Raw genomic sequence first — 41,580 nt, 5'->3', positions numbered from 1 at the left:
TGATACCGCCGCACTGTCGGATGTGTGGCTGTACCGAAACCGCCTGTTCTTCATCGAGGGGAGCAGCCTCACAGTATGGTATCTGCCGGCATCGTCAGTTGGCGGCACCGCTCTGGATCTGAGCCTTGCGGGCGTGTTTCAGCGTGGCGGCCGGCTCTTGTTCGGTGGCACATGGTCTCTCGATAGCGGCGATGGGCTGGACGACAAATGCGTGTTTGTCAGCGATATGGGCGAGGTCGCGATCTACAGCGGCACCGACCCCTCTGACGCGGCAACATGGGCATTCGAAGGCCGATATGACATTGGCCGGCCTCTGGGCAAGCGCGCCACCATTCAGGCGGGCGGTGACCTTCTGATCGCCACGGATGACGGTATCGTGCCGATCTCGGCGGCGATCCAGAGAGACCCTGCTGCGCTGTCTCTGGCCGCCATCACGAGCGACATCCGCAGCACATGGCAAGAGGAAGTCGCGGGCGCCGGGTCGGTCGAGCTCCTGAAATGGACGGCGGGCAATCTCCTTTTCGCGGTGTTCCCCGGTTCCGACCGGATGCTGACGGCAAACCTTCAGACCGGAGCCTGGGCAGTGCAGACAGGCTGGCAAGGTGACTGCGCGGCAATCTATGCGGGCGGGGTGTTTGTCGGGAGGTCTGGCGGCACGGTGACCAAGCTCAATGTGGGCGGTCGGGATGACGGCGCGGCCTTCACTGCGCGGGCGTCTTACCCGTTCATGGATTTCGGAGCACCCACGGCCTACAAGGTCGTGCCGATGGCGCGGGCCAGCTTCTTCGCGGATAGCGCCTTCCGGGCCAAGTACAGCGCCGCGCAGGACTTCACAGTCCGCTTCCCATCGGCACCGGTGGCCGAACCGATCGACGGAGACGGCATGATCTGGGGCACCGGCCTTTGGGGCGCGAATGTCTGGGCCCGCGAAACCACAGAGCCGCGCAAGGGCGTGGTGAAGAACTGGCAGGCGGTCAGCGGCGGCGGGTACGCGATTTCGCCTCAGATCCAGATCACCAGCGGTTCCGCCGCGGCTATGGCTGTGGAGATGGTCTCCATGGACCTGATGATCGAAGGCGGGGGCATCGCCTCTTGAGGCTGGTATGGGGCTGCAATGACGCGGTTGTGCCTTTCGTCATGGCGATGGCGCACCTGCCGCGCGACTTCGGGCACTGCAGAACGGCTGCGGTTCTGGATGCGAGCGGCAACATGGTGGCGGGCTTCGTCTTCCACAACTGGCAACCCGAAACCGGCGTGATTGAATGCTCAGGGGCAGCTCTAAGCCCGGCATGGGCTAAGCGGTCGATCCTCAAGGCGCTCTTTGGCTACGTCTTCAAGACGGCCGGCTGCCAGATGGTCGTGGCACGAACCGCAGAAGAGAACACCCGCGTTCGGCGCTTGTGGAAGGCCCTTGGCGCGGCCGAGTACGTCATCCCGCGACTGCGCGGACGCGAGGCCTCAGAAGCCATTCTTTGCATCACCGATGATGCATGGCACCAATCCAGACTGTCGAGGTAGCACATGGGCAAGCCGAAGGCGCCACAGAGTCCTGACCCGCAAGAGACCGCAGGGGCTCAAACCGCAAACAACATCGGCACCGCGACCGCGAACGCATGGCTCACCAATCCCTCGCAAAACACGCCTTGGGGATCGGTAACCACGCAACAGCGCATGGACGCGAGCGGCAATGGGATGTTCTACGAGTACACCGACCCGAACACGGGCGAGGTGTTCAACATCCCTCTGCTTGAGCAGAACACCACGCTCACGCCGGGTCAACAGCAGCTCTTTGACACGGGCCAGCAGACGCAGCAGGCGCTGGCCAGCGCCGGACTTGCGCAGACAAACCGGATCGCGGGTCACCTGAGCAATGAAATCGACACGTCCGGCGTGACGGCGGGCGGCAGTGCAGACGGTATTCGCAAGGCGAACCTCACCACCAAGATTGCCGATGCTGGCCAGATCCAGCGTGACGTTGGCGGGCAAACCCTCGGGCAGAACTATTCCGGCGACATTGCGGATGCGGGCGCCATCACCAGCACCTACGGCACGGACTGGAGCGCGGATCGTCAGCGCGTCGAGGATGCGCTCTATGCGCGGCTCAACCCGCAGCTGGACCGAGACCGGGAGTCGCTGCGTACAAGCCTCATCAACCAGGGCATTCGCGAAGGGTCCACGGCGTTTGATCGGGCCATGGGGCGGCTGGATGAGCAGTCCAACGACGCGCGCATGCAGGTCGTGCTGGCGGGCGGTCAGGAGCAATCTCGCCTTGCCGGTCTGGATGCTCAGCGGGCGGCCTTCGAGAACTCCGCGCAACAGCAGCAGTTCGGGCAGAACGCCACGCGGACGCAGTTTGCAAACGACGCGCAAACTGCGATCAACAACGCGAAGCTCGGCCAGTTCGGCGTCGATATGGGGCAAGGTGAGTTCCGGAACGCGGCGCAGAACCAGCAGTTCGGGCAGAATGCGACCAGCGCACAGTTCTACAACGACGCCCAGCTCAACCAGCAGAACGCGGATATGTCGCTCGAAGGCTTCAAGCAGGACCTGCGCAACGCCCAGATGGGTGAGCTGTTCGCGCTACGGAACCAGCCGCTGAACGAGATTTCGGCGCTCACCAGCGGGACGCAGGTCAACATGCCGCAGTTCCCCGGCTTCAATTCGAACGCGGTTCCGACTGTCGATAGGGCGGGGCTTGAGATGCAGAATTACCAGAACCAGATGCAGGCCTATAACGCCCGCATGGGCGCATGGCAGAGCGGCATGGGCGGCATTCTCGGACTTGGCGCGGCGCTTATCTCTGACCAGCGATTGAAGTCTGACATTGAGCGCTTGGGCGAGCGCGGCCCGCTTGGGGTCTACGCCTTCCGCTATCTCTGGGACAAGCCGGGCGTTCGCCGCATTGGCTACATGGCTCAAGAGGTTCTGCGCTGGAAGCCCGAGGCCGTCCTGACGATGCCCAGCGGCTTCTTCGCGGTCGATTATGCCCAGCTTCCGGAGGTCTGACATATGACCGGCTTCATTTTCGGTGGGAATACCGGCGTTTCTTACGAGGAGCTGACGCGGCGTCGTGAGATTGCTGCAGCAATGCAGGCGGCAAATGCCGGCCGCGCGCCTCAGAGCTTTGGCGAAGGCCTGACCGCTGTGGGCCGTGCCCTCGCTGGCCGGATGATGGACGCACGCAACGCCAAGTCCGAGGCCATCCTGCGCGATCAGTTCGACACGCAGATGAACGGCATCCTCGGCAGCTATGGGATGGGCAGCGGCGGCTACTCGGCTCCGGCATCGTATGGCGCACCGACGCAGCCGTCCGCACGCGGCGGGACATCGCCTGCCACGGCTCCGCTTGGTGACATGCAGGGCGGTTACAGCCCCCTCCCCATCACTGGCGCAATCGACGGCGTAGACGACGGCCTTCTGGGCATGCTGGGTCAGGCATGGGGCTATGCGCTGCCGGGCGGACGCATCGAGGTTACGACCGGCGTCAGCAGCCACTCGCCCACGAACCACGCGCCTGGCCATGCAACCGACTTCCGCGTCATCCGGCCTGATGGCTCGACTGTCATGCAGGGTGATCCGGAGATGACCAACGCCGCGCTGATCGGGCGGGCAATGGGCGTTCACGGGATCGGCTTCGGCCCTGAGTACATGGGCGGGTCGCATGCGCACTGGGACGTGAGCCGCAACGGCTTCCGGACTTGGGGCGATGATGACGGCGGCGCAAGCGACCTTCTCGGCGCTGGCTCGGCGGAGATTGCCGGCCGCATTTCCAGCATGACCGGACGGCCTGTCGAGGAGGTGCTGGCGGAACTCGGCATCGCGCTTGCGAACCCGGAGGCGGCGGCGGCTGGTGCAGTATCACCAGAGGTCGCTGCGGCTGTTCCCGAGGCGATGGCGGCGGCCGGGCCTGAGATTGCCACGCGGGCGGCAACGGCACCCACAGGTGGCGGTGTTGCCAGGCAGGTGCGCGATGGGCTGATCCGTCGCGGCATGCCGGAGCATATCGCTGACGCCTTCGTGCTGAACTTCCAAGACGAAAGCGGCATGGACCCCGGCGCAATCGAGGCGGTTCCGAACGTCCACGGTACGCGGGGCTTTGGCCTGTATCAACCGACCGGATCTCGGCGCATTGCTTACGAGGCCTTTGCACGTGAGCGTGGCACCGATCCGTCGGACATTGACACGCAGCTTGATTTCATGATGGGCGAGCTGAAGGGGCCGGAAAGCCGGGCGGCGCAGGAGATCTTTGCGGCACCCGACACCGGCACGGCTGCGGCTGCGATTGTAAGCCGCTTCCTGCGTCCTGCTGAGGAACATCGGGCACGCCGTGCAGCGGCCTATATGGGCGGCGCTATGCCCTCCTATGACGGCCCGGCTGTCGCCACTCGCGGCCCGTCTGCGCCCATGGGTGGCGCTCCTGCGCAGCGAGTGGGCGGCGATCCCATGGCCCGCATTGCCGCGCTCATGCCGCTTGTGAGCAACCCCATGGCCTCCGATGGTCAGCGCATGGTCCTGTCGGCGCTTCTCCAGCGCGAGATGAATGCTGCATTCCCGGGCCCGCAAGATCCGTGGGCTGGCGTGCAAGAGATGGGCGGTCGGTTCTACCGCATGGGCCCCGATGGAGTGCCGATGGCAATCTCGCCGGAAGCGGCGCCGGACCTTCCCCCGGCCATGGTCACGTTGCAGGCACGCGCAGAGGCGGCTGGACTGCAACCTGGCACGCCGGAATATCAGTCCTTCATGCTGAACGGCGGCCCGGCTCCGGCCCAGCAGGCTCCGTCCACGGTGCAGACGTTGCAGTTTCAGGCTGAGCAAGCCGGGCTGCAACCGGGCACACCTGAGTACCAATCGTTCATGCTCAACGGCGGACCCGCGCCGCGGCCTGACCAAACGACCGGGCAGCGCAACTATGAGTACCTCCTTGAGATGGGCGTTCCTCAAGAGCAGGCGCTGCAACAGGCCTTTGGCGCGGGCGGCGTCAACGTCACGACGAATGTCGGCGGGTCGGAGGCGTTCGATGACGCCTTTGCGCGGCAGGATGCGCAAACGCTGGCGGACCTTTCCAACGCCGGCATCGCAGCGCAGCGGAATATGGGACGCCTTGATCAGCTTGATGCTCTCTTGGCCTCCGCGCCGTCTGGTGGCATTGCTCGACTGACACAGCTTGCGGGTGAATGGGGCATCGAGACCGATGGCCTTAGCGAAATCCAAGCCTTGCAGGCACTGGTCAACTCGATGGTTCCCGAGCAACGCCCGCCGGGTAGCGGTCCCATGTCGGACGCGGACCTTGCGCTGTTCATCCAATCTCTGCCGCGGGTCATCAACACGCCGGGTGGCAACGAGATGATCTTGAGCACGCTCAGAGCTGTTGCGCAGTATGACGCGGACGGCGCGGCGGTGATCCAGCAGCTTCGCGCTGGAGAGCTGACGCGGGCTCAGGCCTTCGACGAACTGCGCGCTCGGCAGAACCCGCTGGCCGGCGTCCAAGACTTCGGCGCGCGGCAACAAGCCCCGGCGCAACCCGAGCAACAGGCTGTCGCACCGCAGCAGAACGCCGGCTCAATCCCGGATCGAGCGCGGACCAACCCATCGCTGACCTCGGCGGCAGAGCGGTTCGGCCTCACGGTCGAGGAGCTTTGGGACAACCTGTCGCCCGAAGCTCGCGCGACCATCATGCAGGGTGGCAACTGATGACCGATCTGAACCTTGAGCTGGAGCTTGCCGCAGCAGCAGCCCGCGCCCGCCGTGCCTCCGCTCCCCAGCAGGAACAGCCGCAGGAGCCGCAAGAGCGCGGGTTCGGCCAGATGATCTACGACAACCTTGTCGGTGATCCCAATGACGGCGTGCAGAGCTATGGCGAAAGCCTCGGGACATGGATTAACCGGGCGGGCGAAAGCGCCACCCTCGGCCTTGCCGGTGATGAGGCAAGCGCGGCGATGTACAGCACGCTTCGCGGCACCGATTATGACGCAGAGCTGCAGCGCCTTCGCCAGAACGAGGAAAACATGTCTGGCCTTGGCCGGCTGTCGGCTGACCTTGTGGGGGCCGCGGTGCCTGCGTTGCTTGGTGTTGGCGCCGTTGGAACAGCGGCAAGAGGCCTTGGCGGACGCTTTGCCGCAGGCCTTGGCTTTGGCGCAGCCTCCGGGGCTGGATACGGGTTCATGGAGGGTGAAGGCGGTTTCGGTGATCGCGCGCAGTCGGCCGCGCTAGGTGGCGCGCTTGGCGGTGTGATCGGCGGGGCCGCGCCCGTTGCGGCTGAGGCGGGAAGATCGCTTTGGCGGATGGGATCGAACGCAATCCGAGCGCGGGGTATCGGTCGCGATGTTGCCGCGCAGCTTGGGGTAACGCCGGAAACGGCGCGTGTCGTCACGGCTCTTATCGGGTCAGATGATCCCGCCGCGATGCGGGCGGCTCTCAGCCGCGCCGGCCCGGATGCAATGCTTGCCGATGCCAGCCCGCAACTCTCTGGTGCCCTCGACTATACCCTGCAAACGCCAGTGCCTGGAGTGCAGGCCGCGCGTGACCGGATCTCGACGCGCGCAGGTGCGGCCTATGATGACCTTGTTGACGCCCTGCGTGGTGGCCGTCAGGGGCCGCAGCAAAGCCCGGCTAGCCTCATGGACAGCATCAGAACGGGCAGCGCTGGCGCTCGCCGCACAGCATACGACGCGGCCTATTCGATACCGATCGACTATTCGTCGGAAGCCGGCGCCCGCCTTCTCGATCGTGTCTCCCCGCGTCTACCGCCCGAGGCGATCACGTATGCCAACCGCCTCATGCGCCTGCGCGGCGAGGAGTCGGCCCAGATCATGGCGAGCATCGCAGATGACGGCGCCGTCACCTTCACGCGCCCGCCTGACGTGCGCCAATGGGACTACATCCGTCAGGCGCTCGGCCAACTGGCAGAGAGCGGTGATGGGGCTGGGGCTCTCGGCGGTCAGACCAGGATGGGCGCGGCCTATGAGGGGCTGTCTCGCGAGATCCGCGACAATGTGGCGTCTCTGGTGCCTGAGTATCAGACCGCCCTCGACACTGCGGCGGACGCCATCGGGCAGCGTAATGCCGTTCGGTTCGGCACTGAGCTCTTGTCTCCGCGCCTGACGACGGATGAGGTGATTGAGCAGATCGCCGGGTCGACCACTGCTGAGCGCGCGGCGATGCGGTCGGGCATCATCGGCCAGATTGAAGAACTCGCCGGCAACGTGCGGGCTGTGGCGTCGGATCAGAACATCGACGCGAGGCAAGCGCTTGATGCCTACCGCCGTCTGTCGAGCCCCAACGCTCAACGCCGCATGGAGGCGCTGTTTGGTGACGAATGGCCGGCAATCAGAGGCCAACTTGAGCGCGCTGGCGCGGCCCTCGGCCTTCGCGCAAACGTAGCCACGAACTCACGGACGGCAGGGCGTGCTGCCGTTGGGCAGTACATCGATGACGCCACCGTGCCGGGTGATCTTCGCCGTGGCCGTATCCTTGGCGCTGCCCAAAACGTCGCGGGCGAGCTTATGGGGTCGGGCCCAGAGGCCATTTCCTCGATGCAAGAGCAGGTCCGGAGCCAGATTGCCGACCTCTTGACGCAGCAGGGAGGAACGGCATCGAGCGCTATCGACGCTGTGGCTCGCGCTCTCGCCGCTCGGCCGACGAACTTCAACGCGGGATCGAACCTGGCGCTTGCTCTTGGCTTGGCGGGATACGGCTCGATCCCTGCCGTCTCTCAAGTCGCAAGCGCGCTGTCGGCTCGCTAAACATCCGCAGCAGCAAGTATCAAAACGACAGAGAACACCAAGCCGAAGAAGAACATCACAGCCCCAACGAGGCCGCGCCACCCTGTGTTGTTTCGGAAGATGTTCATCCCGAGGCGGCAAAGGAGTATCGCGAAATAGGCCAGAATGATGCCACTTGCGATGATGAACGGCAGTTGGCGCGCATCAACAACAACAAAGGTGTCTGCCATCCGCTTCCTTCCCCATCAATAACAGCTCGTTCGGACTGACCCGTCCACGGCGTTGACCGATCTGCAGTTCACCGTCCGCGACGTGGCCTGCGCTCGGGATGATGCCGCAGCCGCGTGGAAGCTCTGAGAAGCGCTCCCCATGGCGGCAGCGACACGACCCCGCGTCTGGATCGATCGCACCCTGTCGGCTTCCCATCGCTGGGCCTCGGCCAAGGTGCATTGCTCCATCTGCGGAGAGCCAACCGCAACGCCCTGCTCAACGCAGGACTCGACCAATCCGGCAAGGACTTCCTGCCGCTCCGTGTATCCGAGTTCATTGTAAGATCGAGTGTCAGATATGCACCCGGATAGGGCGGCACAAGCGCCCACGGCCAAAAGTAGCCTCATCACAGCCTCCAAAACGCACCACCGCCGCCCCTCGCCGGGCGGCTTCTTCATGAGGACAGACCATGCCCCGAAATCTCTCCGGCGTATACAACCTTCCCGCAGGCTACGAGGCCAGCGACGGCACGCTTGCCACGGCAGCGCAGCACAATGACCCGCTCGAAGACCTTCAGGCGGATGCGAACACCGCCCGGCCCATTTCCGCTGGCGGCACGGGCGCGACCACTGAGGCTGGCGCCCGCACCAACCTGCTGACCGCGTCCCTCAATGCCCTCGCCGGGGTAACCCCGGCTGCGGACCGGATGCCGTTCTTCAACGGTGCGTCGTCTGCGGATCTCGCCACGATCACGAGCTTCGGCCGGACCCTCATTGCCCTCGCTGATGCTGCTGCGGCCAAGACAGAGCTTGGGCTCGGCACGATGGCTGATGAGGCGGCGGCGGACTATCTCGCGCTTGCTGGCGGCACCCTCACCGGCCCGTTGAAAACGCTTGAGGCGCAGGAAACCGTCTCGGCCCTGTCCGGCACCACGCCGTCCGTGGATCTGGAGGCGGCAACCGTATTCACCCTGACCACGAGCGGGAACACGACGTTCACCTTCGACAACCCCGCCGCAACCGGCACCGGCAGCGCGTTCACCCTGATTGTGACCGCTGGTGGCACCCACACGCTGACTTGGCCCGCGTCCGTGGACTGGGCAGGCGGCACGGCACCGGACGCACCGGCAAGCGGCGAAACCGACGCCTATGTGTTCGTCACCGTCGACGGCGGCACCACTTGGCTCGGGTTCCTCTCCGGGGATGCAATGGCATGAGCATCGCGCAGAAATTGATGAGCGCACAGGTTGGCGTGAAGGATCAGACGGTGATTGTCGGGCATGATGGTGCGCCATATGTTTCGGCTTACCCATGGACTGCCGCAGATGGATTTGGCGCGAAGTTCTCAAACCCATCTTCCGCGTTGAGTTATCAAGTGAATGGGGCTGCGTTTAGCCCCTCTATGTCGTCCGTTGCTGTGACCGAAAGCGGAAATATCGGCGCGTTCCAGTTCGACCCGCTGACAGGATTTGGGACAAAATTCTCAGCTCTAGCATCGACATTCAGCATAACATATCGTGTGAACTTCAATCCATCCGGCACTGCTATCGCAGCTGTTGGTACCTCCTCCCCATACATTGCAGCATACGAATGGTCTGACGTGACCGGATTCGGAAGCCGGTACTCAAATCCCGCGTCTGGCGTCCCTTCGACGGGTCGCGATGTAGCATTTAGCCCGGATGGGGATGCTGTCGCTGTGGCGATAAACAATTCCCCTTATATTTACGCGTACCAGTGGGATGACGGGACAGGGTTCGGCGCCAAATACACCAATCCAGCATCCCTTCCGGCTGGAGTCGGCTGGGGTGTTTCGTTCTCCCCAAACGGTTCCGTCATTGCCGTCGCGCATTCGTCATCCCCGCGTGTCACTGCTTACCCGTGGGATGCTTCGACAGGCTTCGGGACAAAGTACAGCAATCCGTCGGCTGGAATGGCTGGTGATGGGCTGGATGTGGCGTTCAGTCCTGATGGCGATGCCGTCGCTATTTCTCACAGCTCCTCCCCGTATATTAGCGCGTATCAGTGGGATGACTCCACTGGCTTTGGGGCACGGTACAGCAACCCCTCTACCCTTCCATCTGGTTGGACTGGCGCAGTAAATTTCAGTCCAACTGGCGATGCGATCTTAATGGCAACTACGTCATCCCCACGCGTCATCGCTTACCCGTGGGATGCTTCGACAGGCTTCGGAACAAAGTATAGCGATCCAGCAACTCTTCCTTCAAACAGCGGAATCGACGTTATTATAGGAGAAGGATAATGCAGCACGCATATCGTCAAGATATCCTGACCGGCGCCCTTGAGGCACGGGAAAAGGAAGTCACCGAATATCAGGTGAACATCGACAACTTCCGTCTGGCGATTGCCGAGATTGGCGACGACCCGGAACTGCAGGGATTCAAGGAGAGCCTGCAAGGGCTGCTGGCGTCTTCGGTTCTTGAGCAGCGTAAGGCCCAGATCATGCTGACCGTCATCAAAAAGCAAGTGGAGCAGGCATAATGTACCTTCGACTGATCGACGGCGTTCCGACGCCCTACAGCCTGACCGCGCTGCGGCGCGATGAGGCGCAGACCTCTTTCCCGCGCCAGATCTCGGCGGCATCGCTGGCAGAGTTCGACGTGCATCCGTACACGCGCGCGGATGAGCCGGATTACAACCCAGCCACGCAGGTGCTGGTGCCGGGCAGCTTCACACAGGAGAGCGGCGCATGGGTTCAGGGGTGGACTGTGCGCAGCATGACCTCGGAAGAACAGGCGCAGGCCACCGAGAACCTGCGCGCCCAGATCAACGCAGAGCGCGACCGCCGCATGGTCGAGCCCTTCACCTTCGCGGGAAAGCCGTTCGACTTCTCGCAGGAAAGCAAGACGCGGATCTCTGGCGCCGGGACGCTGGCGGGCTTCTCGTTGGCGGCCGGTGCGCAGGCGGGGGATTACCTGTGGCACGGTGGCGATGAGCCGTTCGCATGGATCGCGGACGACAACAGCGTCATGCAGATGGACGCTCAGACGGTGTTCGCGTTCGGCCAAGCTGCAGCTGCGCGGGTGAGCGCCATCGTCTTCGCTGCCCGTACCCTCAAGGACGCATCCCCGATCCCGGCTGACTACGCAGACGATAGCCACTGGCCGGCCTGAAGCAATGCAGGACACAGACCGCGACCGGATGATCCGGGATCTTCACCGAGTTCTGCTCGAGGCACCCGCAGGGGGGCAGCCGCTGATCGAAAGGCTTGAGGGGCTATGCGAGGCCCTTCTAGAGGTGCCAGTCGGTGCCGATAAGGAAACCCGCCCGTTGCTGTCTCGCATCAATGCCGTGGTCATGCTGCATGAGCGTGCGAGTTGGACCCTCCGCGCGGCGGTTTACCTGATCAGCGCAGCCGGCGTCATCGCGGGCGGCATCATGGCAATCCGGGAGGCGTGGCGATGAAGTCATTCCTCACCCGGTCGCGATGGTCGCGAGTGGATTTCTTCTGGCTCGGCGTGGTTCTGGTGGCGCTGATCGTGCCGCGCTTCATGTTCCCGCTGATCGGAAAGGCCGAGGGCCTATTCGCGCCGGCTGCGTCCAACTTCACTGTCACACGCGTGGAGGCTGACGGCCCTGCCTCGACCCTGATCTGGGGGCACCTGACACGCACCCGTGCCGATTGCGAGTTCCGTGCGGTCGCGTGGTCGCTCGATGGCAATGGAACCAGCGTTCCTGTCATCGTGGAGCATCTTCGCGGCAGCATCGCGCGGCCCGCAGGGATCAGCGAGTTCGGCCCGTGGCGGCTGAGCATCCCCCCGGCGCAGATGGCCACCAGTCATGCTGTCGTCTTCCACCAGTGCCCATGGAGGCCCTGGCTGACCGAGACCCATCTTTACCCATAGGAGGGCGACATGCCCGGATTGATCGAAGCGCTGCGCGGCCTGTTCACGGGTGGCGCCCGACGCCCTGCTGCCGCTGCTGGCGGTGCTGCCGCCGTCATCGCTGCCGCCGTCGCCTTTGTTGGACCGCGTGAGGGTCTGGTTACCGACGCCTATCTCGACCGCATCGCCAGCCCGCCCGTGTGGACGGTATGCTATGGCGAGACACGCGGCGTGCGGCAGGGCGACAGTTACACGCCCGAGCAATGCGCGGCGATGCTGGGCGCAGCGCTGGCCGATTACCGCACGGCCCTGATCGGCTGCATTCCCGGCCTGCCTGACCAGCCGCAAGGCGTGCAGGTCGCGCTGACCAGCTGGTCCTACAACGTCGGGACTGGCGCGGCCTGCCGATCGACGCTTGCCCGGCTGGCGAACGATGGCGACTGGCAGGGGGCATGCAACCAACTGCCGCGCTGGAACCGTGCGGGGGGTGTCGTGGTGCAGGGTCTGTCGAACCGGCGCGCGCTGGAGCAACGGCTCTGCCTTGAGGCGCTTCCGTGATCGCCCTGATGGGGCTCCGCGCCCTGCTGCCGTGGGTTCCCGCGCTCGCGGTGGCTCTGTGCGTCTCTCATGGCGCTGTCGGCATCTGGGTTTGGCACTGGCGCGGATCGGTCGAGGCTGACCGCGTGGCCGTCGCTCAGGCAGCCATGCGGCAGGCTCAGGCGCGGGTCGCAGGCCTTGCCGAGGCGCAGGCCGCCGTTGCCGCCGAACGAAACCGCTTTAGACAGGAGCTCGATGATGTTGCCCGGAATGACCCAGACGGTTCTCGCGAGTGTCTTTCTGCTGAGAGCGTGCGTCGGCTTCGTGCCAGATGATCCGCCGGAGACGCTAACCTCTCCATGCACTGCTCCTTTGGACCTTCCGGATAGGGCGATGCCTCAGGCAGAGGTCGAGACCTTCTGGGGAGCCGATCGAGCCGCTCTTGAAGACTGCGGCCAGCGTCTTGCCTTAATGGCTCAGTGGGTGACCGCTCGATGACCGGGCGCCGACAGCATGTCTTGGGGTGAAGGGAACTGCGGCGTCGGCAGTTCAGCGATCATCGAGGGAAAATGCCGACGAAGGTTAGGGCCCGATCCTCAAAAAGGATTCACGCCCCATCCTGTTGTCAATTAACGCATTCACACTGTCACTAAAAAATGAGTCTGTAGGAAATTATAACCAAACCCAGAAGAAAACAGAAGAAACCAATTGGCTGCTGAACGATAAAATCACCCAGCCTTGCGGCACGGCCTATTATAATTCTGTGAATTGAAGTGGAGGCTGTGACCCCTATAAGTACGAGGTAAAGCAAGAATGTGGGCAACAAGCTCGTGACAAACATCGCCGAGAAAGGGAGGAAAACACTCGCGCCACGACCGAAACTCGCCAAGGTCTGCAGGTTTGAGACCCAATCGCTATTGCGGACGATATAAATCTGATCGCAGTCGGCGGCGAAGGTTTCTGCCGTTGCCTCATCAATTCTATTATCAGCTTGGGTGCTGAACGTGTATCCGCCGCTCTTTTCGCAGAGCACAATGGATAGGAGTGGCCCGGTGAGCTGCGATCGCGAATACGCTTCAATAAAGCCTTCCATCGAAACCCAGCCGGTCGAATTGAACATGGAGTAGGGAAAATTGTCTTCAAGCGCATCAACTGTGTTGAAGGCCGGAGTGTAGATCGAGTCAAGATTGCTGAAATTTGGCTTCACCCCAGTCAAGTTCAGTTCCAGATCAACGACTCGTCGCGGAAGTAGCTCGGTGCCGCTTTGGTCATAGTCCGGAAACGCCTCTGGATCACTCAAGGCAGTCGTCCGATCTGCTCCGCGCAGCAAGGCTAGCTGCAGCCCTGAGCCAACAATACTTTCTACGTCATCAGCTAGAGACGGCTCGATGCTCCCAATCTGCAGCGATCCTCCATATAGGTACTGCAAGAGATACAACGCCTCCAAAGGCGTAACGGCGTCAGTGGACAGTACTCCGAAGCTGCTTTGGGCTTCACGCTCCGGCACAGAGAGACTATAGAACACCTGTGTCTCACGAAGGCGTTCAGAAAAGTCAGCGTTATTGTAAATCTCGCCCCCTGCTTCAATCCACGCGTCCGCCGTTATTCGCACGCTCGATCTCACTGTTGGCAGTGTAAAAAACTGCACGAGCACCAGCAGGAAGGCGGCGTAGGTGAGGATGAATATATTCAGCGTAACGATAATATCTGATCCAAAAAAAATTATGCTGTTGAAAGGCCGATCTGACGACACCGACGCTCGAATGAACGCTCTTGTTTGGGCAATCGTCACCACGTCCATGAAGGCATTAAACAGGAAGAAGGCAGCGATCACGGAAACTTGACTCGGGGAAAGCACGAACTGCGGAACGAACTCGGGAAAGAATATATACTGGATTGAAATTGCGGCCAAGAACGATGCCGCTGAAACAAAGAGGGATGATTTCAGGAATCTCCACCCAACAATATTGCCGGAAAAGTACCTGTCAAAAACAATGGCCTCCGATAGCCCAAGAATCTCCTTGTAGCCGTCGAACCAAGTTCCTTTTGACCGAGGGAGAGTGAGGTATTCTTCTATTCGCTCCCTAATGTGCGAAGTTATGAAGATTCGATCAAGAGCAATGCCAAACCCTGTTATGGTCCCCAGGATCGCAATCACCTGAAATAGAATGGATTCAGTCAACTCTGTCATTGCAAACTAGTCCTGCGAAACAAAAGGTAAGCCCGAAATTGCCTCACCCCTCAATTATGCCCTCGTGTGCTATTGGGGCGCATACTAATCGGCGCGTCCAAGTAGGGATACGACTAGTCTTGTTCGGTTCACAAGGCCTTGTGTGTCCGAATCCTTGAAGAAGATGAGCCATATCGGTGACAGTTGCGGGCCAGGACCAGCTAATCAGATCGACGCGTCCCCCGATACGCTCCATCCTCCGCCGTGCTCGACCACGACCGGATGACGCTGGCAGGCCGGCCTCTGCGCTTGCACCGCGCGCACCGCAGGCGGTCGAAGTCCATGAACGTTGCCGGGTCTTCCCCCAGCATCTCAGCCGTCAGCACGGCATGGTGTCCGCACTCGCATTCCGTCCTGATGATGATCCCGCCGCGTGTCATGCGCCGGGATGTAGGGGCGAGGGTGGCGGGCGTCTAGGGGGTAGGCGGTGCGTCGTCGTTGCCGATCTCTTGCCACTCATAGGACACGCGGCGCTCATGCTCTGGAAGGGCGTATATCTCGGCCCAGACGCGCGCTTCGAAGTCCGCCGCACCAGATGACGCGAAGTAGGCCGCGTGCAGCGCCAGAGGCTCAACGCCGTGGTCGATCCCATCGCAGAAGGCCCCGCCGATCAACTCCGCGTCGGTGAAGTCATCCAGCCCGATCAGGTGCTGATCGCGGCGGGCCTTGGCGAGGTGCTTTGCCTTGCGGGTGGCGCTGAGGTCGATGGCGGTCATTCAGTCTTCACCCCGTCAAATGCGCCGTGCATTGCGGCCCGATAGATTCCCTCCTCAACGCCCTTGCGGATTGCGTCGAGAAGATCGGCCGCAGGCATGTCGGTGCCATTGAGCAGGGCCCGCAAAAGGCTCCGCGCCATACCATCTTCGATAGCCTTCAATTCGCTCTCGGTCTTCATGTCGTCATCTCCTTGGAAGGCGCCACACGGGCGCGGGTGAATGTCAGTTTGGGGTTTGCTCTTTGGTTCGTTGAACCTGTTTTGACGGGTGTTCTCTGTTTAGACCGGCATCAGGTCTGCGCAGGGAGTGCTTTTTCGGCGCATTCCCCCTTATTCTGCGTGGGGCACTACCCCCTCCTAAGGGGACGGTTGGGGGTTCGAGTCCCTCCGGGACCACCAATATAAACAGGGGAATCGGAGCGGGTTTGGGGTTTTCTCTCTGGTTCATTGAACCATTTTCTTCGGCCCGCCGCGATATGCGCGCCCCCGAACCGCTTTGTCCCGCATGTTCTCTTCGTGAGTTCCAACCTCAAGGTGGGCCGGATTGCAGCAAAGCGGATTGTCGCATTTATGGCGCACCATGAGATCAACCGGCACAGGGCCGTTTGCGATTTCATAAGCAAGGCGGTGGGCGCGCACATTGGTCTTGCCGACCCAAAGTTGGCCATATCCTTTGGCGGTCGATCCAGTCCACGGCCAGCACATGCGATGAACCATTTTGTTCGCGGGCACGTTCACCTTTGACCAAAACCGGGCGGTGACGGTATAGGGGTATTCAGCCATGATTCCTCACTACAGGATGATGGTTAGGGGGCGTTCCGGTTGCAGCCAGAACGTTCCCCGAATGTACTTGTTTTACCCCTGCGAATCAACCTCCTAAGGCTTCTTTGCCGGTCGCTTTCTGGTCCGTTGAACCAAAACGGGTCCGGCAAGCTCCAGTGAACCTGCGGCCTGACGCAGAAACTCCGGGCTGAATTTCGCATAGGTCGAGCGAGTCACCGCCGGATTCGTATGGCCGAGGAACTGAGCGACCTCTTCGATGGGGACGCCGTTCTCGACCATGAAGCGGCCAGCGGTGCGGCGAATGTCGTGTGGCGTGCAATGCTCGATCCCGGCGCGCGTCACGGCGGCATTGAAGCCGGTCTTGATGGACCCGACCGGCCGACCGCCCCACTCAATCACATAATCCGAGACCGCAGCCTCGCGCGCGGCGGTCAGAGCAGCCATCAGCGTGTCATTGATCGGAACCGTCGCCCTGCCCTTCTTCGGCCCGATCTCGCCCTTGGCCAGACGGATGATGCGGCGATCCAGATCGACCTGCCGCCATTCCAATTCCAGCAAGGCGCCGATCCGCCCGGCGGTCGTAAGCATCAGCAGCAGTGCGAGGCGGATGTGCGGATCTTGCGCCCCCGCCAGAAGCGCGGCGAACTCATCACGCGACAGGTAGCGCTCGCGCGGCTGGCCGGCTGGCGGCATCTCGATGGCCGGGGCCTTCTTGATCAGCTTCGCCCGCTCGGCCCATAGAACCGCGGCGCGCAGGCATCCCATCTCGGTTCGGATCGTCGCATCCTTGCGCCCTTCCTCGCGCCGTCCGGCGACATAGGCCCGGCAGTCATCCGGCGAAACCGCTTCGGCAGACAGGTGGCCAAGCTCTGGCAGGACATTGCGCCCGACCTGATCCAGCTTCGACGCTTGCCGGCGCTCTCCCATCTCAGCCTTGTACGCGTGCCAGATCTGGGCAACCGTCATGCCGGCGGCGGGCGCCTGGATGGTCAGGATTTTGTCGCGCGCTTCTCGCTCGGCTTCTTTCCGCGTGTCAGCCGAAAGACGAAAGCGTCGGCGCTTTCCGTCTTCATCCCACATGACGACCCAGCGCCCGTTGAGGCGCCCGAGGCGATAGTCCCGCATTCGAAGTCCTCCACGGTTTGCACTGGAATCCGCATCATGCGCCCGGCACGGAAGGCAGGCAACCGGCCATCGCGCACCATGGCGCGGACGGTCTCTGCACTGCATTGCCATCGGATCGCAAGCTCTTCTGGGGTGAAGGGGCGCGCTGGCTCGGCCCCCTCGAAGGTCGCGCGTGCTGTCATCCCTCTTCCCCCTCTATCTTGCGCAGGGCGGCCAGCGTCGGGCATCCGTTCATGTCCATCGCCACATCGCGCCCGTTCGCTGCGACCGTGTAACGATCCCCGCCGCAGAAAGCGGCATACCACGCCATGATGTTCGGGACCGAGGCTGCATCGCACCGGATGGCCGTATTCTTCGGTGTGGCGTCTGCGTTCATGAAGACGAGGTTGATCATTCCCAGGCCTCCTTCTGTGCTGCGGCGAGGATGGCGCGTTGTGCTTCACCACTTGTTCCGGGGACATACGTGTCGCCGTCTCCGGCCCCGACAGGGCGCCCAATGCCTCCCGCAATCTCAGCCGCCATTCTCATCCCCTCGGCCCGCATCTTTGCGTCACGGGCTGCGAGGGCGTCTGTCTGGGGCTGGGTGGCGAGGGCGCGAATGGCGTCACTGATGTCAGTACGAAACGCGAAGGCCCCGCCATTTGTGTGCGTCTTCTGAAATCCGGTTCCAGTTTGGATCATATAGTATGACGGACCTGCGTTAATGGCTACGCTTTCCGCCATCTCCAACGTCGCCGCGATCAGCGCTTCCCGGTCCTGTGCGGCGGGGTTGGGTTCGAGGGCGGCGAGGATGCGGTATCCATAGTCGACCTGCGCCGCTTCTTTGGCCTCTTCAATGGTATCAAACTCACCGATCACCATCATATGCGGGCTGTAAAGCATGTAGTTTCGGTATGATTCAAACGGGTCATCTGGTGCGCCGGACGCCCCATTGTCGGGCCATATCTGGTACGGCTCAGGCGTTGCCATCGGTCGATATTTGCCGGCCCATTCCAAGCCGCGCACCCTCACCGCCCCTTCCATAGCGGCGGCAAGCGCGGCCTCGGCGGCGGTGGCTCGGGCTTCTGCTTCGATGGTATTCTGGGCGTGCTTGCGGTACGTATCGACATAGCGTTGCAGCGCCTCGTTCTCGGCGCGCAGGGCGGTGATGGCGTCGGCTGCATCGTCTGCCCAATTGGGGAACCCATGCCCGCCGATCTTTCTCAGGCTCTTGTTCAGGGCATCCAGTGCCTCTGGGGTCAGGTCAACGGTCATGATTGGTCTCCGTGCCAGCGGGCTTTGTAGCCAGCGATGAAGTCGGCGGGGAACTCGGTGCGATAGCCACAGAAGCAGATGAACTGCTGCCCGTCGAAGCGTAGCCGGACGAAGTGCTCGTTACCGCAATAGGGCATGTAACCGGGCCGCTTCATCAGGTTGTCGCGCACGATCGAGCCGTAGTCGGTCGGGTCATCCAGATCACCGTCAGCCATTGGCCTTCCCCTCCGTGCGGGCGCGGTGGGCGGCGAGGGCGGTCTTAGCCTGATCAAAATGGCCGTCTATCCAGATGCCGTTGATCGCTTTGTCCAAGAGGCCAGCCAACCGCTCTGCATCCGCGTTCGCCTCGGCAAGCTCGCGCTCAAGGGCCTCGATGCGGGCGGCGGCGTCGGCGGCTTGGGCTTCGGCAACCAGAGCACGTTCACGCCATTCGGCACCACCTTTGGTCAGGGCCTCGATCATCGCGTCCTTGATCGGGTCAAATGCCTCGGGCGGCAGCGGGGGCATGTTGGCCATGTCGATCTTGATTTCAGTGGTCATTGTTCTCTCCGCAGGTGTCACAGACGGACACGCCGTCGCTGTCTATCATCTCCCCAGCACAGGGCCGGGGCCGGTATCCGCGAGGGGCGTCCTCGTCGGGCTCATGGACCCGGTTGCAGGTCTCTCCGGGGGTGGTGCCGATGGCGTCGGGCTCGTCGCAGAGCCGGGCCAGCAGTTCGGTGTGGTGGCAGCGGGTCATTTTCGGCTCCGGTTCTGCTTGCGAGCGGCCTTCACCTTGGCGCGCTTGGCATGGGAGGGTTTCGCCGTGTCGATGATTGGCTGGCTCGGCAGAAGGTGCAGGGCGAGGTGCGGAATTGCCTGCTGGGCCGCGAACATCGCCGCCAAATAGCGGATGGACGATCTGTCACCGGGCATGGCGGGCCTCCTGTTCGGCGGGGGTGAGGTGGGCGGCGTTACCGGCCCATTGCTGGGCGCAGGCTGCGGCAACGCCCTCGAAGGTGCGGCTGCGGAACTTCCAGCGATCAGGGCCCGGCGGCGCGCGGTGGATCGCGGACCACGCCTTGTGGGCCTCGGTGCCGGGCTTCGGCGGGGTCAGCTTGTCGGTCGCGGTCAGGCGAGGCAGGCCGCGCAGGTAAAGCCCGGTCGCCTTGAAGAACGGCTCTCCGAACCACCACGGCTGCACAATCTGCGGCTTGGGCAGATCAGCCGGCAGGCGGGCCCGGGCGTGGCCATGCATCACCGGGTTCTCCAGTGCCACCCGCTCGATCGGCGCTTTCCAGCAGGCCGAGAACAGCGCGGCGCCCTCGTCCAGCTCGGCCCACATTTCATCGCGCGTGCGGCCCGGCGGAGGGGTGGTCAGCCAGCGCACGCCGCTGTTGCAAAGGCGCGTGCAGGGCGGGTGACACACCATGAGCAGATCCCAGCCATCGGCCAGAATGTCGCGCACGTCGCCGCGGATATGGCGGTTGCTCCCATCCTCTGCCGGCAGAAGGTCACAGGACCACACGTCATGGCCGAGGCGGGCGAAGGCGCGGCGCATGACGCCTGACGTTTCGCAGCCGATCAGGACGCGGAGGGGCTGGTTCATGGGGTCACTCCTTCACCCGGTAGGCCGGGGCATTGATGGGCTTGCGCCAGCCGGAGCCCTTGGAGCCGGGCAGACGGTGGACAGGCTTGGGCCGGGCGTTGATGTGGCCGCGCTGGACGCGCTTGGCCTTGGCGATGCGGGGCACGTCTTCCTTGGCGGTCTTCGCGCCGTGACAGGAGCGGCAGAGAACGTCGCAGTTCTCGAGCGTGGGCTCGCCGCCGAGGGCATCCGGGATGCGGTGATCGTATTCGGGGCCGTTGCCGGGGCGGATGGAGACGCCGCATTGCTCGCAGCATCCCTTGGCACGCTCGAACGCAGCAACGCGGATCTTGGCGGGGAACTCGGAGCGGCGGCGGGTCATTCATGGCCCTCCCGCGCCCAGGCATCGAAGCCCATGCGCTCGGTGAATTTCAGCTGTGCCAGCCGGAAGAACGCGGCGAACTCGGCCTCGCTCATCTTGTCGAACGCGGTGGACTGCGGGCGGATCTCGTCGCGACCGGTCAGCGGGTTGTGGTAGACGTCCACGTAGCCGGTGAGGCGCTTGAGGTCGGCGTGCAGGTGGCTTGCCGTGGGCCATGCGTCAGTCGCAGCGACGGCGGCTTGCAGGCCCGCCCAGTAAGCGGCGTTGCGCGGCAGGCTGCGGCCCTTGCGCGGGATCAGCTTGGCCACCTGACCGATCAGCAGATCGTCGATCATGGCCGGGCTGTGGACGCCGTAGGGCTTCCAGCCGTCAGGGCACTTCTGCACCAGAATATCGGGGGCGCGGTCGTATCCCATCACGCAGCCCCCCAGACCTTGAACACGTCATCCCACGCCTTCTGCGCGGCGCGCTTGGCCTCTGCATCCCCCTCGCCGTCTGCAACCAGCCCTGCGGCGGTGAAGTCCACCGCAAGGGCCTCGTGCTCGTACTTGGCTTGGTAGACGGCCCGCTTGATCAGGGCGCGGGCCTTGGCGTCGATGCGGCTCATGCGGCGACCTTCTCCTTCCACACGCGCACGCCTGCGATGGGCTTGTCGCGGAAGTTCCGGCGCACGTATTCATCGATGAAGGCGGTCACGGCGTCCCGGTCGTTCTTGGCGATCCAGTTCAGCGCGGCGCGGTGGTCCTCGATCTCGTGCATGTCGCGGGTGCGCAGGCCTTTCACGGTGTCCTTGCTGGCGCGGGCGGCTTCACGCTGGGCAGCCTCCGCCTCGCGCTGGAGGCGGTCGGCTTCGCGCTGTGCCTCGATGTTCGCAGCGTCGGCAGCGCGGGCGGCTTCCTGCGCGGCGCGCACCTTGGCCTCGGCCTCGGCACGGGCCTTGCGCTCAGCGGCGGCTTTCTCAGCGGCGAGCTTGCGCTTGAAGGTGTCGACGCAGGCGACAAGGGCCTTCTCGATGCGCTTCGCGTCTTCGATGGTCGGCGCCCAGCGTGCCTTCTCGGCCTTCCAAGCGTCGTGAAGCGGTGCTGCAGCAGACTTCTCGCCTGCTTCCAGTTCCATGCGCCACGCCCGCGCGCCCTTGCGCAGTTCGTCCACGGCCTTCATCTGGGCTTCGTTTTCAACCGGCGTGCCGTCGAGCCAGTTCTCAGCCTCTTCGCGGATGGCCTCATGGGCGGCGTTGATCGTGTCGATGGGATCGGGGGGCAGGTTGTCGCCCATCACGGCGCGGGGGTTCGTGTCGGTCATGGTGGGGCTCCTCAGTAGGGGATTTCGTCGTCTGCGAGGACGGGCTGGGCGAGGTCGGCTTTGCGGGCGTCACGGGCGTTGTAGATGGCGACCCCGAGGTCACGCACAGCAGCGCCGATCTTCTTCACGGTCTCAGCCTCTTCCCCCCAGATGATCGAAAGCGCCTCGAAACTGGGCGCGTTGGCGATGCGCTTCTGGATCCGGTCGTGCGCGGCCTTCGGGTCGAATGCCGGCTCTTCGGCTGTTGCGGAATCCTTGCCCGGGGCTTCATCCTGCCCCGCATCGTGGCCGTGAAGATCGCCCTTGTGCCAAAGGTCCAGCGCGGCGCCGAAGCGCATGGCAGCATTGCGCAGCGCGTCACCGATCACTTCCTTGATCGCATCTCCGCCGCGTTTCCCGTCTGGATGGCCGTAGCCAAAGCGAGAAACGCCACAGATCGTAAGCTTGATCCACATGCCGCCGTTGTCATCGAGCGCTGGCGTCCCCATGGGAGTGAAGGCAAGAGGCTCCCAGTTCCAAGCAGGGTCGCAGTCAAGCAGTCGGTCAGTCAGGGCTGCGTGGCCGACATAATCCAAGTGAACCACGTCGGGATGATGCCACGCGCCACAGAGCTTGCAGCTAATGCCAGCCGTGAAGTCCTTCTGCACCGCCTCAGTTTGCTTTCGCGTCGGCTTTGGCAGCTTGGAAATTTGGTTAGCTGGGAACGGTTGGCGGAGAAGCTCAAGGCCGGTCAACGCGACCCGTTCCGGATCGTGCTTGGTCACGGCGTTCATTATCCGATCTCCTGGGTGTTCACCGCGTCGAATGCCGCGCGGGTGATGGCGTTGGTTACGGCCATGCCAAGCAGTAGGCCTGCGAGGATGGCGGCGATGATGAGGGGAAGCGCTCGGGTCATTGGGCGCACGCCTTGATCGCGATGGAGGTCGACAGGGCCCCGTATGCCTTGGCCTTGAGCGGGTCGCCCTTGGCGGCGGCGGCGATGAGGTGCCCAGCCACGACCAGCGGGTCGGCAGGCGGCGCGGTGCGCGTGGTGCGGAACACCGGCTCGCGCTCTGCGGTGACGGTGGCGAGGTACGGATCCTCGGCGTCGTATGCCTCGGGCATGTGGTCACCTGCGGCGAGCATGGCGCGGCCCTTTGCGGTGAGAACGGCGGCGGCTCCGGTCATGCGGCTTCCTTTCCGGCGTAGATCGCGGCCATGATGGCGTTGCCGGCGGCCTCGGTGGTGGGGTTGCGCTCAATCCCGCGCAGGGCGTGGGCGAGGTTCGGCACGTCGCGCTGGTTGATGCGCTTGAACCCGCGGGCGATGCTCTCATGCGGCAGGGGCGCGGCGTCTGGGCAGTCAACGCCCCATGCCTCGAACATGCGAGCCACGTCCTCAGCCAGCTCTGACGCGGTGTCATCGAGGCGGTCGCGGATGGCGTCGTCGTTGCTCTTGGCAAGGTCCAAGGCGAAGCGCTGGCCCCGCTGGAGGTCCGAAAGCAAGTTGGCAATCGGCGTGTCACCGGCTTCCTCAGCGGCAAGAATGGCAATGTCCAACGCCAGCGAAAGGGCAGCGCGGCGAACCTCGGCGGCGTGGCTGCGGTACTCAGCGCCATGCGGGCGGATCGTGGCCTCGTTAGAGACAGCGCGGATCAAGCCGTAAAGCGAACCGGCGTCCAAGAAATGGCGGATGGGCGCGTTCATGCTGCGGCCCCCGGTGCGGGCATAGCAGGCGCGGCAGGCGTGGGCGGGGTGCTGTCGTCGGTGTTTGCGGGGGCCAGCGTCACAGGCTTGGCCATGGCGAAGCGGAAGTCCTCCAGCACATGCGCAGCGATGATGCCGAGGTACGGGTGGGCGGTGAAGTCGGGGCGGGTCATTTGAACAACCCCTCCACGATGCCGTTCATCTTGTAGCTGCGGTCCATGTTCTCGGTCACCTTCGCAACCAGCGCCTCGGTGATCTTCGCGCCGATCTGGTCAGCAGCCTCTTTGGCGGCGGTGATGATGGCACCCTTGTTCGCAAGGAGGTGGGCACGCACTTCCGGGGCCACATGCTCTACGATGAAGTCATCGCACTCCTTGGCGATGGTGTCCGGCAGCGACCACTTGAATTGCTGGGTCACGCGCTCCGACATCGCCTCCATGGCGGCAGCCATGAGCTGCGCCTTGCGCGCCGGGTCGCTCAGGAATTCATTGATCTCAAGTTCGAGGTTCATTGCGTTGTCTCCCATGTTCTCCCGGCGATCTGCCTTGCGGCGTCTTCGGTCGGGCGGTGTAGGATGACGCTACAAGTAAACTAGTGAGCCTGTCAATCCGAAAAACAAGCAAACTAGTCGATGCGTGAGAGCTGTGCTAACCTGCCCCGGTCAGCGCCGTGGTGGCGCGCATGAAAAAGCCCCGCGCGAGGCGGGGCGGGGAGGCGACGATGCTGAAGGTTCGGGAGACGTTCGAAACCATCGAGGGCTTCGGGTGTCGCTACCGGAAGGCGACGCGTGTCTATTTGCTGTTCGGGGTCATCCCGGTTTATGTGGCGAGGGTGTCAACGAGGCGATAAGCGCTACTGAGGGGGCTGGTTGAAGAGCTCCACGATCTCATACCTCAACATCACCATGATGATCGCAAAGACTGATAGCGCCAGCCATTTGTAGTCGATCTTGTGCTTGATCTCTGTCTCGATGCGAGCAAGCGATGGCGCCATACTCGCTATACCCTTGGAGATCTCATCGAGCTTCTTATCCGTGGCGTCGAAGCGACGACCGAAATCGTCGTGCATGTTGCTGACGCGCTCAGCTAACACCGCTTGGTCGAGCTGCAGTTTAGCGATCACCTCAGGCATGTCACCACCACCCCCGCCGCCACCCATCTTGCGGACATCATCGATCATTCTAGGGTACTCGTTCACTATAGCGTGCAACTCAGGCTTTGTCATCTGACCACTCCGCGACAACTGACGCGACCTCAAGTGCGCTCCCTTCAAGCTCCCTCAAACGCTCCATAGCTGCGGTATAGTCCTTCTGGCCGAGCTTGACAGATACATCTGCAACGATGGTGTCGCGCTTTATCAAAATGCCGAGGATCTTGGACATGATCGCGATCTTTTGCTCAGCCCTCTCAAGTCTAGCCGCCAGAACTGCATATCTTTGCATTGCTTTTATCACCCTTCACCACCGCCCTGCACGGACGGTCACATGTCCAGCATCGTCCGGTAGACCCGTCCGATCACGCGCACCGCGCCCACGAATACCGGCGGATCGGTTGGCACATATGACCGGGGCTGAAACTGCGGCTCGGCCTTCGGGTCATAGGCCTTGTAGGTCGCGGCGCCGGTTTCGTCGGCCACCACATAGCAGCGGTTCGGCACCAGCCGCGTGTCATCAAGGTTGACGATCACGATGCTCTCAGGCGGGCTCAGCTTGTTCATGGACGTGCCGTCCACGCGCAGCGCGATCCAGCGGCCCGGCGGCAGGTCTGACGCATACACGGTTGGGAAGTCGGCGAAGTCGCTGATGCCCGGCTGATCAGTGAGCTGCCCGGCGCTGACCCAGGAGATCAGTGGCACAGGCTCCGATGGCGGCGGGGCAAGCCTCTTGCCCTCGATGACATCAGTGAGGGTCGGATCGATCTCTTGAAGGGTCCGCCCTAAAGCTCGCGCTAGCGCCGGGATGTGCTTCGTAGTCCGATTAATGCCGCGCTCGATCTGAGAGATGAGCTGCTGGCTCACACCGGATTCTTCGGCCAACTCCTTCTGGGAGAGGCCTTTGGCTTTGCGGAACTCGGTGATTTTCTGGGCCACGGTCATAGCGCCAGAATACCAGACCCCTTGTCGGCCGCACGACAAGATTGCTAGTTGACACTCGCGTCGCGAATGCACTAGAAAACTAGTATGACCGAGCATCACCGCACCCTCATTGAACAGGCCATCCGCATCCACGGCTCACAGGTCAAGCTGGCCGAGGCCATGGGATGCTCGCAGCAACAGGTCAGCTACATGCTGAAGGCCGACCGGGTTTCTGCCGAGATGGCAACCAAGATCGACAACGTCACCGGCGGCCAAGTGAGCCGGTCGTCTCTCCGTCCCGATCTCTTCGGGCCCGCCCCGTCCCGCGCCGCTTCCTGATCCCATCACACAACACCCCCTCCTTCAAAGGTGGGGGCTTCCATCGCGAACACCAAACAAACGAAGTTTGCCATGCAGAACGTGACCAAGAACCAGATCCACGCTGCGATGCGCGCCCTCGTGAAGCGCATCGGCCAAGAAGCGGCGGCGCAGCACATCTGCGACTGGCACGGCGACGACGACAGCCGCCTCAGCTTTCACCGCTCCGATCTGTCCATGAAGATGAACGACAAGCGCGCGTGGACGGCTTTCGACATCATCGCCCTTGAGGATGCCCTCGGGCGCTACTCGGTGACCGCCATCTTTCAGGGCCGCGTGGCGACCGATGAAGGCCCGGCCCCCGACCTGATGCAGGGCCTCGCCAGCGCCATGAAGGAAAGCGGAGAGGCCACAGCCGCCGCTCTGACCGCCATCGCCTCTGGCAATGCCTCCGACATGGCCAAGGCTGCTGTCGAGTGGCGCGAGGCTGTTGAGGCCTTCCAGAGCTTCATGCCTGCGTTCGACGTGGTGCCTGACGCTGCCGCCATTCCGATGCGTGGGGGCGTCCGCTGATGACCGCGCTGGATCCCATCCTCCGGGTTCAAGATCGTCACGGCAGGGGGCCTTGGCGTCCGGACTTCTCGCACACTTGGACTGATACTTGGCGTACTGGGCTGCCAGCTCCTGTCTATCAAGAGGTGCAGGGCTTCAAAGGTCTTGTCTCAGAAGCGCATCGCGCCGGTCTGCATATCGGGTGTGCCGCGCGAGGCACCAAGGGCCTGTTCTTGTGGATGAGCCCAACTGAGTTGTGGCGCCTCGCTGAACTTGGGTTTCGCGTGGTCGATGCGTCCTCATGCGAGGTTCTGGCCGAGACAGCCAACCAGATCTTGATCGCCAGCACGAAGCCTCTTCGGAAGCTCCCCACGGTTGATCTTGGGCGGGCATCGTGAGCCGCTCCTTCCCCCAAACCGCGCGCAACTCCTCCCATGTGCGCGGCCTAGCCAGCCCGGCCTCGGCAGCGCGCCGGGCTGGCGTCCTAATTGTAACCGAAAGGAAAGACCATGATGGACTTTGGAGACGCATTGCGCGCGCTGAAAAGCGGCAAGAAGGTCGCGCGCGCCGGCTGGAACGGAAAGGGCATGTGGATTGCTTTGACGCCCGGCAGCACTTTCCCTGCTTCGTCGGCGCGCGATGGTCACGCAGCGAAGCATCGTGCCAACGAGTTGGAGCCGCAAGTCGGTCACAACATCGACCTTCTGCCGCACATCGACATGCGCGCAGCGGACGGATCGATGGTGATCGGCTGGTTGGCCTCGCAGACCGACATGCTTTCGGACGACTGGCAGGTCGTCTGACCCTCATTGCCGGGTTGGGATCGGCATCCGCTCCGCGCCAAACGCGCGTTGGTACCTCTTGCCGGGCAGAGGGCGGAAAGCCCGGCACCTATTCGGCGGCGTCCCGCACCATGGCGGGCCTGTACAGCCACCGGGGCGGCTGCGCCGTCGAGTGCCCCGATTCCTTCCTGTTGGAACTGGCCGGGGCTTCGCGCTCCGGCCCCTTTTTCCCGCATTCCGGCCAGCGCCGTTTCGACGCTGCCCCGAGCGCGGCATTCAACAACATCATGCAACGCCCCACCGAAAGCGCGGGCGGGTTTGATGGTTGGGCATTGCTGACCCTGCGCCACAGTCCGGCATTTCCCGCCGCGCTCAACCTGTATTGCTCGGCCACATCGCGGGGCCATGAAGCCCGCGACGACAACCAAGGAGGACGCCATGCAACGCGCCGGGGAAAGCCCGGCAACCGCCGTACTGCTCCCCCGTCCGCACACAACCCGCGCGGGCGGCAACTCGCTGGGCCTTCGGGCCCGGCCTTTTCCCAGCGAGGGGCCTGATGTGGGACCATGCAAATACTGCGGCAGACCCGGATGCCACGGGCGCCGCGCTCCCGCCGATCTGCGCCACCTATGGCAAGGCCAAAGCTGGGCCTGCCCAGAGCACCACGGAGCGCTTGAAAGCGACTGGTCAGCTTGGTGCGCGCAGGGCCGCTCTATTGGAGCGCAAGGCCCGCGGCGATCACAGCCACCGGACCCAGCGCGATCTGGAACTGGCGACGCTGGCATGCCTGCGCAAGGGAGCCTGAGCCTGTGACGCAGATCCAGTTCACCATCCCCGGGAAGCCCTTCGCCAAGCAGCGCCCGCGCGCCACGGCCAAGGGTGGCTTCGCCCGCGTCTACACCCCCAAGGAAACCGTTTCCTTCGAGCAGCAGGTTGGCGCCATCGCCGCCCCGCTGTTCGCCCGCCCCATCGCCGGCCCCGTGCGCCTGCGGATCATCGCCATCTTCGAGCCCGCCGCCAGCTGGCCGAAGAAGAAGCGCGCCGCCCATCTTCACCGCCCCCACACCCAGAAGCCCGACAGCGACAACGTTTCCAAGGCCATCAAGGACGGCCTCAACCGCATCGCATGGGCAGACGACAGCCAAGTCGCTGACCTGCACGTCACGAAGGTCTGGGGAAACACCGCCTGCACTCAGGTGTGGGTCGAAGCAATGACCGATCAGGAGGACTGACCCCATGAGCAACACCGCAACCGCCTATGACGTGACCGCTGACGAGATCCGCAGCTTCATCGAGCGCTATGAGCACCTCGAAGCCGAGAAGAAGGACATCACCGACCAGCAGAAGGAAGTCATGGGAGAGGCCCGTGGCCGCGGCTACGACACCGCCGCCCTGCGCAAGATCGTCGCCCTTCGCAAGAAGAAGCCCGACGAGATCGCCGAGGAAGAAGCCGTCCTCGACCTCTACAAAGCCGCGCTGGGGATGAACTGACATGCAAACCCTGATCATCGCCGGCAATGTCGGAAAAGACGCCGTGCTTCGCCGTACCGGATCGGGCGAGCCCGTCCTGAACTTCTCGATCGCCGTAGACAACGGCAAGGACCGCGACGGCAACAAGCGGGACTCGACCTGGTTCGACTGCGCCCTCTGGGGCAAGCGGGCCGAGAGCCTCGAAACCTACATCACCAAGGGCAGCAAGCTCACCGTGCAGGGCCGGCCTACGGCGCGCGCCCATGACGGCAAGGTCTACCTCGGCATCAACGTGCAGGAACTGACCTTCATGGGCGGCGGAGAGCGGCAAGGAGGCTCTGACCGTGGCAGCGACCGCCGAGACGACGACGGCGGCTCATACGGCTCTCAGGGCGGCTCTGGGGGCTATGGCTCGGGATACGGCGGCTCCGATGACCTCAATGACGAGGTGCCCTTCTAATGAGCATCCGCATGATGACAGAGGTCTGGGCCAATGGGCCGAGCAACCAGAGCGAGCTGCTGGTGCTGCTGGCGCTTGCCGACTTCGCAGATGACGACGGCTTCTGCTGGCCGTCCATGGCCTCCATCGCCACCAAGGCCCGGATCGAGGAGCGCAGCGCCCGCCGCGTGATCCGCCGTCTTGAGGACGCTGGATGGCTATCCGTGAAGGTCGGGAACGGCCGTCGGGGATGCAGCGAGTACCGCGTGAAACCCGGACCTAAAGTCCCCCGGACCGAATGTCCCCCGGACACTGAACGCACGAAACCCGGACCCTCAGTGCAGGAAACCCGGACTCCCCGGTCCCCCGAACCGTCAGGAACCATCAAGAACCGTCAGGAAGAGAGCGCGGGCGAAGATCCTCCGAGACGAAAGCCGCTTCGACAGCTTCCCGAGGACTGGACGCCATCCGACCGAAACATCGCTGACGCCACCAAGCACCAATTCACCGACGAGGAAATCCGCCATGAAGCCCATCGGTTCCGCAATTACCACCAATCGCACGACACCCGGTTCCGAGATTGGGACGCAGCGTGGCGCACATGGCTCGGCAACGCCCGCAAGTTCGCTCGCCGCGCTCCCCGCGCCGACGCCGAAGCACGCATCATCGCTGTCGCCGCAGCAACTCCACGATCACCGAACCCGTCTTGGCACTGAGGTTCGCGCCGTCCTGAGCGCGTATTTCCAGCCCTCCGAGACGGATGAGATCCGCGCCATGCAGCTTTCGTGGTGGTGCGACGAGCTGCAGGACTGGACGCTAGAGCAAGCCGTTTGGGGCCTGCGCAAGTGGAACCGGGAGCATCCCCGCACCCGCCCGACGCCGGGCGACATTGTGGTCATCCTCAAGGCCGAGCGTGGGCGCCAGAAGGCTGCCGATGTGGCTGCGATGACCGCCAGCCGGGAGCCTGAGCGCCAGCCCGCCAGCGCTGAGGCCGTGGCCGAGATCATGGCGCGCTATCGCAGCGTGACCGGCTCGACAGAGGGAGACGCCGCATGACCGTCATCAAGGAAGAGCGCATCGGCGGTCAGCGCCTGATCCTCGGAGACTGCCGGGAGGTCATGCCGACGCTGGGCAGGTTCGACGCCGTGGTGACTGACCCGCCCTATGGGATCAAGCGCGACAAGGGCGTCGGCGTCGGTGGATCAGGATTTGGTGGAAAGCGTGGCGAGGCTGTCGAAGTGCGCCGCTTTCGGGGCGGATGGGATGCGGCACGCCCGGCGGCGGAGGTTTTTGAGGCGATCCTGTCATCGGCGCCGTGCCATATCGTTTGGGGTGGCCAGTTTTTCGCTGACATTTTGCCGGCACAGGGCAAGTGGCTATTCTGGGACAAGTGCCAGACCATGCCCAGCTTTGGCGACGGGGAGCTGGCGTGGACCAGTCTGAGCGGCGATGCCGTAAAGCAGTTCACATACAACGGAAGTGGGCTTCATGCGAAAGAGAAGGCCCGCTCGCACCCAACCCAAAAGCCTGTCGCCCTCATGGAGTGGTGCCTTGGCTTTGTCCCTGATGCCGAGACCATCCTTGACCCCTTCATGGGAAGCGGCACCACCCTTGTCGCCTGCCAGCGCCTCGGCCGCAACGGGACCGGGATCGAGCTTGACCCTGAGTATTTCCGGATCGCCTGCGAGCGCGTCGATGAGGCCACCCGCCAGCCGGATCTGCTGATCGCGCCGCCTGCTGCTCAGCCTGTTCAGGAGCCGCTGCTATGACCGCCTTCGAAGCATGGATCGCGCTCGCCTTCCCCTGGCTCCTGCCTGCCGGGGCTGATTACCGCAACCTGCGCGCGGCATGGGACGCTGGCTATGCCGCAGCAAAAGGAGACGCCGCATGAGCAGCCTCGCCCTCACGGATCAGCAACGGGCTGCACTCGCCTGCATCCGCCACAGCATCGCAGAGCGCGGCTTTCCCCCGACCTATGACGAGATGATGGCCGACCTCGGCTTGCTCTCCAAGAGCAGCATTGCCCGCTTGATCGACGCCCTTGAGGTCCGTGGCTGCATCGCCCGCCGCAAGGGATCGGCCCGCAGCATCATCCTTCTCGAAGATCCGATCATCAGCACGGCAGACGCGATTGCGACCGTCCTCGCCCGCTGCACCCTGTCGGATGAAACCGCCCGCGAGCTGCGCGGAAAACTGGGGTACGCCGCATGAGCTTCCACATTCCCAGCATCGAGGCCGCTGAGGCCGTGGCGCAAACCGAGGTCGCCGTAGCCAAGAGCAAGGGCCTCTACACCCTGACATGGGACCACAAGGCCCGCCCCCAAGGTGGGGCGCGGCCCGGAGTGGTCAGCGCGGGGAACCGGTCCCGCTCGATCAACTCTCGCCGCCTCATCCTGCAGCAAGTGGCCGCTGGCAATGTGACCTCGACCGGGATCGCCAAGGCCAACGGCAAGTCTGTGAACCCGACAACCCACCGCATGCGAGCTATGGAAGACGAGGGCCTGCTGACCTTGGAGCGCGGGCTTGCCGGCAAGCCTACGACAGCCGCCATCACCCCCGCCGGCCTTTCATGGCTGGAGACACACGGGGGTGAGGCATGACCACCCAGCCCGCCCGACAGCTGGCCGAGTTCATCAGGGGAGGCGCGTGATGCTGGACAGGTTCTACCGGCTGCGGGGCGCGCTCCACATGAAGTCTGGCGCTGCGATCACCTTCACATGCAGTGACATCGAAATCGACAGGCGCGGCGGTGATCTGACCAAGATCAAGGTGAGTGACCATAGGGGTTTCCCGATGCACGTCGCCCACGATCAGATCGAGGCCGTCACCGTGGCTGACCAGTTCACCTGGTTTGGCCTCCGCCGCTAACCACAGACGCGACAAAGCGCGAGGGACACCATGACCAAGGCCAAGAGCAAAGCAGCGCGCCGGAAGCTCAAGCGGGCAATCACCCTCGCTGGCGGGGGAAGCGTACCACAGCCCGCTACACAGGGCCGCCGCGCGGATCTTGAGCCGAAGGAGGCGGCAGACGTGGTGGCCCTGACCGCTCGGGCCCGGCGCACCGGTTGCAGCGTGGAGGACGCCCGCGACGTTCTGGCAGGCGAAGACATGGGCCGGTGCATCATGGCCATGCGCCCCGGGGCGGAAGATCGGCGCGCACTGCTGGGCGTCTGGCAGGGCCTCTGCGCCTCATGGGCCAATTACTGCGCCCGATGCCTGAGCATCACGCCCACGCCGCAAGCCGCCGCCCTGCCCATGCTTCCAGAGCCCATGCAGACCGACCAAAGCCTGCGCGTGGATCTGCGCACGGGAGACGAGCGAGACGAGGCCGCCCGTCGCGTATGGTTCGAGTGGCTCACCGCCCTCATGGATCTGCCGCCCGATCAGCGCCACGCCCTGCGCGGCCACCTGCAAGGGTACGGGGCCGAGGTGTGGAGCGAGGAGGCTACAGCGCCCACCCGCGCCGGCGCGCTGGCAATAAAGGCGCTCGCGACCCTGCATCTTGCGCGCAGTCGTTGACAGGCAACACGATCCGGTGCACACTTCCCATAATCGCAGGCGAGGCCTGACGAACGAACCCCGCCGGTAGTCCGCGCGGGGTTTTCCTTTGCACCCGCTCAGACCTCGGTGCTCTCCAAATACCGTCAAGGGACCGCGACCGCTCAGACCGGCGTGGATAGGCTATGGCCAAGCGAAAGCACCTATTTCACCCGGATGAGGTGAAGCAGAAGATCCAGACAAGTCAGCTCATCAACCGTTTGCAAAAAAACGCGCTTTCGGATGAGGAGATCATGACGCCGGGGCAGATAGCCAGCGCGAATGCGTTGCTGGATCGCGTCATTCCGAAGCTCAAGGCCGTTGACCAGAACGGGGACAGCAAGGACGTCCTGGAACTGCGGATTACCATCGGCGGCGAATGACCGTCGTCAATCTGGAGATCGTGCCGAGGAAGCCCTTCCGGCCGTACCTCCTTCGCAAGAGCCGCTGGTCCTGCATCGTCGCGCATCGACGGGCGGGGAAGACGGTGGCCTGCATCCAAGACCTGATCGCGAAGGCCGCTTCGTCAACAGCACCGAACGCGCGATACGCCTACATCGCGCCATTCTACACGCAGGCAAAGGACGTGGCTTGGGCTTACCTCAAGCAGTACACGTCCGGCATTCCCGGCGTAGCATCGAATGAGGGCGAGCTTCACATCACGTTCGCCCACAATGGCGCGCGGATACGCCTCTACGGCGCCGACAACTACGACCGGATGCGCGGCATCTATCTGGATGGCTGCATCCTCGATGAGAACGGGGACATGGACCCGCGCGCGTGGTCCGAGGTCATCCGCCCGGCCCTGTCGGACCGCAAGGGATGGGCGACATTCATCGGCACGCCGAAGGGGCGCAACGCCTTCTACGAGGTTCACCGGCTGGCAGAGGACGCCGCCGATTGGTTCAGCCTTGTTCTGCGCGCAAGCGAAAGCGGACTCATTGACAGCGGGGAGCTGGATGACGCCCGACGCATGATGTCGGCGGAGCAGTACGCTCAGGAATACGAGTGCAGCTTCGACGCGGCGATCGTCGGCGCCTACTACGCATCGCAGCTTGCTGACGCTGAGCGAGAGGGCCGGGTCACAAGCATTGATCTGGACCGAGACCTGCCCATCCACACGGCATGGGATCTCGGCATCGGGGACAGCACAGCAATCTGGGTGTTCCAAGCCGGTCCCGAGGGGATGCGGCTCATCGACTACATCGAGGACCACGGCAAGGCACTGGGTCACTACGTCGGGGAGCTGGAGGCGCGCGGCTATGCCGGTGGCACCGACTACGTGCCTCACGACGCCAAGGTGCGCAGCCTCGACACGGGACGCAGCCGGCTGGAGACGCTGGTGGGCATGGGTCGAAAGGTTCACCTGCTGCCACCGGCCGCCGTGGATGACGGCATCAACGGGGTGCGCCAGCTGTTCCCCCGCATGTGGTTCGACGCCGACAAGTGCCGCGACGGGATCGAGGCCCTGCGTCAGTACCGCACCGAGTTCGACGAGAAAACCAAGGCCTTCAAGCCCCGCCCACGACACGACTGGACGAGCCACTGCGCCGACGCCATGCGCTACGCCGCGCAGGGTTACCGCGACCTTGCGGTGCAGCGCGTCCAGCAAATCGCAAAGCCCGCACCGGGGCAGGTCTACATAGGCCCGCCTGAGGTCGAGCGGCACCAGAAACGGACGCGCCTCTGATGGACGATTACGACGACGACGACGCGCCGAGCCTGTCGCAGCCGTGGCTGGACAAGCTGGAAGACGCCCGCAAGGCGTTCCAGGTCTATGACGACAAGTGCGCCTCCATCGAACGGATCTACGGCAACCTGAAGAACCTGAGCGAGGGCCGTGGTGACCGCGAGTTCCAGATCTTCTGGGCCAACATGGAGGTGCTTCGCCCGGCGATCTACCAGCGCGCTCCGCAGCCCGTGGTCATGCCGCGGCATTCGGACCTTGGCAACGTGGCCCGCAAGGCCTCGGAGTTGATCGAGCGGGTGTTGCAGTTCGACGTGGAAAGCGACGACCTGCACGAGACGCTGATCATGGTGCGCGATGACCTTGCCCTGTGCGGTCGCGGCGTTCCGTGGGTGCTGGACGATGGCCGTTGCATTCACGTCGATCGGTCGGACTTCCTGCACGACCCGGCGCGGAAGTGGCCGGAGGTCGGATGGGTGGCCCGCAAGGCATACCTGACCCGAGAGCAGGGGCGTGACCGCTTCGGTGACGCCTTCCTCGATGCCGCATGCGAGTACATCGGCCGGGAGCGGGATGACGACTATCGCGCGACCGAGAAGAAAGCCGAGGTCTGGGAGATCTGGTGCAAGGGCGATGACGCCGACGACAAGGGGCAGGTGATCTGGGTCACCGAGGGCGTGTCGGAGGTGCTGGACGTCCAGCCGCCCTTGATCGACGTGAAGGGCTTCTTCCCGTGCCCAAAGCCGGTTTACTCGACGGTCGAGCGCGGCACGCTGAAACCCATCCCTGACTTCGTCTACTACCGGGACCAGGTTGATGAAATCAACGAGCTGACAGAGCGGATCAGCGGCCTTTCGGAGAGCCTGCGCCTCAAGGGCTTCTACGCGTCCGGCACGTCCGAGGTTGGCGAGGCCATCGAGGCCGCCATGCGGAACACGGACAGCAAGGCCATCCTAATCCCCGTGTCGAACTTCGCGGCCATCGGCGGGGCGAACCTGTCGCAGTCCATCGTCTGGCTGCCGGTGGAACAGGTCGCGGCGGTCATCCGTGAGCTTGTCCTTCTGCGGCGTCAGCTCATCGAAGACGTCTACGAGATCACCGGCCTGTCGGATATCATGCGCGCGGCCACCGATGCGCAAGAGACAGCCACAGCGCAGCAGCTCAAGGCCCAGTACGGCAGCGTCCGCGTCCGTGAGCGGCAAGGGGAAATGGTCCGTGTCGCGGCAGACATTCTGCGCATCAAGGCCGAGATTTTCGCGGAGACCTACGAAGTCACCGACCTGATGGCGATGGGCGCCATGATGCTGCCGACGATGCAACAGGTGCAGCAACAGGCTCAGGGCCAGCCGGTGCCGCCGTCAACAGTCACCGTTGAGCAGGTCGACGCGCTTCTGAAAGAGCAGCGCATGCGCCCCTTCGTGCTGGAGGTCGAGACGGACAGCACCATTGCGCCAAACGAGGAAGCCGAGAAGGCCAGCCGCATCGAGTTCCTTGGCGCAATCAGCAAGTTTATGCGCGAGGTCGGGCCGCTCATTGCTCAAGCACCAGAGGCGGCACCTTTCGCAGCGGAGTTGATGCGCTTCACTGCCGGCGCCTTCCGTGCTGGCCGGGATCTGGGCGGGGTCATCGATGACTTCACCGAGGCCGCGAAAGCCAAGGCTGCACAGATGGCGCAGGGGCAAAAGCCTGACCCTGAGGCCATGAAGATGCAGGCCGAGGCTCAGGCAGAACAGATGCGCATGCAGATGGAAGGCCAGCGGATGCAGGGCGAGATGCAGGCGCGTCAAGCTGAGCTCCAGCTCAAGCAGGCCGAGCTGCAGCTTCGTCAGCAGGAAATCGCGTCGCGGGCTCAGCGCGAGGCCATGGACAGCCAGACGCGCCAGTACGACGCCAAGACCAAGGCGGCCATCAAGCAGTTCGAGCTGGCCCTCAAGGCGCAGGAGCTGGGCATCAAGCAGGACGAACAGGCGCTCAAGGCCAAGCAGGCCGAAATCGAGACGCTTCTGAACGTCGAGGAAATCCAGCTGGAGCGAGAGCAACAGCGGGCGGTGAGGATCGGCACGGATGGCTAAATTCCGGTATCGCAACGGTCGGGTCGTGGATGAGGACGGCATGCCGATGCTCAACCAGGCTGAGCGCGCCATGGAACCGCAGGCGCCCTACATGATCGGGGATAGCCAGCCCCACCTGATGAGCATGACCAACGGCAAGATGTACGACAGCAAGTCGGAGATGCGGAAAGAATACCGCCGCGCCGGGGTCATCGAGGTCGGATCGGACGTGCAACACAAGCGCTCCGAGCCGTCGATCGCGGAAAAGGAAGCCGCGAAGCGCAAGCGGCAGGCCAGCGTCGGCCGCGCTCTCTCAAAGGCGGGCTTCGGCGCGCCGTAACGCACATCCCTCAGAAGGATACCCCATGGACGACATGCAGGCACCCGCCCCGGCGGAAATGGAGCCTATTGCCGACGAGCAAGCCCACGAAGCCGAAGCCCCGAAGGCCGAAAAGCCTGAGGAAAAGCCGCAATCGGAGGCTGAGAAGCGCCGCAGCAGCATCGAGAAGGCCATGAAGGCCGTCTCCGAGGACAGCGACGACGACAAGCCGGCGCGCGGGTCGCAGTCCACGCCGAAGCCGGACCCGAAAGCCGAGGAAAAGGCCGAGGCCAAGGCGGAGAAGCCCGCCGAGAAGGCCGAAAAGCAGCCGGAACAGCCTCAGAAGGCCCCGGAGGCGTCGAAGGATGCCAAGGAGGCCCCGAAGCCCAACGCCAACGCGCCTGACGCTCCCTCGCGCTTCTCAGCAGATGCCAAGGCCGCGTGGAAAGACGCGCCGGACGCGGTGAAATCCGAGGTCAACCGGGCCGTTCGCGAGCTTGAGCGCGGGATTGCGCAGAAGGATGAGGCTCTGAAGCCGCTTGAGCCGTATTTCAAGATGGCCAAGGACCACAAGGTCAACCTGCACGAGGTTGTCGGTCGATACGTGCAGATGGAGCAAACGCTGCGGCAGGATCCGCGCCGTGGGCTGATCAGCCTGGCGCAAAATCTTGGCATGACGCCGCAGCAGATGGCCGCCATGATCACCACCGGTCAGCCGGGCAACGCGGACCCGCGCGACAGTGAAATCCTGCAGCTTCGGCAGCAGATCCAAGGCATGCAGCAGCAATTTGGCCAGGTGTCGCAGTCCGTTGAGCAACAGCGGCAGGCCTCGGTCATGCAGCAGGTCCAGCAATTCGCAGCCAGCCGTCCCCGTTTTGATGAGCTGGCCCCCGAGATCGAGCGTCTGATCACCACCGGCTACGCGTCGGACCTATCGGACGCCTACGAGAAAGCCGAGCGACTGAACCCCGCCCCGGCTCTGGCGGACCCTACCCCGCCACCCCTCGCGCAACCGGCTCAGACCCGGCAAGCGCGCTCTGTCACTGGCGCACCATCTGCGGGCTCAAACCCCGGCACGAGGAAGCCAAGCGCAAACCGAACTGAGGCCATCCAGCGCGCCATGCGTGCCGCTGGCCTCGCATAACCCCAAAATGGAGATGAGCTAATGGCTCTGAACAGCAATGAGCGCCTGCAAGAGGCGCTGTCGCTCGCCATTGAGGACCGTTCGACCGGCTATCAAGACCTCGTGTCGAACAGCAACGTCCTTCTGGCGATCATGAAGAGCAAAGGGATGTGGAAGACCTTCGAGGGTCCGACCATCCGTGAGCGCCTTCTGTACAACGAGTCCGGGACTTACACGCGCTACAGCGGGTATCAGTTCCTCAACCCCAAGCCCGCCGAGCTGATCAACGATGCCGAGTTCACGCCGAAAATGGCGGCGGTCTCGGTCGTGCTGTCGATGGAGGACATTCTCCAGAACAGCGGCTCGACTGCGCAGCTCATGAACATCATGGACCTGCACATGGAAGCGGCCGAGCGCGAGTTGCAGGACCGCTTTGTCGAGGATCTGCACTCGAACGGCACGGCAGACGGCGGTCGTCAGATTGGCGGCCTGCAGCTTGCCATCCCGACAGACCCCACGACCGGCACCTATGGCGGTATCAGCCGGGCCTCGAACGAGATCTGGCGCACCAACGCCTACGAGGTCGCCTCGTTCGCGTGGGTCGATGCCGGCGCTGCCGCTGCGACGGACGTGACCTCGGCTGTGATCAAGCCGATGTACAACCAGGTCGTGATCGAAACGACCCGCGCCAAGACTGGCCCGGATCTGATCCTCGCCTCGCAGAAGCACTACCTCGCCTATGAGGGCGCGACGGAAAACATCCAGCGCATCACCGACGGCGGCACCGGCAAGGCGGCGCAACTCGGCTTCCCGAGCCTGCGCTTCTACGGCGGCGGTCGCTCGATGGATATCGTGCTGGAGGGCGGTATCGGCTCGGCTATGCCGGACAATATCTCCTACTTCATCGCCACCGATCACCTGTCGTTCCGCTACCACAAGGACCGGAACTTCTCGAAGTTCGGCGGGAAGCAGACCCCGGTGAACCAAGACGCAGTTGTGCAGCACATCGGCTTCTACGGCGAACTGACGCTGAAGAACCCGCTGCACATGTCGAAACTCTACACCGCCTAAGGAGGGCTGATCATGTCCATCGGGCAAAACGCGATCGGGGCGGACTTCACCACCCCGGAAACCCTCGGCAGCGCCATCAACGTCTACCCTTCTTTCGAGCTGGGCACCCGCATGAAGGGCGCCAACGGTTCGGAATGGGTCTACGTCCAGGCGGACGGCGCCATTACCGGCGCAGGCTATGTCGTCGTCATTGATGAGGCATGGCAGGCGGCTCACGCCACGAACACCACGGCTGTCTACGGGCAGCAGATCGGTGTCGCTGGCGCCGCCTTTGCCGACAACGATTACGGCTGGGTGCAGGTGTTTGGCACCGCAAACATCCGCGTTGCTGCATCGTGCGCCGCGAATGCCGTCATCACCTCGACCACCACGGCGGGGCAGCTGGATGACGCGGCAGGCACCGGCACCAAGACCATTGTGGGCGCGGTCCTGACCACGGCCAACGGCGGCGCGGCTGCGACGGCCGAGGGCGTGCTGACCTATCCCACGGTCGGCGCCACCAACTGATGACAAAGGGCGGGGCTGTCATGGCCCTGCCCACCTCGCATCCTCTCAGAAAGGCACCAAAGATGGCAGACAATCCGGATCTCGGCCTCGGCGTGGCGTTCTACGTCAAGGCGGTCGAAAACCCCCGCAAGTCGAAAGAGGCCGGACGGCCGATCTACGACCAGAAAGAATACGTGCAGATCCGGTTCCCGGCTGACAACAAGCGCGAGCTTCACGCGCCGGCCTCCGAGCTGCACTTTGTGCCCCACCTCGGTCGTCAGGTGACCTATGCCGAGCGCTTCCCGGAGGTGTACAAGGCCTTTGCCGAGGATGGCGCCCAGGTTCTGAACGGCACCCCGCTGGCCGAGATGCCGTCCCTGAGCCAAGCCGAACGGGCCGAGCTCAAGGCCATGAAGGTGCATACGGTCGAGCAGCTGGCGCAGATGCCGGACAGCCTGATCAAGCGCATGGGCATGGGCGCCCGCGATATGGTCGAGCGTGCGCAGGCCTATCTGACGGCGGCCAAGGGCACGTCCGAAGTTGCGGCTCTCAAGCGCGAGTTGACCAAGCTGCGCAAGCAGGTCGAGGCGCAGAAGTCGGCCCCCGAGGATCAGTTCGCCGGCATGTCTGACGAAGATCTGCGCAATGCGCTGGTTGACGCGGGCGTTGAGGCGGATGGATGGTCTCGCCCCCGCTTGATTGCGGAGATCAACGCTCTGGCGGACAAGCGGTCGGAGGCGGCGTAAATGGCACGCACGGCGCTGCAAATCGCACAGGACGCGGCGGTCAAGCTCGGACTTGATACCCCGTCCATGCTGTTCTCGTCCACGGATCGGACGGAGATTGAGCTGCGCCGCGCGCTTATCGAGGCGGCTGACAAGATCGCCCACAGCCATGATTGGCAGGATCTTCTGACAGTGGAGACCCACACCGGGGACGGCACCACGACCGAATACGCCGTCCCCGACGACTTCCTGCGCATGCCGAAGGACTCAAACGTCTGGAGCACGCGCTGGCAGGCCCCGCTGACCAAGGTATCGCCCGAGGAGTGGCTTAATCTCGACGTGCGCGCTTTCGATGTGGTCTGCGGCGTCTGGAGCATCTTCGGCGGCAACTTCGTGCATAAGCCCGCCCTCGCAAGCGGAGAAAATGCTCGGTTCTGGTATGTCTCCAGCGAGGCCGTGAAGAACAGCAGCGGCACGGCCAAGGCGGCGTTCACCGCCGATGACGACACGTTCCGTCTGGATGACCGGACGCTGGAGCTGATGCTTGTGGCGCAATGGCGCAAACAGAAATCGCTCGATTACAGCGAAGAGATGATGGACGCCGAGGTGGCGCTTGCGCGTGCGATCGACCGAGACAAGGGCGCGCGCATCCTCACGCAATCCTCGCGTGGCTCCGTCCATGGCAAAATGTCATACCCGTGGAGCATCGTTCCGTGAGAACAGCGGCCCGTCCCCAGCGCGCAATGCCGGTGTCCCTTCCGGCGCCGATCCGCGGCCTTGTCGAGGTCCCCCCCGGCGCACAGGCAGCGGCAGGCGGCGCGGAGTGGGTGGAAAACTTCCTGCCGACCGAGCGCGGGCTCAAGGTGCGCGGCGGATCGCTGACCTATGCCTATGTCGCGGCGGCGGTGAAGACCCTGCTGGGCTACGAGAGCGGCTTGCTCAGCAAGCTGTTCGCGGCCACGGACGGCAACATATTCGACGTCTCGACTTCGGCATCTTCGGCCACGTCGATCAATGATGACGCCCTGTTCTGGGGCTCTGGCCTCTGGGGTCAGTACAAATGGGGCAAGCAGGAAAGCCCCGTGGTGTCAGGCCTCACGTCGGGCGACTTCGCATCACAGCAGATCGGGACCTCTGGCGGGGAATACCTCATCGCTGTGAACGGCGCGGATCCAGCTCTGATCTATGACGGCGCGAATTGGTCGCCGCTGACGGATGAGGCAATCAACGGGCTTGGCTTCGACGGCATGGTGACGCCGTTCTCCATCGGGGAAACAGTCACAGGAGCAAGCTCCGGGGCATCGGCGGAAATCCTCGGCTTTGCGCAATCCGGCCCATCGTCGGGAACGCTGTTCCTTGGCGCGATCACCGGCACATTCACCGACAATGAGACCATCACATCGGCGGGCGGTTTTGCGAGCGCTGACGGCGCAGCGACGGCACGCAGCAGCATCGCCGTGTCAGGGGTTGATACCGCCGCACTGTCGGATGTGTGGCTGTACCGAAACCGCCTGTTCTTCATCGAGGGGAGCAGCCTCACAGTATGGTATCTGCCGGCATCGTCAGTTGGCGGCACCGCTCTGGATCTGAGCCTT

At 63.6% G+C, this 41,580-nt stretch carries 65 protein-coding genes; 38 read left to right on the top strand and 27 right to left on the bottom strand.

Translation table 11 applies throughout. From position 1 onward, the window contains the following. The 5 genes from BCY78_RS25710 to BCY78_RS21520 form a co-directional block, all read left to right on the top strand. A partial coding sequence (locus BCY78_RS25710) for a hypothetical protein (RefSeq protein WP_068305928.1) occupies positions 1–1,096 on the top strand: 1,096 nt, incomplete at its 5' end. Positions 1,097–1,137: 41 nt separating this feature from the next. Further along, the gene (locus BCY78_RS21535) at positions 1,138–1,518 is read left to right on the top strand and encodes a GNAT family N-acetyltransferase (RefSeq protein WP_139103263.1); all 381 of its coding nucleotides are present in this window, start codon (positions 1,138–1,140) and stop codon (positions 1,516–1,518) included. Positions 1,519–1,521: 3 nt separating this feature from the next. Next, positions 1,522–3,006, top strand: coding sequence for a hypothetical protein (locus BCY78_RS21530; protein WP_068305923.1), 1,485 nt, complete (start codon positions 1,522–1,524; stop codon positions 3,004–3,006). 3 nt (positions 3,007–3,009) lie between these two features. Further along, positions 3,010–5,691, top strand: a complete 2,682-nt coding sequence (locus BCY78_RS21525) for a phage tail tip lysozyme (RefSeq protein WP_068305921.1) — start codon at positions 3,010–3,012, stop codon at positions 5,689–5,691. Beyond that, positions 5,691–7,742, top strand: coding sequence for a hypothetical protein (locus BCY78_RS21520; RefSeq protein WP_068305919.1), 2,052 nt, complete (start codon positions 5,691–5,693; stop codon positions 7,740–7,742). Before BCY78_RS21525 ends, BCY78_RS21520 begins: the two co-directional genes overlap by 1 nt. Here the strand turns inward: BCY78_RS21520 and BCY78_RS21515 are convergent. Next, a complete protein-coding gene (locus BCY78_RS21515) occupies positions 7,739–7,951 on the bottom strand; it encodes a hypothetical protein (protein WP_068305917.1) in 213 nt (70 codons plus the stop codon). The genes BCY78_RS21520 and BCY78_RS21515 overlap by 4 nt on opposite strands. A 449-nt stretch (positions 7,952–8,400) precedes the next feature. Between BCY78_RS21515 and BCY78_RS21505 the strand changes: the two genes are divergently transcribed. From BCY78_RS21505 to BCY78_RS25705, 8 genes are read left to right on the top strand one after another with little or no spacing between them, the layout of a single operon-like run. After that, the gene (locus BCY78_RS21505) at positions 8,401–9,147 is read left to right on the top strand and encodes a hypothetical protein (protein WP_068305913.1); all 747 of its coding nucleotides are present in this window, start codon (positions 8,401–8,403) and stop codon (positions 9,145–9,147) included. Then, positions 9,144–10,190, top strand: a complete 1,047-nt coding sequence (locus BCY78_RS25365; protein ID WP_139103262.1) for a WD40 repeat domain-containing protein — start codon at positions 9,144–9,146, stop codon at positions 10,188–10,190. The genes BCY78_RS21505 and BCY78_RS25365 overlap by 4 nt, the downstream gene beginning before the upstream one ends. Further along, entirely contained in the window at positions 10,190–10,429 is a 240-nt protein-coding gene (locus BCY78_RS21500; RefSeq protein ID WP_068305911.1) for a hypothetical protein, read from the top strand. Before BCY78_RS25365 ends, BCY78_RS21500 begins: the two co-directional genes overlap by 1 nt. Further along, on the top strand, positions 10,429–11,061 hold the full coding sequence (locus tag BCY78_RS21495; RefSeq protein ID WP_068305910.1) for a DUF4376 domain-containing protein: 633 nt from the start codon (positions 10,429–10,431) through the stop codon (positions 11,059–11,061). Before BCY78_RS21500 ends, BCY78_RS21495 begins: the two co-directional genes overlap by 1 nt. 28 nt (positions 11,062–11,089) lie before the next feature. Beyond that, entirely contained in the window at positions 11,090–11,353 is a 264-nt protein-coding gene (locus tag BCY78_RS21490; protein WP_139103261.1) for a hypothetical protein, read from the top strand. Continuing rightward, positions 11,350–11,793 carry a hypothetical protein gene (locus BCY78_RS21485; RefSeq protein WP_139103260.1) on the top strand — a complete coding sequence of 148 codons (444 nt, stop codon included), beginning with the start codon at positions 11,350–11,352 and terminating at the stop codon, positions 11,791–11,793. Before BCY78_RS21490 ends, BCY78_RS21485 begins: the two co-directional genes overlap by 4 nt. A gap of 9 nt (positions 11,794–11,802) precedes the next feature. Further along, positions 11,803–12,330 (top strand): lysozyme, encoded by a 528-nt coding sequence (locus tag BCY78_RS21480; protein WP_068305907.1) that lies wholly within the window; start codon positions 11,803–11,805, stop codon positions 12,328–12,330. Continuing rightward, positions 12,327–12,644, top strand: a complete 318-nt coding sequence (locus BCY78_RS25705) for a hypothetical protein (protein ID WP_158515981.1) — start codon at positions 12,327–12,329, stop codon at positions 12,642–12,644. Before BCY78_RS21480 ends, BCY78_RS25705 begins: the two co-directional genes overlap by 4 nt. Positions 12,645–12,958: 314 nt before the next feature. On the opposite strand, the gene BCY78_RS21470 is transcribed toward BCY78_RS25705, so the two are convergent. The 26 genes from BCY78_RS21470 to BCY78_RS21360 form a co-directional block, all read right to left on the bottom strand. Continuing rightward, positions 12,959–14,500 carry a hypothetical protein gene (locus BCY78_RS21470; protein ID WP_068305904.1) on the bottom strand — a complete coding sequence of 514 codons (1,542 nt, stop codon included), beginning with the start codon at positions 14,498–14,500 and terminating at the stop codon, positions 12,959–12,961. Between the two features lie 452 nt (positions 14,501–14,952). Next, positions 14,953–15,255: a hypothetical protein gene (locus tag BCY78_RS21465; protein ID WP_068305901.1), complete on the bottom strand. Its 303-nt coding sequence runs from the start codon at positions 15,253–15,255 to the stop codon at positions 14,953–14,955. Next, positions 15,252–15,434 (bottom strand): hypothetical protein, encoded by a 183-nt coding sequence (locus tag BCY78_RS21460; RefSeq protein ID WP_068305897.1) that lies wholly within the window; start codon positions 15,432–15,434, stop codon positions 15,252–15,254. The genes BCY78_RS21465 and BCY78_RS21460 overlap by 4 nt, the downstream gene beginning before the upstream one ends. A gap of 264 nt (positions 15,435–15,698) precedes the next feature. Continuing rightward, complete coding sequence (locus tag BCY78_RS24880; RefSeq protein ID WP_083195220.1) at positions 15,699–16,037, bottom strand: HNH endonuclease signature motif containing protein; 339 nt, start codon at positions 16,035–16,037, stop codon at positions 15,699–15,701. 93 nt (positions 16,038–16,130) lie between these two features. Then, a complete protein-coding gene (locus BCY78_RS21450; protein ID WP_369808717.1) occupies positions 16,131–17,117 on the bottom strand; it encodes a tyrosine-type recombinase/integrase in 987 nt (328 codons plus the stop codon). Continuing rightward, positions 17,027–17,344, bottom strand: coding sequence for a helix-turn-helix domain-containing protein (locus BCY78_RS26330; protein ID WP_158515980.1), 318 nt, complete (start codon positions 17,342–17,344; stop codon positions 17,027–17,029). Before BCY78_RS26330 ends, BCY78_RS21450 begins: the two co-directional genes overlap by 91 nt. Further along, a complete protein-coding gene (locus BCY78_RS25695; RefSeq protein ID WP_068305895.1) occupies positions 17,341–17,556 on the bottom strand; it encodes a hypothetical protein in 216 nt (71 codons plus the stop codon). Before BCY78_RS25695 ends, BCY78_RS26330 begins: the two co-directional genes overlap by 4 nt. Beyond that, the gene (locus tag BCY78_RS21440; RefSeq protein WP_068305893.1) at positions 17,553–18,416 is read right to left on the bottom strand and encodes a hypothetical protein; all 864 of its coding nucleotides are present in this window, start codon (positions 18,414–18,416) and stop codon (positions 17,553–17,555) included. The genes BCY78_RS25695 and BCY78_RS21440 overlap by 4 nt, the downstream gene beginning before the upstream one ends. Then, positions 18,413–18,631, bottom strand: coding sequence for a hypothetical protein (locus BCY78_RS21435; protein WP_068305891.1), 219 nt, complete (start codon positions 18,629–18,631; stop codon positions 18,413–18,415). Before BCY78_RS21435 ends, BCY78_RS21440 begins: the two co-directional genes overlap by 4 nt. Further along, the gene (locus tag BCY78_RS21430; protein ID WP_068305889.1) at positions 18,624–18,956 is read right to left on the bottom strand and encodes a hypothetical protein; all 333 of its coding nucleotides are present in this window, start codon (positions 18,954–18,956) and stop codon (positions 18,624–18,626) included. Before BCY78_RS21430 ends, BCY78_RS21435 begins: the two co-directional genes overlap by 8 nt. Then, positions 18,946–19,155 (bottom strand): hypothetical protein, encoded by a 210-nt coding sequence (locus BCY78_RS21425; protein WP_068305887.1) that lies wholly within the window; start codon positions 19,153–19,155, stop codon positions 18,946–18,948. The genes BCY78_RS21430 and BCY78_RS21425 overlap by 11 nt, the downstream gene beginning before the upstream one ends. Continuing rightward, entirely contained in the window at positions 19,152–19,331 is a 180-nt protein-coding gene (locus BCY78_RS21420) for a hypothetical protein (protein ID WP_068305885.1), read from the bottom strand. The genes BCY78_RS21425 and BCY78_RS21420 overlap by 4 nt, the downstream gene beginning before the upstream one ends. Continuing rightward, a complete protein-coding gene (locus BCY78_RS21415) occupies positions 19,321–20,004 on the bottom strand; it encodes a hypothetical protein (protein WP_068305883.1) in 684 nt (227 codons plus the stop codon). Before BCY78_RS21415 ends, BCY78_RS21420 begins: the two co-directional genes overlap by 11 nt. A 4-nt stretch (positions 20,005–20,008) precedes the next feature. Then, complete coding sequence (locus tag BCY78_RS21410) at positions 20,009–20,365, bottom strand: HNH endonuclease (protein WP_068305881.1); 357 nt, start codon at positions 20,363–20,365, stop codon at positions 20,009–20,011. Further along, positions 20,362–20,781, bottom strand: coding sequence for a hypothetical protein (locus tag BCY78_RS21405; protein ID WP_068305879.1), 420 nt, complete (start codon positions 20,779–20,781; stop codon positions 20,362–20,364). Before BCY78_RS21405 ends, BCY78_RS21410 begins: the two co-directional genes overlap by 4 nt. Then, positions 20,781–20,972 carry a hypothetical protein gene (locus tag BCY78_RS21400; protein ID WP_068305877.1) on the bottom strand — a complete coding sequence of 64 codons (192 nt, stop codon included), beginning with the start codon at positions 20,970–20,972 and terminating at the stop codon, positions 20,781–20,783. Before BCY78_RS21400 ends, BCY78_RS21405 begins: the two co-directional genes overlap by 1 nt. After that, positions 20,969–21,667, bottom strand: a complete 699-nt coding sequence (locus BCY78_RS21395) for a hypothetical protein (protein ID WP_068305875.1) — start codon at positions 21,665–21,667, stop codon at positions 20,969–20,971. The genes BCY78_RS21400 and BCY78_RS21395 overlap by 4 nt, the downstream gene beginning before the upstream one ends. An 11-nt stretch (positions 21,668–21,678) precedes the next feature. Further along, entirely contained in the window at positions 21,679–22,440 is a 762-nt protein-coding gene (locus BCY78_RS21390; RefSeq protein ID WP_068305872.1) for a hypothetical protein, read from the bottom strand. Next, on the bottom strand, positions 22,440–22,562 hold the full coding sequence (locus BCY78_RS26240; RefSeq protein WP_255403211.1) for a hypothetical protein: 123 nt from the start codon (positions 22,560–22,562) through the stop codon (positions 22,440–22,442). Before BCY78_RS26240 ends, BCY78_RS21390 begins: the two co-directional genes overlap by 1 nt. Further along, positions 22,559–22,834, bottom strand: a complete 276-nt coding sequence (locus tag BCY78_RS21385; protein ID WP_068305870.1) for a hypothetical protein — start codon at positions 22,832–22,834, stop codon at positions 22,559–22,561. The genes BCY78_RS26240 and BCY78_RS21385 overlap by 4 nt, the downstream gene beginning before the upstream one ends. Beyond that, entirely contained in the window at positions 22,831–23,352 is a 522-nt protein-coding gene (locus tag BCY78_RS21380) for a hypothetical protein (protein ID WP_068305868.1), read from the bottom strand. Before BCY78_RS21380 ends, BCY78_RS21385 begins: the two co-directional genes overlap by 4 nt. Then, entirely contained in the window at positions 23,349–23,525 is a 177-nt protein-coding gene (locus BCY78_RS25690; RefSeq protein WP_158515979.1) for a hypothetical protein, read from the bottom strand. The genes BCY78_RS21380 and BCY78_RS25690 overlap by 4 nt, the downstream gene beginning before the upstream one ends. Further along, positions 23,522–23,863 carry a hypothetical protein gene (locus BCY78_RS21375; RefSeq protein ID WP_068305866.1) on the bottom strand — a complete coding sequence of 114 codons (342 nt, stop codon included), beginning with the start codon at positions 23,861–23,863 and terminating at the stop codon, positions 23,522–23,524. Before BCY78_RS21375 ends, BCY78_RS25690 begins: the two co-directional genes overlap by 4 nt. 341 nt (positions 23,864–24,204) lie before the next feature. After that, the gene (locus BCY78_RS21370) at positions 24,205–24,531 is read right to left on the bottom strand and encodes a hypothetical protein (RefSeq protein WP_139103258.1); all 327 of its coding nucleotides are present in this window, start codon (positions 24,529–24,531) and stop codon (positions 24,205–24,207) included. Positions 24,532–24,562: 31 nt separating this feature from the next. Beyond that, a complete protein-coding gene (locus tag BCY78_RS25685; protein ID WP_158515978.1) occupies positions 24,563–24,733 on the bottom strand; it encodes a hypothetical protein in 171 nt (56 codons plus the stop codon). A 98-nt stretch (positions 24,734–24,831) separates the two neighbouring features. Further along, positions 24,832–25,446 carry a LexA family transcriptional regulator gene (locus tag BCY78_RS21360; protein WP_068305861.1) on the bottom strand — a complete coding sequence of 205 codons (615 nt, stop codon included), beginning with the start codon at positions 25,444–25,446 and terminating at the stop codon, positions 24,832–24,834. Positions 25,447–25,530: 84 nt separating this feature from the next. Here BCY78_RS21360 and BCY78_RS21355 point away from each other — a divergent pair, with 84 nt between their 5' ends. The 25 genes from BCY78_RS21355 to BCY78_RS21240 all read left to right on the top strand — a co-directional run. Then, entirely contained in the window at positions 25,531–25,764 is a 234-nt protein-coding gene (locus BCY78_RS21355; protein WP_068305859.1) for a YdaS family helix-turn-helix protein, read from the top strand. A 72-nt stretch (positions 25,765–25,836) separates the two neighbouring features. Further along, a complete protein-coding gene (locus BCY78_RS21350; RefSeq protein ID WP_068305858.1) occupies positions 25,837–26,316 on the top strand; it encodes a hypothetical protein in 480 nt (159 codons plus the stop codon). Positions 26,317–26,804: 488 nt separating this feature from the next. Continuing rightward, entirely contained in the window at positions 26,805–27,098 is a 294-nt protein-coding gene (locus tag BCY78_RS21340) for a DUF2829 domain-containing protein (RefSeq protein ID WP_199523188.1), read from the top strand. Positions 27,099–27,633: 535 nt separating this feature from the next. Beyond that, a complete protein-coding gene (locus BCY78_RS25680; protein ID WP_068305855.1) occupies positions 27,634–27,882 on the top strand; it encodes a hypothetical protein in 249 nt (82 codons plus the stop codon). A gap of 4 nt (positions 27,883–27,886) precedes the next feature. Next, positions 27,887–28,309 (top strand): RusA family crossover junction endodeoxyribonuclease, encoded by a 423-nt coding sequence (locus tag BCY78_RS21330; RefSeq protein ID WP_068305852.1) that lies wholly within the window; start codon positions 27,887–27,889, stop codon positions 28,307–28,309. Positions 28,310–28,313: 4 nt separating this feature from the next. Continuing rightward, entirely contained in the window at positions 28,314–28,568 is a 255-nt protein-coding gene (locus BCY78_RS21325; RefSeq protein WP_068305850.1) for a DUF2312 domain-containing protein, read from the top strand. A 1-nt stretch (position 28,569) separates the two neighbouring features. Continuing rightward, positions 28,570–29,007, top strand: coding sequence for a single-stranded DNA-binding protein (locus BCY78_RS21320; RefSeq protein ID WP_068305848.1), 438 nt, complete (start codon positions 28,570–28,572; stop codon positions 29,005–29,007). Next, on the top strand, positions 29,007–29,702 hold the full coding sequence (locus BCY78_RS24870) for a helix-turn-helix domain-containing protein (RefSeq protein WP_083195216.1): 696 nt from the start codon (positions 29,007–29,009) through the stop codon (positions 29,700–29,702). The genes BCY78_RS21320 and BCY78_RS24870 overlap by 1 nt, the downstream gene beginning before the upstream one ends. Positions 29,703–29,760: 58 nt before the next feature. Next, on the top strand, positions 29,761–30,042 hold the full coding sequence (locus tag BCY78_RS24865) for a hypothetical protein (protein WP_083195215.1): 282 nt from the start codon (positions 29,761–29,763) through the stop codon (positions 30,040–30,042). After that, entirely contained in the window at positions 30,039–30,755 is a 717-nt protein-coding gene (locus tag BCY78_RS21310) for a DNA methyltransferase (RefSeq protein WP_068305843.1), read from the top strand. The genes BCY78_RS24865 and BCY78_RS21310 overlap by 4 nt, the downstream gene beginning before the upstream one ends. Then, the gene (locus BCY78_RS26235; protein WP_255403210.1) at positions 30,752–30,877 is read left to right on the top strand and encodes a hypothetical protein; all 126 of its coding nucleotides are present in this window, start codon (positions 30,752–30,754) and stop codon (positions 30,875–30,877) included. The genes BCY78_RS21310 and BCY78_RS26235 overlap by 4 nt, the downstream gene beginning before the upstream one ends. Then, on the top strand, positions 30,874–31,197 hold the full coding sequence (locus BCY78_RS21305) for a LexA family transcriptional regulator (RefSeq protein WP_068305841.1): 324 nt from the start codon (positions 30,874–30,876) through the stop codon (positions 31,195–31,197). The genes BCY78_RS26235 and BCY78_RS21305 overlap by 4 nt, the downstream gene beginning before the upstream one ends. Then, positions 31,194–31,586, top strand: a complete 393-nt coding sequence (locus BCY78_RS21300; protein WP_068305839.1) for a hypothetical protein — start codon at positions 31,194–31,196, stop codon at positions 31,584–31,586. The genes BCY78_RS21305 and BCY78_RS21300 overlap by 4 nt, the downstream gene beginning before the upstream one ends. 49 nt (positions 31,587–31,635) lie before the next feature. Further along, positions 31,636–31,854: a hypothetical protein gene (locus BCY78_RS21295; protein WP_068305837.1), complete on the top strand. Its 219-nt coding sequence runs from the start codon at positions 31,636–31,638 to the stop codon at positions 31,852–31,854. Positions 31,855–31,884: 30 nt separating this feature from the next. Further along, positions 31,885–32,505 carry a hypothetical protein gene (locus BCY78_RS21290; protein ID WP_068305835.1) on the top strand — a complete coding sequence of 207 codons (621 nt, stop codon included), beginning with the start codon at positions 31,885–31,887 and terminating at the stop codon, positions 32,503–32,505. A 164-nt stretch (positions 32,506–32,669) separates the two neighbouring features. Further along, entirely contained in the window at positions 32,670–32,906 is a 237-nt protein-coding gene (locus tag BCY78_RS21285) for a hypothetical protein (protein ID WP_068305833.1), read from the top strand. After that, positions 32,903–34,213, top strand: a complete 1,311-nt coding sequence (locus BCY78_RS21280) for a hypothetical protein (protein WP_068305831.1) — start codon at positions 32,903–32,905, stop codon at positions 34,211–34,213. The genes BCY78_RS21285 and BCY78_RS21280 overlap by 4 nt, the downstream gene beginning before the upstream one ends. Continuing rightward, entirely contained in the window at positions 34,213–36,282 is a 2,070-nt protein-coding gene (locus BCY78_RS21275) for a hypothetical protein (RefSeq protein ID WP_068305829.1), read from the top strand. The genes BCY78_RS21280 and BCY78_RS21275 overlap by 1 nt, the downstream gene beginning before the upstream one ends. Positions 36,283–36,322: 40 nt before the next feature. Continuing rightward, complete coding sequence (locus tag BCY78_RS21270) at positions 36,323–36,601, top strand: hypothetical protein (RefSeq protein WP_139103257.1); 279 nt, start codon at positions 36,323–36,325, stop codon at positions 36,599–36,601. Positions 36,602–36,626: 25 nt separating this feature from the next. Then, complete coding sequence (locus BCY78_RS21265) at positions 36,627–37,724, top strand: hypothetical protein (RefSeq protein ID WP_068305825.1); 1,098 nt, start codon at positions 36,627–36,629, stop codon at positions 37,722–37,724. A 21-nt stretch (positions 37,725–37,745) separates the two neighbouring features. Then, positions 37,746–38,774, top strand: coding sequence for a phage major capsid protein (locus tag BCY78_RS21260; RefSeq protein WP_083195213.1), 1,029 nt, complete (start codon positions 37,746–37,748; stop codon positions 38,772–38,774). 12 nt (positions 38,775–38,786) lie between these two features. After that, positions 38,787–39,281 carry a hypothetical protein gene (locus tag BCY78_RS21255; RefSeq protein WP_068305823.1) on the top strand — a complete coding sequence of 165 codons (495 nt, stop codon included), beginning with the start codon at positions 38,787–38,789 and terminating at the stop codon, positions 39,279–39,281. 20 nt (positions 39,282–39,301) lie between these two features. Further along, positions 39,302–40,006 carry a hypothetical protein gene (locus BCY78_RS21250; protein WP_158515977.1) on the top strand — a complete coding sequence of 235 codons (705 nt, stop codon included), beginning with the start codon at positions 39,302–39,304 and terminating at the stop codon, positions 40,004–40,006. Then, complete coding sequence (locus BCY78_RS21245) at positions 40,007–40,702, top strand: hypothetical protein (RefSeq protein WP_068305819.1); 696 nt, start codon at positions 40,007–40,009, stop codon at positions 40,700–40,702. 26 nt (positions 40,703–40,728) lie between these two features. Next, positions 40,729–41,580: hypothetical protein (locus BCY78_RS21240; RefSeq protein ID WP_199523187.1), on the top strand; the 852-nt coding region annotated here is incomplete at its 3' end.

The sequence above is a fragment of the Pararhodobacter sp. CCB-MM2 genome (assembly GCF_001691415.1).
GTDB lineage: Bacteria > Pseudomonadota > Alphaproteobacteria > Rhodobacterales > Rhodobacteraceae > Pararhodobacter.
Note: the sequence above shows the minus strand (reverse complement) of the source record. Positions and strands in the feature narration are given on the sequence as shown.

Bases quoted from the DNA above. Each gene is read 5' to 3' on its own strand.
- BCY78_RS21295 (WP_068305837.1), top strand. From the start codon at position 31,636: ATGCTGGACAGGTTCTACCGGCTGCGGGGCGCGCTCCACATGAAGTCT.
- BCY78_RS21525 (WP_068305921.1), top strand. From the start codon at position 3,010: ATGACCGGCTTCATTTTCGGTGGGAATACCGGCGTTTCTTACGAGGAG.
- BCY78_RS21415 (WP_068305883.1), bottom strand. From the start codon at position 20,004: ATGAACCAGCCCCTCCGCGTCCTGATCGGCTGCGAAACGTCAGGCGTC.
- BCY78_RS25695 (WP_068305895.1), bottom strand. From the start codon at position 17,556: ATGATCAACCTCGTCTTCATGAACGCAGACGCCACACCGAAGAATACG.
- BCY78_RS21270 (WP_139103257.1), top strand. From the start codon at position 36,323: ATGCCGATGCTCAACCAGGCTGAGCGCGCCATGGAACCGCAGGCGCCC.
- BCY78_RS21325 (WP_068305850.1), top strand. From the start codon at position 28,314: ATGAGCAACACCGCAACCGCCTATGACGTGACCGCTGACGAGATCCGC.
- BCY78_RS21430 (WP_068305889.1), bottom strand. From the start codon at position 18,956: ATGACCACTGAAATCAAGATCGACATGGCCAACATGCCCCCGCTGCCG.
- BCY78_RS21375 (WP_068305866.1), bottom strand. From the start codon at position 23,863: ATGAACCTCGAACTTGAGATCAATGAATTCCTGAGCGACCCGGCGCGC.
- BCY78_RS21300 (WP_068305839.1), top strand. From the start codon at position 31,194: ATGAGCTTCCACATTCCCAGCATCGAGGCCGCTGAGGCCGTGGCGCAA.
- BCY78_RS21250 (WP_158515977.1), top strand. From the start codon at position 39,302: ATGGCCCTGCCCACCTCGCATCCTCTCAGAAAGGCACCAAAGATGGCA.
- BCY78_RS21500 (WP_068305911.1), top strand. From the start codon at position 10,190: ATGCAGCACGCATATCGTCAAGATATCCTGACCGGCGCCCTTGAGGCA.
- BCY78_RS21360 (WP_068305861.1), bottom strand. From the start codon at position 25,446: ATGACCGTGGCCCAGAAAATCACCGAGTTCCGCAAAGCCAAAGGCCTC.
- BCY78_RS21465 (WP_068305901.1), bottom strand. From the start codon at position 15,255: ATGACCGCCATCGACCTCAGCGCCACCCGCAAGGCAAAGCACCTCGCC.
- BCY78_RS21470 (WP_068305904.1), bottom strand. From the start codon at position 14,500: ATGACAGAGTTGACTGAATCCATTCTATTTCAGGTGATTGCGATCCTG.
- BCY78_RS21420 (WP_068305885.1), bottom strand. From the start codon at position 19,331: ATGCCCGGTGACAGATCGTCCATCCGCTATTTGGCGGCGATGTTCGCG.
- BCY78_RS21310 (WP_068305843.1), top strand. From the start codon at position 30,039: ATGACCGTCATCAAGGAAGAGCGCATCGGCGGTCAGCGCCTGATCCTC.
- BCY78_RS21520 (WP_068305919.1), top strand. From the start codon at position 5,691: ATGACCGATCTGAACCTTGAGCTGGAGCTTGCCGCAGCAGCAGCCCGC.
- BCY78_RS21490 (WP_139103261.1), top strand. From the start codon at position 11,090: ATGATCCGGGATCTTCACCGAGTTCTGCTCGAGGCACCCGCAGGGGGG.
- BCY78_RS21460 (WP_068305897.1), bottom strand. From the start codon at position 15,434: ATGAAGACCGAGAGCGAATTGAAGGCTATCGAAGATGGTATGGCGCGG.
- BCY78_RS24880 (WP_083195220.1), bottom strand. From the start codon at position 16,037: ATGGCTGAATACCCCTATACCGTCACCGCCCGGTTTTGGTCAAAGGTG.
- BCY78_RS21280 (WP_068305831.1), top strand. From the start codon at position 32,903: ATGACCGTCGTCAATCTGGAGATCGTGCCGAGGAAGCCCTTCCGGCCG.
- BCY78_RS21450 (WP_369808717.1), bottom strand. From the start codon at position 17,117: ATGTGGGATGAAGACGGAAAGCGCCGACGCTTTCGTCTTTCGGCTGAC.
- BCY78_RS21440 (WP_068305893.1), bottom strand. From the start codon at position 18,416: ATGACCGTTGACCTGACCCCAGAGGCACTGGATGCCCTGAACAAGAGC.
- BCY78_RS21435 (WP_068305891.1), bottom strand. From the start codon at position 18,631: ATGGCTGACGGTGATCTGGATGACCCGACCGACTACGGCTCGATCGTG.
- BCY78_RS21485 (WP_139103260.1), top strand. From the start codon at position 11,350: ATGAAGTCATTCCTCACCCGGTCGCGATGGTCGCGAGTGGATTTCTTC.
- BCY78_RS26240 (WP_255403211.1), bottom strand. From the start codon at position 22,562: ATGACCCGAGCGCTTCCCCTCATCATCGCCGCCATCCTCGCAGGCCTA.
- BCY78_RS25680 (WP_068305855.1), top strand. From the start codon at position 27,634: ATGTGGGACCATGCAAATACTGCGGCAGACCCGGATGCCACGGGCGCC.
- BCY78_RS21480 (WP_068305907.1), top strand. From the start codon at position 11,803: ATGCCCGGATTGATCGAAGCGCTGCGCGGCCTGTTCACGGGTGGCGCC.
- BCY78_RS21380 (WP_068305868.1), bottom strand. From the start codon at position 23,352: ATGAACGCGCCCATCCGCCATTTCTTGGACGCCGGTTCGCTTTACGGC.
- BCY78_RS21340 (WP_199523188.1), top strand. From the start codon at position 26,805: ATGATGGACTTTGGAGACGCATTGCGCGCGCTGAAAAGCGGCAAGAAG.
- BCY78_RS25690 (WP_158515979.1), bottom strand. From the start codon at position 23,525: ATGACCCGCCCCGACTTCACCGCCCACCCGTACCTCGGCATCATCGCT.
- BCY78_RS21350 (WP_068305858.1), top strand. From the start codon at position 25,837: ATGCAGAACGTGACCAAGAACCAGATCCACGCTGCGATGCGCGCCCTC.
- BCY78_RS21260 (WP_083195213.1), top strand. From the start codon at position 37,746: ATGGCTCTGAACAGCAATGAGCGCCTGCAAGAGGCGCTGTCGCTCGCC.
- BCY78_RS21425 (WP_068305887.1), bottom strand. From the start codon at position 19,155: ATGACCCGCTGCCACCACACCGAACTGCTGGCCCGGCTCTGCGACGAG.
- BCY78_RS26235 (WP_255403210.1), top strand. From the start codon at position 30,752: ATGACCGCCTTCGAAGCATGGATCGCGCTCGCCTTCCCCTGGCTCCTG.
- BCY78_RS21390 (WP_068305872.1), bottom strand. From the start codon at position 22,440: ATGAACGCCGTGACCAAGCACGATCCGGAACGGGTCGCGTTGACCGGC.
- BCY78_RS21530 (WP_068305923.1), top strand. From the start codon at position 1,522: ATGGGCAAGCCGAAGGCGCCACAGAGTCCTGACCCGCAAGAGACCGCA.
- BCY78_RS21395 (WP_068305875.1), bottom strand. From the start codon at position 21,667: ATGACCGACACGAACCCCCGCGCCGTGATGGGCGACAACCTGCCCCCC.
- BCY78_RS21275 (WP_068305829.1), top strand. From the start codon at position 34,213: ATGGACGATTACGACGACGACGACGCGCCGAGCCTGTCGCAGCCGTGG.
- BCY78_RS21385 (WP_068305870.1), bottom strand. From the start codon at position 22,834: ATGACCGGAGCCGCCGCCGTTCTCACCGCAAAGGGCCGCGCCATGCTC.
- BCY78_RS21355 (WP_068305859.1), top strand. From the start codon at position 25,531: ATGACCGAGCATCACCGCACCCTCATTGAACAGGCCATCCGCATCCAC.
- BCY78_RS21495 (WP_068305910.1), top strand. From the start codon at position 10,429: ATGTACCTTCGACTGATCGACGGCGTTCCGACGCCCTACAGCCTGACC.
- BCY78_RS21255 (WP_068305823.1), top strand. From the start codon at position 38,787: ATGTCCATCGGGCAAAACGCGATCGGGGCGGACTTCACCACCCCGGAA.
- BCY78_RS21535 (WP_139103263.1), top strand. From the start codon at position 1,138: ATGGCGATGGCGCACCTGCCGCGCGACTTCGGGCACTGCAGAACGGCT.
- BCY78_RS21400 (WP_068305877.1), bottom strand. From the start codon at position 20,972: ATGAGCCGCATCGACGCCAAGGCCCGCGCCCTGATCAAGCGGGCCGTC.
- BCY78_RS21285 (WP_068305833.1), top strand. From the start codon at position 32,670: ATGGCCAAGCGAAAGCACCTATTTCACCCGGATGAGGTGAAGCAGAAG.
- BCY78_RS21515 (WP_068305917.1), bottom strand. From the start codon at position 7,951: ATGGCAGACACCTTTGTTGTTGTTGATGCGCGCCAACTGCCGTTCATC.
- BCY78_RS24865 (WP_083195215.1), top strand. From the start codon at position 29,761: ATGCAGCTTTCGTGGTGGTGCGACGAGCTGCAGGACTGGACGCTAGAG.
- BCY78_RS25685 (WP_158515978.1), bottom strand. From the start codon at position 24,733: ATGTCCAAGATCCTCGGCATTTTGATAAAGCGCGACACCATCGTTGCA.
- BCY78_RS21290 (WP_068305835.1), top strand. From the start codon at position 31,885: ATGACCAAGGCCAAGAGCAAAGCAGCGCGCCGGAAGCTCAAGCGGGCA.
- BCY78_RS21320 (WP_068305848.1), top strand. From the start codon at position 28,570: ATGCAAACCCTGATCATCGCCGGCAATGTCGGAAAAGACGCCGTGCTT.
- BCY78_RS21305 (WP_068305841.1), top strand. From the start codon at position 30,874: ATGAGCAGCCTCGCCCTCACGGATCAGCAACGGGCTGCACTCGCCTGC.
- BCY78_RS24870 (WP_083195216.1), top strand. From the start codon at position 29,007: ATGAGCATCCGCATGATGACAGAGGTCTGGGCCAATGGGCCGAGCAAC.
- BCY78_RS26330 (WP_158515980.1), bottom strand. From the start codon at position 17,344: ATGACAGCACGCGCGACCTTCGAGGGGGCCGAGCCAGCGCGCCCCTTC.
- BCY78_RS21265 (WP_068305825.1), top strand. From the start codon at position 36,627: ATGGACGACATGCAGGCACCCGCCCCGGCGGAAATGGAGCCTATTGCC.
- BCY78_RS21405 (WP_068305879.1), bottom strand. From the start codon at position 20,781: ATGGGATACGACCGCGCCCCCGATATTCTGGTGCAGAAGTGCCCTGAC.
- BCY78_RS21370 (WP_139103258.1), bottom strand. From the start codon at position 24,531: ATGATCGATGATGTCCGCAAGATGGGTGGCGGCGGGGGTGGTGGTGAC.
- BCY78_RS25365 (WP_139103262.1), top strand. From the start codon at position 9,144: ATGAGCATCGCGCAGAAATTGATGAGCGCACAGGTTGGCGTGAAGGAT.
- BCY78_RS21505 (WP_068305913.1), top strand. From the start codon at position 8,401: ATGCCCCGAAATCTCTCCGGCGTATACAACCTTCCCGCAGGCTACGAG.
- BCY78_RS21410 (WP_068305881.1), bottom strand. From the start codon at position 20,365: ATGACCCGCCGCCGCTCCGAGTTCCCCGCCAAGATCCGCGTTGCTGCG.
- BCY78_RS21245 (WP_068305819.1), top strand. From the start codon at position 40,007: ATGGCACGCACGGCGCTGCAAATCGCACAGGACGCGGCGGTCAAGCTC.